This is a genomic window from Arthrobacter sp. 05T47 (assembly GCF_056395825.1).
Genome location: NZ_JBFTKG010000024.1, coordinates 1 through 56129, shown reverse-complemented (window position 1 = coordinate 56129; position 56129 = coordinate 1). Strand labels below are relative to the sequence as shown.

56 protein-coding genes, 1 tRNA gene and 1 rRNA gene (1 of these 58 running past the window's edge) are annotated in these 56129 nt (G+C 66.4%); 16 read left to right on the top strand and 42 right to left on the bottom strand.

Going from position 1 to position 56129, the window contains the following annotated elements; genetic code table 11:
- The 9 genes from AC1DEY_RS16090 to AC1DEY_RS16050 form a co-directional block, all read right to left on the bottom strand.
- Positions 1-234: the beginning of a flagellar biosynthetic protein FliR gene (locus AC1DEY_RS16090; RefSeq protein ID WP_441410863.1), read on the bottom strand. It extends 525 nt beyond the left edge of the window; 234 of the gene's 759 nt are visible here — the first part of the coding sequence; it begins with the start codon at positions 232-234; the stop codon falls past the left edge of the window.
- A gap of 1 nt (position 235) precedes the next feature.
- Positions 236-511 carry a flagellar biosynthesis protein FliQ gene (gene fliQ, locus AC1DEY_RS16085; RefSeq protein WP_476868835.1) on the bottom strand — a complete coding sequence of 92 codons (276 nt, stop codon included), beginning with the start codon at positions 509-511 and terminating at the stop codon, positions 236-238.
- A complete protein-coding gene (gene fliP, locus AC1DEY_RS16080) occupies positions 508-1374 on the bottom strand; it encodes a flagellar type III secretion system pore protein FliP (RefSeq protein WP_476868834.1) in 867 nt (288 codons plus the stop codon). Before fliP ends, fliQ begins: the two co-directional genes overlap by 4 nt.
- Positions 1371-1991, bottom strand: a complete 621-nt coding sequence (gene fliO, locus AC1DEY_RS16075) for a flagellar biosynthetic protein FliO (protein ID WP_476868833.1) — start codon at positions 1989-1991, stop codon at positions 1371-1373. The genes fliP and fliO overlap by 4 nt, the downstream gene beginning before the upstream one ends.
- Positions 1992-2714: a flagellar motor switch protein FliN gene (fliN, locus tag AC1DEY_RS16070; RefSeq protein WP_441410866.1), complete on the bottom strand. Its 723-nt coding sequence runs from the start codon at positions 2712-2714 to the stop codon at positions 1992-1994.
- The gene (locus AC1DEY_RS16065; protein WP_441410867.1) at positions 2711-3607 is read right to left on the bottom strand and encodes a flagellar motor switch protein FliM; all 897 of its coding nucleotides are present in this window, start codon (positions 3605-3607) and stop codon (positions 2711-2713) included. The genes fliN and AC1DEY_RS16065 overlap by 4 nt, the downstream gene beginning before the upstream one ends.
- A 75-nt stretch (positions 3608-3682) precedes the next feature.
- Positions 3683-4507: an OmpA/MotB family protein gene (locus tag AC1DEY_RS16060; protein WP_476868832.1), complete on the bottom strand. Its 825-nt coding sequence runs from the start codon at positions 4505-4507 to the stop codon at positions 3683-3685.
- Complete coding sequence (locus AC1DEY_RS16055) at positions 4504-5316, bottom strand: motility protein A (RefSeq protein ID WP_476868831.1); 813 nt, start codon at positions 5314-5316, stop codon at positions 4504-4506. Before AC1DEY_RS16055 ends, AC1DEY_RS16060 begins: the two co-directional genes overlap by 4 nt.
- 2 nt (positions 5317-5318) lie before the next feature.
- The gene (locus AC1DEY_RS16050; RefSeq protein WP_441410870.1) at positions 5319-5636 is read right to left on the bottom strand and encodes a flagellar FlbD family protein; all 318 of its coding nucleotides are present in this window, start codon (positions 5634-5636) and stop codon (positions 5319-5321) included.
- 210 nt (positions 5637-5846) lie between these two features.
- On the opposite strand from AC1DEY_RS16050, the gene AC1DEY_RS16045 reads away from it, so the two are divergent.
- Entirely contained in the window at positions 5847-7007 is a 1161-nt protein-coding gene (locus AC1DEY_RS16045; RefSeq protein WP_476868830.1) for a cytochrome P450, read from the top strand.
- Positions 7008-7130: 123 nt separating this feature from the next.
- Here AC1DEY_RS16045 and AC1DEY_RS16040 read toward each other — a convergent pair whose 3' ends face one another.
- From AC1DEY_RS16040 to AC1DEY_RS15965, 16 genes are all read right to left on the bottom strand, one after another.
- Complete coding sequence (locus AC1DEY_RS16040) at positions 7131-8297, bottom strand: flagellar hook protein FlgE (RefSeq protein WP_476868829.1); 1167 nt, start codon at positions 8295-8297, stop codon at positions 7131-7133.
- Positions 8298-8328: 31 nt separating this feature from the next.
- On the bottom strand, positions 8329-8763 hold the full coding sequence (locus AC1DEY_RS16035) for a flagellar hook assembly protein FlgD (RefSeq protein ID WP_476868828.1): 435 nt from the start codon (positions 8761-8763) through the stop codon (positions 8329-8331).
- A gap of 18 nt (positions 8764-8781) precedes the next feature.
- Entirely contained in the window at positions 8782-10920 is a 2139-nt protein-coding gene (locus AC1DEY_RS16030) for a flagellar hook-length control protein FliK (RefSeq protein ID WP_476868827.1), read from the bottom strand.
- Positions 10917-11612, bottom strand: coding sequence for a C40 family peptidase (locus AC1DEY_RS16025; protein WP_476868826.1), 696 nt, complete (start codon positions 11610-11612; stop codon positions 10917-10919). Before AC1DEY_RS16025 ends, AC1DEY_RS16030 begins: the two co-directional genes overlap by 4 nt.
- Positions 11609-12043, bottom strand: coding sequence for a flagellar FliJ family protein (locus AC1DEY_RS16020; RefSeq protein WP_476868825.1), 435 nt, complete (start codon positions 12041-12043; stop codon positions 11609-11611). Before AC1DEY_RS16020 ends, AC1DEY_RS16025 begins: the two co-directional genes overlap by 4 nt.
- Positions 12040-13365 (bottom strand): FliI/YscN family ATPase, encoded by a 1326-nt coding sequence (locus tag AC1DEY_RS16015; protein WP_476868824.1) that lies wholly within the window; start codon positions 13363-13365, stop codon positions 12040-12042. Before AC1DEY_RS16015 ends, AC1DEY_RS16020 begins: the two co-directional genes overlap by 4 nt.
- Positions 13362-14072, bottom strand: a complete 711-nt coding sequence (locus tag AC1DEY_RS16010; protein ID WP_476868823.1) for a FliH/SctL family protein — start codon at positions 14070-14072, stop codon at positions 13362-13364. Before AC1DEY_RS16010 ends, AC1DEY_RS16015 begins: the two co-directional genes overlap by 4 nt.
- Positions 14062-15078, bottom strand: a complete 1017-nt coding sequence (gene fliG / locus AC1DEY_RS16005) for a flagellar motor switch protein FliG (RefSeq protein ID WP_476868822.1) — start codon at positions 15076-15078, stop codon at positions 14062-14064. The genes AC1DEY_RS16010 and fliG overlap by 11 nt, the downstream gene beginning before the upstream one ends.
- On the bottom strand, positions 15075-16685 hold the full coding sequence (gene fliF / locus AC1DEY_RS16000) for a flagellar basal-body MS-ring/collar protein FliF (RefSeq protein ID WP_476868821.1): 1611 nt from the start codon (positions 16683-16685) through the stop codon (positions 15075-15077). The genes fliG and fliF overlap by 4 nt, the downstream gene beginning before the upstream one ends.
- The gene (fliE, locus tag AC1DEY_RS15995) at positions 16685-16990 is read right to left on the bottom strand and encodes a flagellar hook-basal body complex protein FliE (protein ID WP_476868820.1); all 306 of its coding nucleotides are present in this window, start codon (positions 16988-16990) and stop codon (positions 16685-16687) included. The genes fliF and fliE overlap by 1 nt, the downstream gene beginning before the upstream one ends.
- Positions 16990-17382: a flagellar basal body rod protein FlgC gene (locus AC1DEY_RS15990; protein ID WP_476868819.1), complete on the bottom strand. Its 393-nt coding sequence runs from the start codon at positions 17380-17382 to the stop codon at positions 16990-16992. Before AC1DEY_RS15990 ends, fliE begins: the two co-directional genes overlap by 1 nt.
- Positions 17382-17723, bottom strand: a complete 342-nt coding sequence (gene flgB, locus AC1DEY_RS15985) for a flagellar basal body rod protein FlgB (protein ID WP_476868818.1) — start codon at positions 17721-17723, stop codon at positions 17382-17384. Before flgB ends, AC1DEY_RS15990 begins: the two co-directional genes overlap by 1 nt.
- A gap of 146 nt (positions 17724-17869) precedes the next feature.
- On the bottom strand, positions 17870-18295 hold the full coding sequence (locus AC1DEY_RS15980; RefSeq protein ID WP_476868817.1) for a hypothetical protein: 426 nt from the start codon (positions 18293-18295) through the stop codon (positions 17870-17872).
- A complete protein-coding gene (fliS, locus tag AC1DEY_RS15975; protein WP_476868816.1) occupies positions 18288-18809 on the bottom strand; it encodes a flagellar export chaperone FliS in 522 nt (173 codons plus the stop codon). The genes AC1DEY_RS15980 and fliS overlap by 8 nt, the downstream gene beginning before the upstream one ends.
- A complete protein-coding gene (fliD, locus tag AC1DEY_RS15970) occupies positions 18809-20134 on the bottom strand; it encodes a flagellar filament capping protein FliD (RefSeq protein ID WP_476868815.1) in 1326 nt (441 codons plus the stop codon). The genes fliS and fliD overlap by 1 nt, the downstream gene beginning before the upstream one ends.
- Positions 20135-20291: 157 nt before the next feature.
- Positions 20292-21470, bottom strand: a complete 1179-nt coding sequence (locus AC1DEY_RS15965) for a flagellin N-terminal helical domain-containing protein (protein WP_476868814.1) — start codon at positions 21468-21470, stop codon at positions 20292-20294.
- A 292-nt stretch (positions 21471-21762) separates the two neighbouring features.
- On the opposite strand from AC1DEY_RS15965, the gene AC1DEY_RS15960 reads away from it, so the two are divergent.
- From AC1DEY_RS15960 to fliW, 4 genes are read left to right on the top strand one after another with little or no spacing between them, the layout of a single operon-like run.
- Positions 21763-22248, top strand: a complete 486-nt coding sequence (locus tag AC1DEY_RS15960) for a flagellar protein FlgN (RefSeq protein ID WP_476868813.1) — start codon at positions 21763-21765, stop codon at positions 22246-22248.
- A gap of 10 nt (positions 22249-22258) precedes the next feature.
- On the top strand, positions 22259-23677 hold the full coding sequence (flgK, locus tag AC1DEY_RS15955) for a flagellar hook-associated protein FlgK (protein WP_476868812.1): 1419 nt from the start codon (positions 22259-22261) through the stop codon (positions 23675-23677).
- A gap of 2 nt (positions 23678-23679) precedes the next feature.
- On the top strand, positions 23680-24585 hold the full coding sequence (flgL, locus tag AC1DEY_RS15950; protein WP_476868811.1) for a flagellar hook-associated protein FlgL: 906 nt from the start codon (positions 23680-23682) through the stop codon (positions 24583-24585).
- Positions 24586-24596: 11 nt separating this feature from the next.
- A complete protein-coding gene (gene fliW, locus AC1DEY_RS15945) occupies positions 24597-24986 on the top strand; it encodes a flagellar assembly protein FliW (protein ID WP_476868810.1) in 390 nt (129 codons plus the stop codon).
- A 27-nt stretch (positions 24987-25013) separates the two neighbouring features.
- Here the strand turns inward: fliW and AC1DEY_RS15940 are convergent, their stop codons facing one another.
- The 3 genes from AC1DEY_RS15940 to AC1DEY_RS15930 form a co-directional block, all read right to left on the bottom strand.
- Positions 25014-25559, bottom strand: coding sequence for an AMIN-like domain-containing (lipo)protein (locus tag AC1DEY_RS15940; RefSeq protein WP_476868848.1), 546 nt, complete (start codon positions 25557-25559; stop codon positions 25014-25016).
- Between the two features lie 371 nt (positions 25560-25930).
- Positions 25931-26233 (bottom strand): DUF4193 domain-containing protein, encoded by a 303-nt coding sequence (locus AC1DEY_RS15935; protein ID WP_476868809.1) that lies wholly within the window; start codon positions 26231-26233, stop codon positions 25931-25933.
- A 229-nt stretch (positions 26234-26462) separates the two neighbouring features.
- Positions 26463-26957: a GyrI-like domain-containing protein gene (locus tag AC1DEY_RS15930; RefSeq protein ID WP_476868808.1), complete on the bottom strand. Its 495-nt coding sequence runs from the start codon at positions 26955-26957 to the stop codon at positions 26463-26465.
- Positions 26958-27121: 164 nt separating this feature from the next.
- On the opposite strand from AC1DEY_RS15930, the gene AC1DEY_RS15925 reads away from it, so the two are divergent.
- The 3 genes from AC1DEY_RS15925 to AC1DEY_RS15915 are packed head-to-tail and all read left to right on the top strand — an operon-like array spanning position 27122 to position 30806.
- Positions 27122-28192: a nitrilase-related carbon-nitrogen hydrolase gene (locus AC1DEY_RS15925; protein WP_476868807.1), complete on the top strand. Its 1071-nt coding sequence runs from the start codon at positions 27122-27124 to the stop codon at positions 28190-28192.
- Positions 28189-29229 carry an agmatine deiminase family protein gene (locus tag AC1DEY_RS15920; protein ID WP_476868806.1) on the top strand — a complete coding sequence of 347 codons (1041 nt, stop codon included), beginning with the start codon at positions 28189-28191 and terminating at the stop codon, positions 29227-29229. Before AC1DEY_RS15925 ends, AC1DEY_RS15920 begins: the two co-directional genes overlap by 4 nt.
- An 8-nt stretch (positions 29230-29237) precedes the next feature.
- Positions 29238-30806: an APC family permease gene (locus AC1DEY_RS15915; protein WP_476868805.1), complete on the top strand. Its 1569-nt coding sequence runs from the start codon at positions 29238-29240 to the stop codon at positions 30804-30806.
- Positions 30807-30942: 136 nt separating this feature from the next.
- Here the strand turns inward: AC1DEY_RS15915 and AC1DEY_RS15910 are convergent, their stop codons facing one another.
- The 8 genes from AC1DEY_RS15910 to speB form a co-directional block, all read right to left on the bottom strand.
- Positions 30943-32376 (bottom strand): APC family permease, encoded by a 1434-nt coding sequence (locus tag AC1DEY_RS15910; protein ID WP_476868847.1) that lies wholly within the window; start codon positions 32374-32376, stop codon positions 30943-30945.
- A gap of 270 nt (positions 32377-32646) precedes the next feature.
- Positions 32647-33531 (bottom strand): polysaccharide deacetylase family protein, encoded by an 885-nt coding sequence (locus AC1DEY_RS15905; RefSeq protein WP_476868804.1) that lies wholly within the window; start codon positions 33529-33531, stop codon positions 32647-32649.
- Positions 33521-34444 carry an NAD-dependent epimerase/dehydratase family protein gene (locus tag AC1DEY_RS15900; RefSeq protein WP_476868803.1) on the bottom strand — a complete coding sequence of 308 codons (924 nt, stop codon included), beginning with the start codon at positions 34442-34444 and terminating at the stop codon, positions 33521-33523. Before AC1DEY_RS15900 ends, AC1DEY_RS15905 begins: the two co-directional genes overlap by 11 nt.
- A gap of 38 nt (positions 34445-34482) precedes the next feature.
- On the bottom strand, positions 34483-35241 hold the full coding sequence (locus tag AC1DEY_RS15895) for an SDR family NAD(P)-dependent oxidoreductase (protein ID WP_476868802.1): 759 nt from the start codon (positions 35239-35241) through the stop codon (positions 34483-34485).
- A 29-nt stretch (positions 35242-35270) separates the two neighbouring features.
- Positions 35271-36566, bottom strand: a complete 1296-nt coding sequence (locus AC1DEY_RS15890) for a D-arabinono-1,4-lactone oxidase (RefSeq protein ID WP_476868801.1) — start codon at positions 36564-36566, stop codon at positions 35271-35273.
- A gap of 28 nt (positions 36567-36594) precedes the next feature.
- On the bottom strand, positions 36595-38109 hold the full coding sequence (locus AC1DEY_RS15885) for an aminobutyraldehyde dehydrogenase (RefSeq protein WP_476868800.1): 1515 nt from the start codon (positions 38107-38109) through the stop codon (positions 36595-36597).
- 95 nt (positions 38110-38204) lie between these two features.
- Entirely contained in the window at positions 38205-39686 is a 1482-nt protein-coding gene (locus tag AC1DEY_RS15880) for a purine-cytosine permease family protein (protein ID WP_476868799.1), read from the bottom strand.
- 180 nt (positions 39687-39866) lie between these two features.
- Positions 39867-40871 (bottom strand): agmatinase, encoded by a 1005-nt coding sequence (gene speB / locus AC1DEY_RS15875; protein ID WP_476868798.1) that lies wholly within the window; start codon positions 40869-40871, stop codon positions 39867-39869.
- A 211-nt stretch (positions 40872-41082) separates the two neighbouring features.
- On the opposite strand from speB, the gene AC1DEY_RS15870 reads away from it, so the two are divergent.
- Complete coding sequence (locus AC1DEY_RS15870) at positions 41083-42627, top strand: PucR family transcriptional regulator (protein ID WP_476868797.1); 1545 nt, start codon at positions 41083-41085, stop codon at positions 42625-42627.
- Positions 42628-42850: 223 nt separating this feature from the next.
- Positions 42851-43639 (top strand): hypothetical protein, encoded by a 789-nt coding sequence (locus AC1DEY_RS15865; RefSeq protein ID WP_476868796.1) that lies wholly within the window; start codon positions 42851-42853, stop codon positions 43637-43639.
- An 82-nt stretch (positions 43640-43721) separates the two neighbouring features.
- Here the strand turns inward: AC1DEY_RS15865 and AC1DEY_RS15860 are convergent.
- Positions 43722-43798 (bottom strand) — tRNA-Thr (locus AC1DEY_RS15860).
- A 202-nt stretch (positions 43799-44000) separates the two neighbouring features.
- Entirely contained in the window at positions 44001-44891 is an 891-nt protein-coding gene (locus AC1DEY_RS15855; RefSeq protein WP_441410907.1) for a DsbA family protein, read from the bottom strand.
- Positions 44892-45074: 183 nt separating this feature from the next.
- Between AC1DEY_RS15855 and AC1DEY_RS15850 the strand changes: the two genes are divergently transcribed.
- From AC1DEY_RS15850 to AC1DEY_RS15835, 4 genes are all read left to right on the top strand, one after another.
- Positions 45075-46595: an alpha,alpha-trehalose-phosphate synthase (UDP-forming) gene (locus tag AC1DEY_RS15850; RefSeq protein WP_476868795.1), complete on the top strand. Its 1521-nt coding sequence runs from the start codon at positions 45075-45077 to the stop codon at positions 46593-46595.
- On the top strand, positions 46585-47439 hold the full coding sequence (otsB, locus tag AC1DEY_RS15845) for a trehalose-phosphatase (RefSeq protein ID WP_476868794.1): 855 nt from the start codon (positions 46585-46587) through the stop codon (positions 47437-47439). The genes AC1DEY_RS15850 and otsB overlap by 11 nt, the downstream gene beginning before the upstream one ends.
- Before the next feature lie 264 nt (positions 47440-47703).
- A complete protein-coding gene (locus AC1DEY_RS15840) occupies positions 47704-48786 on the top strand; it encodes an ABC transporter ATP-binding protein (RefSeq protein ID WP_476868793.1) in 1083 nt (360 codons plus the stop codon).
- Between the two features lie 135 nt (positions 48787-48921).
- Positions 48922-50340, top strand: a complete 1419-nt coding sequence (locus AC1DEY_RS15835; protein WP_476868792.1) for a DUF4032 domain-containing protein — start codon at positions 48922-48924, stop codon at positions 50338-50340.
- An 84-nt stretch (positions 50341-50424) separates the two neighbouring features.
- On the opposite strand, the gene AC1DEY_RS15830 is transcribed toward AC1DEY_RS15835, so the two are convergent.
- Positions 50425-51795, bottom strand: a complete 1371-nt coding sequence (locus tag AC1DEY_RS15830; RefSeq protein ID WP_476868791.1) for an FAD-binding oxidoreductase — start codon at positions 51793-51795, stop codon at positions 50425-50427.
- Between the two features lie 181 nt (positions 51796-51976).
- Between AC1DEY_RS15830 and AC1DEY_RS15825 the strand changes: the two genes are divergently transcribed.
- Both AC1DEY_RS15825 and AC1DEY_RS15820 read left to right on the top strand, forming a co-directional pair.
- Positions 51977-53755, top strand: a complete 1779-nt coding sequence (locus tag AC1DEY_RS15825) for a glycoside hydrolase family 13 protein (protein ID WP_476868790.1) — start codon at positions 51977-51979, stop codon at positions 53753-53755.
- Between the two features lie 2 nt (positions 53756-53757).
- A complete protein-coding gene (locus AC1DEY_RS15820) occupies positions 53758-54792 on the top strand; it encodes a LacI family DNA-binding transcriptional regulator (RefSeq protein WP_476868789.1) in 1035 nt (344 codons plus the stop codon).
- Here the strand turns inward: AC1DEY_RS15820 and AC1DEY_RS15815 are convergent.
- The 3 genes from AC1DEY_RS15815 to rrf all read right to left on the bottom strand — a co-directional run bounded on the left by AC1DEY_RS15815 (position 54789) and on the right by rrf (position 56058).
- The gene (locus tag AC1DEY_RS15815) at positions 54789-55334 is read right to left on the bottom strand and encodes an N-acetyltransferase family protein (protein ID WP_476868788.1); all 546 of its coding nucleotides are present in this window, start codon (positions 55332-55334) and stop codon (positions 54789-54791) included. The genes AC1DEY_RS15820 and AC1DEY_RS15815 overlap by 4 nt on opposite strands.
- Positions 55327-55827, bottom strand: coding sequence for an SRPBCC domain-containing protein (locus AC1DEY_RS15810; RefSeq protein WP_476868787.1), 501 nt, complete (start codon positions 55825-55827; stop codon positions 55327-55329). Before AC1DEY_RS15810 ends, AC1DEY_RS15815 begins: the two co-directional genes overlap by 8 nt.
- Positions 55828-55941: 114 nt before the next feature.
- Positions 55942-56058, bottom strand: a 5S ribosomal RNA gene (rrf, locus tag AC1DEY_RS15805).
- Between the last annotated feature and the right edge of the window lie 71 nt (positions 56059-56129).

The following is a 56129-nucleotide window of genomic DNA, read 5'->3' as shown; positions in this document are numbered from 1 at the left end:
CCCGGTCAGCAGCTCAAGGACCAGACCGGTGAGGAACCCGGCGGTGTTCCGGGGCGTGTAGCCGCCGACCATGCGCTGCGTCACCGCCAGGCCCAGTCCGAGTCCCAGCATTGCCTTCACTCGCCCCGGGAAGGCGTGGTGCGAGAAGGGCGGAGCCACGATCAGGAAAGCGGTCATCCGGACCGTGGCCAGGAGCAGGACTTCCAGCCAGGTCGGGTCGATGGGGATGCCCACCTCACAGGCCTCCGAGCAGGGACGGAATCTTTGCGAAGAGGTCGTTCGTGAACGTCACCATCTCCGAAATCATCCAGTGCCCGCAGACGATCAGGGCCACGGCCACAGCGGCCGCCTTCGGCACGAAGGACAGCGYGGCTTCCTGCAGCTGCGTGATGGACTGCAGCAAGGAGATGGCCAGGCCCACCACCAGCGCCGTGACCAGCACCGGAGCGGAGAGCTTCGCGGCCACGATCATGGCCTGGAGGCAGATATCCAGGACGGCGTTCGAGTTCATCCCGAACCCGCATAGCTCTGGACCAGCGCCGTGATGATCAGGCCCCAGCCGTCGACCAGGACGAAGAGCAGGATCTTGAAAGGCAGCGAGATCATGACCGGCGGCAGCATCATCATGCCCATGGACATCAGGGCCGCGGACACCACGAGGTCGATCACGAGGAACGGGATAAAGATGACGAAGCCGATGATGAACGCGGCGCGGAGTTCAGAGATCATGAACGCCGGGATGAGGGTCTGCAGCGGGACAGCCTCGGGAGTGGCCGGGTTCTCGGCCCCGGCTGCACGGGACATCAGGGCGATGTCCTCTTCCCTGGTGTGGGCGAGCATGAAGTGCTGCAGCGGACCCGACGCGGCGCTGACCGCACCGTTGAAGTCCAGCGTGCCGTTGAGGTACGGCTGGATTCCAGTGGTGTTGATCTCGTTGATGACGGGCCACATCACAAAGATGGACAGGAACAGGGCCAGCCCGGCCAGCACCTGGTTCGGCGGGATGGACGGCAGGGACAGTGCGTTGCGGGTCATCGCCAGGACCACAAAGATCTTGGTGAAGGACGTCATCATCAGCAGCAGCGAGGGTGCGACGGCCAGGAGCGTGATCCCGATCAGGGTCAAAACGGCGGTGGAGGGTTTACCGTCCGCGCCGTTGATCTGGATGTTGACGTTCCCGCCGCCGGGGTTGGCGGGATCGGTCGGCGCCACCGGCGCTATCGGGTCGATCGGCGCGGCGTGGCCGGCGGAGGCATTGAGCCAGAGCAGCAGGAAGGTGAACAGCACGACGGCGACCCCCGCGGCCAGGAGCCTAAGGGGTCGTGCGCCTGCTGAAAGCGAGCGGGTGGTACCGGTAGCAAGGGGGCGGATCAATTGCGGCGTCCGCTCCTGAGTGCGGCGGCGGCCTGCTTCCACGTGGAGCCGGCCAGGATGGAGCCGTGCAGCGGCGGGTGTCCCGACGCGCCGCTCGCGCCGCCACGGACGGCAGGGCCGCGGGCGTGGGAGCTCCGGTGAAGGGTGCTGCGGCGGGACGGCGGCAGGTCCCGGACGCCGTCCTGGCCTTCCGCGCCGTCGGCGTATCCGCCGTCGTCGTATCCGGCGTCGTCATATCCGCCGTCGTCATGCGTGCCGGCGTCCGTGCGGACGTGGCTGCCGGAGAGCGGGCTGGCCTCGGCGAGGATCCGGGCGAAATCCCCGAAGCCGCGGCCGGTGCCGGGGACAGGGATTTCTTCGGGTTCGGGCGGGATGTCCCCGGTGTGCAGGACGTTGACGGCGTGCTCGGTGACGCCCAGGAGGAAACGCTGCCCGGCGGCGTCGACTACCACCACGGAGGCTTTCTGTCCGAGGCTCTGCCGGCTGACGATGGTCAGGGCACGGTCAGCCCGGCGCCGCCCGGTGCCTTGGCCCAGCCGGCGCTGCAGCAGCCACATGAGGCCAAGCACCGCGCCCAGGGCCACGACTACCCGCAGCCCGAGGATCAGTGCATCCATTCAGCTGAGCCCCTCGGCAACGTCGAGGATCCGGGTGATCCGAACCGCGTAGTCCTGGTCCAGGACCACAACCTCGCCGTGGGCGATCAGGCGCCCATTGAGCAGGACGTCCGCCGGGGCGCCGGCGGAGCGGTCCAGTTCGATGATCTTGCCCGGTTCCAGGGACAGCACATCCCGGACAGACATCCGGGTGCGTCCGATCTCCACGGTGAGGGCCATTTCAATGTTGTTGATGCGGCCTAGCCGGCCGGCCACCGTGTCGCCGCCGGCGAAGACGTCCCCGGCGCGGTCCTGGCTGTTGCCGTGCTCGCGGAGCCGGACAGCAAACCAGGCCGCGGCGTTCGTGCCGTCGGAGAGTTCGAAGACCGCCGTGTCGGGGTCCGAGAGCAGCCCAGAGACGTCGGATTCGCGCAGGTCGGACAGGACGCCGGCGCCGAAGACCGAGCTGGCGCCTTCCATCGCGGGACGCAGCACGTCCGTCACGGAGACGTGCCCCAGCTGGGACCCTGCCCCAGCGGCCTCGTCAAGGAAGGTGCGGTCGCTGAGCATGAGCGCGAGATCGGCGGTCACCGCGCCGACGAAGGTCGCCGTGACGGCCTGGCGGGCGTAGGCGGCCGCGGCCCGGGCAGGAACCAGGGCAACAACCTTCAGGGCCACCGGGCTCGGCAGTTCCTCGACGAGCCGCTCCGCCGACAATTCGTGCTTGGTCAGGGTGATGCTCATCGTTGGTTCTCCTCGATTGTGACAATGACTGCGGCCGCGCGGGAGCCGTTGCGGGCCGGGGCCGCGGTGGCCAGCCGGGTTCCGTCCAGGGTGAGGTCAAAGGGCCGGTTTTCCAGGTGCGGCAGGGTCAGGACGTCGCCGACGGCGAGGCCCAGGACCTGGCTCGGGGTGACGAACGACGTCGAGAGCCGCACCGACAGTTCCACCGGCACCTGCTCCAGCTGGGCGCTGATGCGTGCCGGGGCGTCGTCGCGGGTGTCGGTCGGGTTGACCTTCTTCAGCCGCCCCAGCAGGATGCCGGCCGGAACAGCCAGGGTGGCGGGGGCGTTGACTTCGCCGACGCTCATGGTGAAGGAGGCCACGATCATCAGTTCGCTCGGCGCGGCGGCCTGGGCAAACTGGGAGTTGTACTGGATGGTGTCCACCCGGACGGCCTCGCTGAGCAGCGGGCCAAGGGAGTAGCCGAGGTCCTCAAGGGCCTCGTCCATGAGGCCCTTGATCAGCGCCTGCTCGATCTGGGTGAACTTGCGGTCCGGCATGGGCGAATCATTGGAGGCGCCGAGCATGCGGTTGACCCAGCCGAGGGCGGCCGGGCCGGGGAACTGCACCACGAGCTTGGAATCGTGGGCCTCCACGGTGCACAGGACCATGGCGGTGACGGCGGGCAGGGAGGCTGCGTACTCGTCGTAGCTGAGCATGCTGACGTCTTCAAGGCGCACCACGGACTTGACGCGCACCTTGGCGGTGAGCTGGGTGCCCCACTGGCGGGCGAAGGTTTCAAAGGCGAGTTCGAGCACCCGGCTGTGTTCGCGGGCGAGGGTCGCCGGACGGCGGAAGTCATAGACGCTGACGGTCCGCTCCCGTGCCACTTCCCGCTCATCCAAAACACTCACGGTTGCCACTATCGGCAAGGGAATGCGCGGCGTAAGCGATCCGCCGGTGGCAATCCGCTGGAAGCAACCAACGGCTTATTTCTTGCTCAGCTTCAGTGCCTCTGGAATCAGCGCCCGGACGACGTCGGGTTTATCGGAAAGGACCACGATGTCCACCCGGCGGTTCCGCTCCATGAGCGCGGGGGTGGAGTCGTCGTTGACCTGGCGGGCCGATCCGAAAGCGACGGCGCCAATGGTGCCGGGGCCAATGCCGCCGTTGTCCACCATGTACCGCAGGACGTTGACGGCGCGCGCGGAGGACAGTTCCCAGGTGGAGGGGTAGGCCGTGATGCCGTTCGCGGCGTGGCCCTCGACCATAATTTCCATGCCGGCCGGTTTCAGGACCGGGGAGATGACCTGCAGCACCCGGGCAGCCCGGGAGGTGAGTTCGGGCCGGTCAGGTTCGAAGAATGCCTGAGATCCGACGAGTTTGACAGTCAGGCCCCGCTGGTCGATCTGGAACTCGACGTTTTCGCTCAGCCCGGCCGCCGCCAGGCCGGCCTGCATTTTCTTCTGCAGCTCCTTGAGCCGGTCCACTTCCTTGATCGCCTCAGCCATGTTCTCGGGGGAGGCGGTGGCGGCGCCCTTGACGGCGGCGAACGCCTCAAGGTTCTGGTCCACGAGTTCGGGCGGCACCACCGTGCCCGACGCCGTGTCCACGGTCTCGGACGCGACCGCGCCGAATCCTGTGGCCAGGGAGTTGCGGAGCTTTTCAAACTTGTTGGCGTCCACCGTGGACATCGCGAAGAGGACGATGAACATGCACATCAGCACGGTGACCATGTCCATGTAGGACGCCATCCAGCGTTCGTCGACGTGGTGCTCCTCCGGCTTCTTCCGCCCGCGCCGTCGTGGGCTCACGCGGCCTCGTCCATCCTGTCGGCCTTGTCCGCGCCGGCCTTCTTGCCGCCGGAGCTCCTGAGCTGGTGCTCGGGGACCATGGCCCGGAGCCGTTCGGCGAGCAGCAGCGGCTGGGCGCCGGATTGGACGGACAGCATGCCTTCCATCAGCAGGGTCATCCGTTCGATGTCCAGTTCGGAGAGCCGGGCCATCCGGGCGCTGAAGGGGAGCCAGATGAAGTTGGCGGAGAGCAGGCCCCACAGGGTGGCGACGAAGGCCGCGGCGATCATGGGGCCAAGGTGGTCCGGCGTGGAGAGGTTTTCCAGGACGTGGGTCAGGGACACGACGGTGCCGATGATGCCCACGGTGGGTGCGTAGCCGCCCAGGCTTGCAAAGAATTTGGAGTTTGCGTGGTCGCTGCGGGACTTCGAGTCGATCTCGTCCTCCATCAGCATCCGGAGGTCCTCGGCGTCGGTGCCGTCGGCGATGTTCTGCAGGGCACGGGCCAGGAAGGGATCCTTGACGCTGGCCGCTTCCTCTTCCAGGGACAGCAGGCCCTCGCTGCGGGCCTTTTCGGCGAAGCGGACCATCTGGTCAATGCTTTCCTGCGGCTTGGCGGTCTTGCCGAGGAACATCTTGGGGAGGGCCKTGAAGGCCTGGAGGACGTCTTTGAGGGTGTTCCCGGCGATCCCGACGGCGAGCGTGGCACCGAAGACCAGGATCATGGGGGCGGGGAGGAGCAAGGCCGACAGGCTGGCGCCTTCAAGCGACACCATGGCGATAACGGAGCCAAAGGCGAGGAGCAGTCCAATGACTGTTGCGGGATCCATCGTTACTTTCTGGGTTGCAGGGGCACCGTGGGGCCGGCGCCGTCGGTGTCGTCTGTGTCGTCGTCGGGCGAGTCGTCCGACGAGTCGGTCCGGACCAGGCTGAGCGGATACCCGGTGATGGCCGGAAAGTCCCTTGCCTTGCTCAGGACGTAGGCCCGGTAGTCGGCAATGAGCTCGACAACTTCAGCGAGGCTTTCCAGCACCACGTACGCGGCGCCGTCCAGCGTCACCAAATGCGTATCCGGGCTCTCGTGGATGCGCTCAATGAGGTCCGGATTGACCGCGAAGCGCGTTCCGTTGAGGCGTGTAACGACGATCATGGGCCGATTCTGCTCTGTGAGGGGAAGGGTGTTCTCCTCCGTACTGTCGGCAGCCCCGGCCCCTTCGTTAGGCGCCGCGAACAGGCCCCTTGCACAGTCCGGATCCACGGGGTGGCGGCCGTGCCAAGATTTCCCGTGCCAAGGCCGCCTCACGGTATTAAGGTGGGAGCTGACGGGGCCACCCGGCCCGCCCCGGAAGGAAGGCCAGCCATGGTGCCATTTCCGGCTCTCGAGCAGCCGTTGAACCCGTTTCCCCGCTATGAAGCCATGCGTGAGAGTGAACCGGTTTTCCAGGACCAGGAAACCGGCGTCTGGCACGTGTTCCGCTACGACGACGTGCAGCGGGTCCTGTCCGAGCACGCCACGTTTTCCTCTCGGTTCGGCGGAGATGACCCCTCGGGCCAGATGTTTGCCGCCAGCCTGGTCAACACGGACCCTCCCCGGCACCGCCAATTGCGTTCCTTGGTGTCGCAGGCGTTCACGCCCCGGTCGGTGGAAGCGCTCGCACCGCGCATCTCCGAGCTCACCAGCGAATTGTTGGACCCGGTCATTGCCGCCGGCACCACGGACCTGATCGACCAGCTGGCCTACCCGCTGCCGGTCATCGTGATCGCGGAACTGATGGGCATCCCGGCCTCGGACCGGAACCGGTTCAAGCAGTGGTCTGACGTGATTGTCAGCCAGACCCGCGAGGGCGCCAACGGATCCAGCCACGCGGCCGCCAACCGGGAAATGGCGGAGTACTTCATGGACATGATCGAACAGCGGCGGCGCCAGCCGGGCAACGACCTCATCAGCGCGCTGCTCGGGGCCGAGATCGACGGGCAGAAACTCACCGTGATGGAGCTGCTCGGATTCTGCAGCCTCCTCCTCGTTGCCGGCAACGAGACCACCACCAACCTGATCGGCAACGCGGTGCTGTGTTTCACCGAGGCGCCGGGCACGGCAGAACGACTGCTCGCCGAGCCTGATCTGCTGCCGCATGCGATCGAAGAAGTGCTGCGCTACCGCTCCCCCGTCCAGTCCATGTACCGGATCTCGACGGTGGACACGACGCTGCACGGCCGGCCGGTCCCCGCAGGGTCGCCGATCGTGGCCTGGATCGGTTCTGCGAACCGGGACGCAGCGCAGTTCCCGCACCCTGACGTGTTCGACGTCGAACGCTTACCAAACCGTCACCTGGCCTTCGGTCAGGGCATCCACTTCTGCCTCGGCGCTCCCCTGGCCCGGCTCGAAGCCAAGATCGCGCTCCAGGCTGTGCTCTCGCGGTTGCCGGGGCTGGCCGTAGAACCCGGAGCGGCGCTGGAGCGGATGGAGAGCACGATCGTCTTCGGGGTGAAACAGCTCCCCGTGACCTGGCGGGCTGCCTGACCGCGAGCGCCGCTCCCGTTGCCCTCGCCGCTCCCGTTGCGCTCGCCGCTCCCGTTGCCCTATCAGTTGTGGCTGCCACAGCGTCCGAATGACAGCCGTAAGTGACAGGGCAACGCGGAGGATTTAGCGCTTGAGCTGGGTCAGTTCCTGCAGGACCTCGTCCGAGGTGGTGATGATGCGGGCGTTGGCCTGGAAGCCGCGCTGCGCAACGATCAGGTTGGTGAATTCCTGGGACAGGTCCACGTTGGACATTTCCAGGGTTCCGCCGGTCAGGGTGCCGATGCCGGGGTCGCCCGCAGCACCCAGCTGCACGCCGCCGGAGTTGCCGGTGGCCACGTAGGAGGAGCCGCCGGCCTTCTCCAGGCCGCCGGGGTTGGTGAACTTGGCGAGGGCGATCTTGGCCAGGACCTGCTTGATGCCGTTGCTGAAGGATCCGACCAGTGAACCGTCGTTTCCGAGCGTGTAGGATTCGAGCTTGCCGACGGGCGCGCCGTCCTGGCCGCTGACGGCCAGCGAGCTCATGGTGGCGTAGCCGGAGACCTTGGAGATGTCGATGGTGATGCCGTTGACGGTGAAGTTGCCGCCGGCGGTGGGCTTGCCGTTCGTGTAGGTCACGGACCCGGCGGCTGTGGTGCCGTTGTCGTCAGCGGCGATGTTCCAGGTGCTGCCGGCCTTGGTGAAGGTCATGGCCACACTGCGCTCGGCGCCGGCCGCGTCGTAGACCTTGACGAGGCGGTCCAGTTTGGTGCCGTCGGCGGCGTCGCTGGGCAGGTTGCCGTCCAGCGTCACCGTCTTGGTGGCGGCCGCCACCATGGTGTTCGGGTTCAGCGTGATGTCGCCGACCGGACCGCCGGCGTTGATGACGCCGTTGGTGGCGGTCCAGCCCTGGAGAACGCCGCCGTCGGGGCTGACCAGCTGGTTGGACGAATCGGGGCTGAACGAGCCGGCCCGGGTGAAGAGCTGCTGGCCGCCCTTGCTGGTCACGAAGAAACCGTCGCCGGAGATCATCATGTCCGTGGCGCGGCCGGTGCTCTGCGATGAGCCCTGGCTGAAGTTGGTGGTGACGCCGGCAACCCGGACGCCGAGGCCGACCTGGGCGGGGTTGGTGCCGCCCGACTGGGCCTGCGGGCCGGTGGCGCCCTGCTGCAGCTGGGACAGAGTGTCCTGGAACTGGGTGGAGGAGGCCTTGAAGCCGGCGGTGTTGACGTTGGCGATGTTGTTGCCGGTGACGTCGAGCATGGTCTGGTGGGCGCGAAGGCCGGAGATTCCGGAGTACAGCGAGCGGAGCATGGGAACTGCCTTTCTACGGGTGAAGAGCTGGTTAGGAAGCGGCCGGAGCAGTGAGCCCGGTGATGGAGTCGAGGGGAACGGAATGATCGCCGACCGTGACGGACGGGACCGAGCCCGCATATGTCACGGAGCTGGCGATGCCGGTTCCGGTGGTGCCGTCCGCGAGCGTGTAGCCGACCGAGTGGCCGATCAGCTGGGCCGCCGCCGTCCGCATCTGGAGGGAGAAGCCCTCCTTGCTGTTGGTGGTCAGTTCAGTCATTTTTTCCATCATGGAGAGCTGGAGTGTCTGGCTCATCATCTGGTTGGTGTCCATGGGCGCGCTCGGGTTCTGGTTCTTGAGCTGCGTCACGAGCAGGGACATGAACACGTTGGCATCCATGGTCTGCGCGGGAGTCCGGACGGCAGAAGCCTGGGAGGCCTCCCCCGCTGCCGTTACCGGCTGGGATGCGATCGGCTGAATCGTCATAAGTCGCGTTCCTTCGTGTCAGACAAGAATGTCGAGGGTGGTCTGGGGGCCGTTCAATGCCCGTGCGGTGCGCACGGCCTGGTCATCGGCCAGGGCGTCCCAGCGGTGTCCGGGTCGCGGCTCGGCCGGTCCGTTGCGGCCGCCCGGACCGGAGCCGCTTCCGCCGGGGTCCCGGCCGGCGGCGAACTGGCCTCCGGGGCCGGTCCGGTCCTGGCCGGCGCCGTTGTTCCCTCCGTTTGGGGAGGAGCCCCCGGGGCCGCCGCGATCGGACAGGTCAAGGCTGGCCCCGAAGCCGGCGTTGTGCAGTTCCTTGCGGAGTTCGGGCAGGATCCCTCGGACGGCTTCACGTCCTGCCTCGCCCGGGGCGAAGAGCTCAATCCGGACGCCCGCGCCGTCAATATGCGCCCGGACCGTCAGCGGGCCGAGATCTTCCGGGCTGACCTTCAGCGTCATGACGTGCTGTCCGTGGGCAGCTCCCACGAGGGTGAAGAGCGGTTTGGCCAACTGGGGCTGGAGGGCCTCGGCCTGCGAAGCCGGCTGTGCAGCCGGCGGGAACGCAGCCTGCGCGGTTGTTTGGGGCACGGTCGTTTGGAACACAGTTGTTTGGGGCACAGTTGTTTGGGGCACACTCATTTGGGGCACAGCCGGGGGTACCGTTTGGGGCCCGGACTGGGAAACGGTGGTGCCGGCCGACGGCGGCACGGCGGCCGTGCCTGCCGGGGCACCGTTGTCCGGGCCGGACGGTGCCTCCGCGGCGCTGGTTATCGCGGCGGGACCGGGTGCCGTGGGGGCATTGGGGCCCGCCGGGACGGCGGCGGCGGCGGTTGCGGTTGCGGTCGCGACGGCGGCGGATGCGGATGCGGTCGCGACGGCGGCGGTTGCGGTCGCGACGGCGGAATCCATGGTGCCGGCCTGGACGGCGGGTACGGGCATGAGCTGTGCGGCGGCAACTTGTCCGGGTACTGACGGAGCGCCGGCGGCAACGTCCGCCTGCGCGCCAACGGTCGCCGTCGTGGAAGCCGTGACCGTCAGGGGCACCCCTCCGAGCACAGAGGCACGTCCCGGGACGGACTGTGCGGGGAAGGACTGTGCGGGGACGGCGTCAGTGCCAAGCCCTGCCGGCGCGCCGAAGTCCGGTGCGGACCCGGACACGGAAGTCGTTGCCACCCCGCCGGCGGCAGGCCCGGCCGGCGACGAGGCCGCGGCAGTAACGAACTGGGTCACAGGCACCGGGACCGGCGCGCCGACAGGCGACGCGGCCGGGGCAGAAACCTGTGCAAAGGAGGGCCTGCCGTCGGCCGGCGTGGAGAGTGTCGCGGCCGTGGCAGGGACGGCAGCGGCGAACGGGYGTGGGCCTGCCGGCTGTGCGGCGGCAGCGGCAGCGGGCACGGCCGCGCGGGAACCGGCAGCGGCAGTGGGCACTACAGGGTTTGCCGGAGGGGTTGCCGCAAGGGTTCCCGCAGGGGTTGCCGCGGCCGCGGTGCCAGTTASCCCGTTGGTTGCTGCGGCCAATTGGGTGCCTGCAAGAGTCGGAGCCTGCCCGGCAGCCGTCGCAAGCGTTCCCACAACAGGCCCAGCGGTAGTGGACCCTGGTACCTGCTCCGGCCGGTCCGGGGCGGGTGCCACACCTGCGGACACAGCCGTGGGTGAAGCGGAGGCCGGTGCCGCGGCGCGGGATTCTTCGATGCGGCCCGACGTCGGAGCAGCGGCCTGCGCGGCTGCGAACTGCACGGCTGCGAACTGCACGGCTGGAATTTGCGCCGGGGCAAACTGCGTGAGCTGGGTGAGCTGGGTGGGGGCCGCACCGGCGGGCGAGCCGGCCTCGGCCTGCGGCGCGGGCCCGGCTCCGCCGTCGGCCGTCACGGCGCTATTGGCCGCGCCGCTATTGGCGGCGTCGCCGCCTGGCGCGCCACCGGAAAGGTCCCCGTCGGACACCGGCAGATCCGTTCCCCCGCCGTCAGTTGCCGAAGCGGCAACCTCGCGGATGGGGCCGGCAGCGGTGCCGTTGCCTGCCGCGCCCTGGACGTCGTTCAGGACCGAGTCGAAGGACGCGGTCCCCGGGTTTGCGTTGGCGGACCGGGGATCCGTGCCCAGGCGGCCGGTCCGGACCGGTGTGGCCAGTGCAGCCGCCAGATCCGGCGCCGCCGCGGCCTTCACGATGCGCTCCCGGCAGGAACGATGCGCCGGATGGAGGTCAGGTTGGACTGCTGCTCCCAGGCATCGCGGATCTGGATGGTCTTGCCTGGCACGGGTGCGTCGATCGCCTTGCCGTTGCCCAGGTAGATGGAAATGTGGTTGCCGCCGAAGCTCACCAGGAGATCGCCGGGCTTCGCCTCGGCGAGGGAAGCCACGGGTGTGCCTTGGCGCATCTGGTCACTTACCACGCGGGGAATCTCCACGCCGAGGTCCTTGAACACGCGCTGGGTGAAGCCGGAGCAGTCCATGCCCGTGGCCGGGTTGGTTCCGCCCCATACATAGGGAACTCCGATGTACTTCTTGGCCACAGCCACCACGTCGTTGCCGGTCGCTGCACTGCCGGTGTGCACGGATCCCGCCGGCTGGGCTCCCGTGAGCCCTGCTGTCCCGGCCGCGGTCGTGCTGCCCAGTCCCAGGGTGCTGCCGAGCCCCGGGCTGTCGGTGAGGGAGGAACCATCCGTTGCCCCGCTCCCGCCCAATGCCGCGGCCAGCGCCTGCGTGAATGTGCCGGAGTCGCCCGTGCCCGTAGCGGTGGCAAGCGAGGTGGCCGCCGCAGTCTTGGCGGCGGTTGTCTCCGTGGCCGCGGGCCGGCTCAGTTCCGCGATCATCGATTGGATGCCCTGCATGCGGCTGATCGCCTCGGTCATACTCATGGCTTCACCTGCTGCTCGTCGCGGTGCCAGAGCGTCGAGGCGATCTCGTCGAGGGCCGACTGTTCGGCGCGCAAGTCCGCGGAGTGGACCTCGGCGTCGTGACGGGCCTGCAGTTTTTCCAGGCCCACGGACCGCGTGCGGGCAGCGATGAACTCGGCACGGGCGTTGGCTTCTTCGGCCTCGACCAGGTGCGTGAGGTTTTGCAGGTCCGCGAGCATGCTGTGCGAGGACGACCGGGCGGCGGCCACGGCGCGCAAGGAGGCCGAGCTGGAGATGGGGTCATCCGTTGCGGCCAGTTCGCGGCGGGCGGCGGCCTCGCGGACCCGGACGGAGCTGGAGCGTGAACGGGCGCGTGCCAGGCCGGTGGCCGCCTGGTCCTGCTGGAGCTGGCGGAGGCGCAGGAGGCCGGCCAGAGAGAATTCGCGGTTCATGCTGCTCCCAGGATCGAGGTGAGGTGGCCGAGCCGCTGCCAGGACTCGGGGTGGGCCGTGGATTCGTCCATCGGCTGCTGGAGGAAACCGCTGACGTCGTGCTCGTGGTTCAGCGCTGCGTCCACAAGCGGGTTGGTCCCGGCCTGGTACGCGCCGACGTCGATCAGGTCCTGCGCCGCCTTGCGGGCCGCGAGGACCCGGCGGAGCGTGGCCGCAGACTCGAGATGGGGCCGGGAATTGACCTTGCTGGCCACCCGGGACACGGATCCGAGCACGTCCACGGAGGGGAAGTGCCCGGTGACGGCCAGCTTGCGGTCCAGGACCACGTGGCCGTCCAGGATGGAACGGGCAGCGTCGGCGATGGGTTCGTTGTGGTCGTCGCCGTCCACCAGCACCGTGTAGATGCCGGTAACGGAACCGGTTTCGGCCGTGCCGGCGCGCTCCAGCAGCCGCGCCAGGATCGAAAAGGTCGACGGCGGGTAGCCGCGGGTGGCAGGGGGCTCGCCGGCCGAGAGGCCAATTTCACGCTGGGCCATGGCCACACGGGTCAGGGAGTCCATCATCAATACGACGTCCTGGCCCTGGTCGCGGAAGGACTCGGCGATCCGGGTGGCAGTGAAGGCCGCACGCATGCGCATGAGGGCGGGTTCGTCGGAGGTCGCGACCACCACAACGGAACGTGCCAGGCCGGCGGCCCCGAGGTCGTCCTCAAGGAACTCGCGGACTTCGCGGCCGCGTTCGCCGACCAGCGCAATTACGGAGACCTCGGCGTCGGTGCCGCGGGCGATCATCGAGAGCAGGGAGGACTTGCCGACGCCGGAGCCGGCAAACAAGCCCATGCGCTGGCCCTTGCCGAAGGTCGTCATGGTGTCCAGGACGCGCACGCCGGTCTGCAGCGCGGTGTCGATGCGGGCGCGTTTCATGGCGTTGGGTGCCTCGTTGTCGATCGGCACGCGCGGTCCGCTGAGCAGCGGGCCCTTGCCGTCGATCGGGCGCCCAAGGCCGTCAAGGACCCGGCCGAACAGTCCCCGGCCGGTGGGAACCAGCACCGCGCCGCCCTTGGCGCGGACGGGGTCGCCGGCCGCCACGCCGGCAAGCCGGCCCAACGGCATGCAGCGCACGGAGCCTTCCAGGGCCGCGACGACTTCGGCGTCAAGGCCCGGGTTCTGCCCCACCGTGACGAGGTCGCCCAGCGCGCAGTCCAGTCCTGACACTTCCATGCCGAGACCAATGACGGACGTGACAACGCCGACCCTTTGGGGGGCAGCAGCGGCCAGCGCAGCGGCGTAGTCGGCACCCTTCGGGCGCCACTCGGCGATCATTCCTGCCCCCGGTAGGCGCCGGCAGGGTAGGCGACGCCAGGGTAGCCGCCGGCAGCGTCAACGCCGGCAGGGTCGGCGCCGGGCAGCTCCGCGTCGCCGAGCAGGGCCGTGCGGGCACGGCCCAGGGCCGTGCGCAGGCTGGCATCGAACCAGCCCTGCTGGTATTCGACCTTCGCGTCGCCGCGGCCAAGGGAAGGGTCCGCGATGAGCGGCAGTCCGGCGGGCAGGTCCTGGCCCTCCCGGCTCAGGACGTCGATGTCCGCCGGGTGCAGCCGGATCGCCAGCACGGTGGCGGCGTCATTCCCGGACAGGGCCCGGGCCAGGGCGGCGCGGGCGGTCCGGGTGCCTTCGGCCAGTTCGTAGCCGAGAATGGCCTCGGCGAGTTCCAGCGCCGTACGCGCCAGGATTTCCTCGGCGTCCTGCAAGGCCTGCACGTTGCGGTGCGCGAAGTCGGTCTTGGCGACGGCGAGGGCGCGCACGGCGCGGTCCAGGTCCTGCTGTCCGGCGGCCAGGGAGGCGGCCTGTTCGGCGGCCATCCGGTCCCGCCAGCGGCGCTGTTCCTTCGCGGCGGCGCGGACTCCGGCGGCGTAGCCTGCGGCGTGGCCCTCGGTGTAGCCGGCCTGCTCGGAGGCCGGGCCGTTGGCCCGCAGCGAGGGAAAGACGATGCGCGCCGGGGCGCTGGCGGCTGCCCCGTTCTCAGTAGACATAGTCTTCTTCGTCCCCGCGCTGGATGGTGATCTGGCCTTCGGCCTCGAGCTCGCGGATGGACCGCACGACGGCGGCCCGGGCTTCTTCGATCTGCGAGGCACGCAGCGGCCCCAGGCCGGCGATCTCGGATTCGAGGATTTCCAGGTTGCGCCCGGAAACGTTGGTGGTAATGGTTTCCAGGACCGGCTCGGAGGCACCCTTCATGGCGATCGCCAGGACGGCCGAGTCGAGTCCGCGGAGCACCAGCTGGACGTCGCGGCGTTCCAGCTTCACGATGTCGTCGAACGTGACCATCTGGGCCCGGATCTCCACCGCGAGGTCGGGATCGAGCAGGTCCAGGCCGTCCAGCACGGACCGTTCCGTACCGGCGTCGGTCCGGTTGATGATCTCCAGCAGCGGCTGAATGCCGCCCACCACCTTCGAGGCCTGCTGGGACACGGCGGCACCGCCGCGGAGCTTAAGGGTGTCGGCGACAATCCCGATCGCCTCGGGCGCGCCGGATCCCATGGTGGCGATGCTGAGGGCAACGTCGGCCCGCAGCGAGCCGGGCAGCCCTGACATCACGGCCGAGGCCTTGCGCGGACTGAGGTGGGCGAGAACCAGGGCGATGGTCTGCGGCAGTTCGCCGTCGATCAGGGCCAGGATCTGCACCGGTTCGATGTCTTCGAGGAACTCGAAGGACTTGCCCGCCATGTTGACCGTCAGGCGGTTCATGAGTCCGGCGGCCCTTTCCGAGCCGAAGGACGCCTCGAGCAGGCCCTCGGCGAGTTCCCGGCCGCCCCGGGCCTGGCGCGGGCTGGTCAGCGCAGTCTGGTGGAAGTCCTTCATGATCTGCTCGGCGACGTCCGGGTCCACCTTGCGGAGCTTGACGATCTCGCCGGCAATCTCCTCCGCCTCGGTGTCCGTGAGCTGGGCCATGACCTTGGCGGCGTTCTCTGGGCTCATCTGCATCAGGACGACGGCGGCGCGCTGGGTTCCGGTGAGGAGCGTATCGGCCGGTTTCATGCCGGCTGCCTGTCATCCATGAGGCTGCGCAGGTAATCGGCGGCCCGCTCCGGGTTGGCGGCCACCATGCTGTCGATCTCAAACCGGCGGCGCTCGGACTCCAGCTGTTCCATGCTGGGACCCGGAAGCGGAGGCAAGGCGGTGATCGGGATGGCCGACGTCGCCGGCGCGGGCTGAAGGGCGACAACGGGCGGGGCCACCGGCATGATCTCCAGGTCCAGGCGTTCGCCCAGGTCCACAGGCTCGCGCTTCTGGCGGCGCCGCAGGATGATCGTGAGGACCAGGGCCAGGATCAGCAGGCCAAGCAGGATGCTGCCGGCGGTGACGAGCGTTCCGAAGAACGCGGCCTGCTTTTCGGCTTCGGCATTGGCCTGCGCCTCGGCGAGCGCTTTGGCCGCGTTGTCGGCGGCGGTGGTGCTGAACGGCACCACCTCGACGGTGACGACGTCGCCGCGCGTAGCGTCGATCCCGGCCGCGGAGGTGACGAGGTTCTTCAGGGAGGCCAGGTTCAGGCCACCGGCGGCGGCCTGGCTGACGGCCACGGAGATGGTCTGCCGCTTGATGGCGCCGGCCGGGATGAGCCTGTCCTCGGTGACCTTGTTGACGGCGTTGTTCTTGGTCTCGGTGGAGGAGTCGAAGTTGCCGTTGCCGGCCGTGCCGCCGGGAACGGCGATGTTGTCCGGGCCCAGGACGCCCGCGGCGCCTCCCCCGGTTCCGGTGTATTTCTCGGTCTTGGACGATTCGCTGAGCGGCAGGGCGCCCGCGGTGTTGGAGAAGGTTTCGCTCTTCTGCTGCGCGGATTCACCGGTCACATCGGTGGCGACGGCGACCGTGGAGTTACCCGGGCCCACCACGCGGTCCAGGACGGCTTTGACGGCGTCGGAGGTGCGTTGCTGGTAATCGCTGGCCTGCTTGGACGAGGAACCGGCCGGCCCGCCGCCGACTGTGGAGAGCACATTGCCCTGGGAATCGACCACGGAGACGTTGGCGGGCTTGAGGTTTTCGATCGCGGCGGAGGTCAGGTGGACGATCGCCTGCACTTTGTCGCCGGAGAGGGTGGTGCCGGCGTCGGTCTCGACAAAGACCGAGGCGGTGGTGTCCGGGGCCGTGGACACAAAAACGGTCTTCTCGGGGATGGCGAGCCGGACGGCGGCGGTCTTCACGCCGTCCATGGCGGAGATCGTGCTGGCCAGTTCGCCTTCGAGGGCGCGCTTGTAGGTGACGGACTGCTGGAACTCCGAGGACGTCACGCCCATCTTGTCCAGCAGGGAATACCCGGTCGCGGCGGCGGTCGGCAGGCCGGCGGCGGCAGCCTTGAGGCGCTCGTCATAGACCTTGTCCTGGGGGACGAGGATGGTGGATCCGCCGTCGCTGAGCTCGTACGCAACGTTGTCCTTGCGGAGCTGTTCGACGATGCCGTTGGCGTCGGTGGTCTGGAGTCCGGAAAACAGGGGCGTCAGCACCGGACGGGTGAGCCAGGCGGACAGCGCCACAATGCCGACCACCAGAAGGGCAGCGCCGAGCACGGCCAGGGTGCGCTGGCCGGCGGTGAAGCTCTTCAGGCTGGCACCGAAGCGCTGGAAGAAGGCGTTTATCTGCGGAGGCATCAGGCCTGCATCCTCATGATCTCGTTGAATGCGTCAACACCCTTGTTGCGTACGGTGGCCATGAGCTCGAGGGTGACCTGGGCCCGGGTGGCGGCGAGGGTGGCGTTGTGGATGTCATCGAGGTTGCCGGTGACGGCGGAGACGGCCAGCTGGTTCGACGTCGACTGCAGCTGCTGGAGGTTGTCCACCGCCCCCGTGAGGGACGTGGCGAAGGCGGAACCGTCCGTGCCGGCCACGGGGGCCGTTCCTGCGACGTAATTCGTGGGCAGGACTCCCTGGACAGGAGCGATGGGGGCAACAGTCATCAGGAGCGTCCAATCTCAAGGGCAGCCATATAGGTTTCGCGGGCGCGGTCCACAACCTGGGCGTTGGCCTGATAGCCGCGCTGGGCGATGATCAGGGCGCCCATCTGTTCGGCCAGGTCAATGTCCGGGTATTTGACGTTGCCGTTCGCGTCCGCCAGCGGATGGTCCGGCTGGTAGACGATCCTGCCCTCGGCGCTGCCGCGCAGGGCGCCCTTGACGTACACGCCGGATCCCTCCGAGCCCTCCGCGGCCTCGACGTAGCGGGCCTGGAAAGCCGGGCCGGACGTGGCTGAGGCGTTGTTCATGTTCGCGAGGTTGTCCGAGACAGCATCGAGCCACTTGCGGTGGACGGTGAGGGCGGAGCCGGCGATGCCGATTGCGTCGAAGGTCATCAGCTGGTCCTCAGGGCGGCGCGCACGGCGGAGAATTCGGTATTGACTGCGCGGGCGGCGAACTGGAAGCGCAGCACGGTGTCGATGTTGGACAGGGTCTCGGTGTCCAGGTTGACGTTGTTTCCGTTCAGCTGGGTCGGCTCCAGGGATTCCGCCGTCGTTGCCTGGACGTGGCCGTCCCCGGACTTCACCGACGCAGCGAGGGCGTCCTCGAAGCTGACCCGCTTCGCGTGGTAATTCGGCGTGTTGACGTTCGCGATGTTGTTCGCGATGGTGCGCTGGCGCAAAGCCAGGCCGTCCATGGCGCTGGCCAGGGCGGCGGAAGTCACGGATTCGAGCACAGAGTCCTGCCTGGGAAAGGTGGGGGTGGCCAATCCGTGGCCGGTAATCGAGCGATCCGTGCTCTTACAGTGGTTATCGGCACTGCTCAGCGCCGCGTTAGGTGAAAACGGGAGAGTATTTCAGGATGTTTTGGAGCCCGCGATTCCTAGCCGTTGACGTCGAGGTACAGCGCCCCCGCGGACTCCCCGACGCCGGGCACCGAGGACACTGCCTGGAGCTGCCGGGCAACACCCAACCTGGCGTCTTCCAGCCGCAGGGCGACGCGTTCCTGGGCGGCCGCCAAGGCCGCAGCGCGCCGCCGGGCGGCCGCCGGCAAAGGCCCCGGCAGGGCGGGCGGGGACCAGCGTTTTTCCGGTCGCGGCTCCGCCGTGGAACCGGCGGGGACCGCGAGCGGGCCCAGTGGGTCCTTCAGGGTTCGTTCGGCTGCCTGGACAGCCATTTCGAGTACTTCCAGGACTGCCATCCAGGCTGCCAGGGACGTGTCGTCCGGGTTTTCCTCGGGAGCAGGTGATCCAGCGTTGTTGGATCCGGCTCCCCCAAAGCCCGACCCCACGTCTGCCTGGTTAGCCAAAACCTAGGCTCCCGCCGCCTGAGCCGGACTGCGCGTTCCAGGCGCCGGCGCCTGCGAAGGCGGGTGCGGCCGGAGTTGCGGGGGCCGCTGTGGGGAGCGCCCCGCCAGAGAAAGCTGCGGGCGCCGCGGCGGCCTCGTGCCAGGCTTGGCGCAGGGGCTCAAGGAGGTCGATCGCCTCCCGGGTGAGGGCGGGATCGCGTTGGATGTTGGCGTTGACCAGCGCGGTCGAAGCGTAGTTGTAGAGTCCCAGGAGCCCGTCGGCGCCTTCCCAGGTGTCCGTCTTCAGGGAAGACGACAGCTCGGTGATGATCGCCTGCGCGTGGATCAGGTTCTCAGAGGCGACGGACCAGTTCGCGGTTTCCTGGGCCGATTCCGCCCGGCCCAGGTCCAGCAGGAGCCGGTCGTAGAGCATGGTGAGCAGGCGCGCGGGCGGGGCCGAAAGAACCGAGTCCGCGAGGTACTGGTTGCGCTGCGAGGCGTGGCCGTAGCCGCCGGCAAAGGGCATCGAGGTCATTATTTTGACGTACTTCCTGAGAGGCCTGCGATCTGGGACGACAGCCACGCTGACTGCGCTTTCATGCCGCTGAGGGACACCTCGAGCGCCGTGTAGGTCTGCTGCAGGGTGGCGCGGCGGATGGTGAGACGATCATCCCAGCTGGCGATCTGGTCCGTGTAATCCTTGGCGGCAGACTGCTGGCCCTTGATTTTGGTGCTCAGCAGCCCCGTCGTGGGGTCCGAGGCCTGCTTGGCGGCGTCGGCCACGCGGCCGGCGATTGTGGCCACAGCGGCCATGGTTCCCACGGGGTCCTTCGCCATAGCGTCGCCGAACTTGGTGGAGTCGAAATCGATGGATCCGGTCTTGTTCAGGACCAGTCCGAGGTCCGACGGTGACTTGCCGTTGACGGGCTGGGAAGCCGCGGACAGGACGGCCGCGTTGACCGCGCGGATGGTGCTGTCACCGGTGAAGATTCCGCCGGAGGTGATCGCGGCGCCGGAGGCGTCGGTGCTGCTGACCACGTTGCTCTTGGTGGCGATCTGGGCCAGGACGCCGTTGACCGAGCTGACCAGGTCCGAGGCGGCCCTGCTGATCTGGGCGTTGTCGCGGGAGACGGTGATGCGGGCCGGCGTGGCCGAGACCTCGCTCACCGTGGCGGAGACGCCCGGGAGGAGATTGGAGAAAGTGTTGGTGGAGGAATTGAGCGAGACCTCGGCGGCGCTGCCTGCCCAGAGCTTGATCTGGGCGTCCTGCGGTGCCTGGACAGTGGTCAGCGCTGCGGTTCCGTCCGGATCCGCGATGCTGAATCCGCCGGCCACGCCCGACGTCGAGGACGCGAACTGGAGGCGGTACTCGCCGCCGCCCACGGACACTTTTGACGCCACAATGCCGGCGCCGGAGAGGTTCACGGCGGAAACGACGTCGTCGAGTGAACTGGTGAGCGGCGTGACGGTGATGGCCTGTCCGCCCTCGCCGGTAATAGTCATGGTGGTGTAAGGCCACGCGGCGATGTTCTTGGTGACCGAAACCTGGGTCTGYGCCAGCTTGGTTACCGTGAAATCAACGGCTCCGGGCTTCGCCCCGGCGCTGACGGAGGCCGTGACGTTCGAGGCGCTGCTGGTCGCCGAGTAGAGTTCCAGGTTCTTGGGGTCCGAGAGTTTCCCCGCCTTGGTGGCCAGATCTGCGACGGCCGAATTGAGGCCCTGAAGCGCTGAGATGCGGGTCTGGACAGCCGCAGCCTTGCTTTTGATGAGGTTCTGCGGTGCAGCCTCAATCGTCATCAGCGAATTGATCAGGGATGTGGTGTCCAGTCCACTGGACAGCCCATCAATGGAGAGTCCCACGCCTACAACTCCTTAGAACAATCGAAAAGATGAAATACGTAACAGCCGGTGGTACTGCAGAGCGCCCGGGGAGAGGTTTTCACCCTCCCCGGGCGCCAAGTCCTCGCCTAAAAACTAGCGGAGAGGGGCCGCTGAGCCGGCCCCTCTCACGTTAGGTCTAGCGGAGAAGCTGCAGAACACCCTGGCTGGTCTGGTTGGCCTGGGCCAGCATTGCGGTGCCGGCCTGGGACAGGATGTTGTTGCGGGTGAACTTGACCATTTCCTCAGCCATGTCCGTGTCGCGGATACGGGAGTTGGAAGCCGTCAGGTTTTCCTTGGCCACGTTGATGGTCTGCACAGCGGACTCAAGGCGGTTCTGGGTCGCACCGAGATCGGCGCGGGCCGTGGAAACGTACTTGATCTGGGTATCGATGGCGACCAGGGAAGCCTGAGCTGCACTGGTCGAGGAGAAGTCAAGACCCGTGCCGCTAACGACTGTGCTGCCGGCATTGAACACGCCCGAGCCCGACGGATCGGTCAGGTCGATCGTGCCGCCATCGTTAGACCGGATGATGATGCCATCGCCCGTGCCGTTCGTGCTCTTGGAGACTGAGGCCGTGAAGCTCGAGTTGAAGTTCTTGTCCGCGTTGAGCTTGGCAACGAAGTCCTCTGCGGTGGTGGCTGCAGCGGTGGTAGTGACAGCCACGGTGGTCGTGACGCCACCCTTGACCGACTCAAAGGTGTAAGCACCTGCGGCGAGACCCTGGGGGCTGCCGTCCGTGGCGCTGAACGCTGCAACCTTGAACGTGGTGGAACCGGACGCTGCCGACCCCAGTGCTGTCGCGACAGAACCGACGTTAGCAGAGGACAGGTTGACGTCGATGATGCTCTGCGCGTCAGCGTTGGCGCCGACCTGAAGCGACATCTTCGCCTTGGAGCCGTCCAGCAGCTGGGCACCGTTGAAGTTCGTGGAGCCGGCGATGCGGTCCAGTTCCTTCACGAGGCTGTCAGCTTCGGTCTTGATGGCGCCGCGGGATTCTGCGTTGTTGGTATCGTTCGCGGCCTGGACGCCCAGGTCACGCAGGCGCTGCAGGATGGAGTGAGCCTGGTTCAGGCCGCCTTCAGCGGTCTGGACTGCGCCGATGCCATCCTGGGCGTTGCGGGCGGCAACCGTCAGGCCACCGATCTGGGACTTCAGGCCTTCGGAGAGAGCCAGGCCGGCCGCGTCGTCACCGGCGCGGTTGATGCGCAGGCCGCTGGAAAGCTTCTCCAGCGACTTGGACAGGTCGTTCTGGGTGTTGCTGAGGCTGCGGTAAGCGTTGTTCGCAGCCAGGTTGGTGTTGATCTGCATTCCCATGATGTTTCCTCCATGATTGGGACTTGTGCGACGGCCCATCCGTGGGCCTTCAGGAGTAGTTATCGCCCGGCTGATAACTCTGGTAAGGGGAATCCGAAAAAATGTTTTCCGGCTTGATGCTGCCCTGCGGTGTCGTGAAGTCCAGCGTGATATCAGCTTTATTGCTGCTAACGCTTGCCGCAGCCCTGCCGATAGTTTCTACGAACCCAGCTGTTGGCTGAATCGTCCGCACGATTAATCAGCCGCCCCGGCACCACCGCACCTGTCACCGAAGAGGGAGTCCTCCGGACCTATGGCCATCCACGAACTGTCAGCCCTGCTGTGGCGGGAGCGTGAACTCCTGGACGTTCTCACTTTCAAGCTGGAGGAAGAGCAACTGCTGCTCACCTCAGGCAAATCGCGCTGGCTGGCCCACGGCACCAAGGAAGTCGAGCAGGTCCTCGAGCACCTCTCCAAGGCGAGCCTGGCGCGCACCATCGAGGCCGCCGTCGTCGCCGAAACCTGGGGTTTGCCCTCCGATGCTTCGCTCGGGGAGCTGGCCGCTGCCGCCCCGGAAGGCGCCTGGTCCGAGGTCCTGACCGCGCACCTGACCGCGCTGACCCGCCAGACGGCCCTCATCAAGGAGCTGCGCGACTCCAATGAGCAGTACCTGCGCACCGCGGTCCGTTCCACCCAGGAGTCCCTGGCCGACCTCCGGCCCGCCGCCGCCGGCACGTACGACGCCCACGGCAAGACCGGGGAAACCGCCGGCTCGCGCCTTTTCGACAAGCAATTCTAAGGAAGCGACCATGAGCACCTTTGGCGCCCTGAATACCGCCTACCGGGGGCTGACGGCTGCCCAGCAGGGCATGAACGTCGCCGGCCAGAACATCGCCAACGCCGCTACCGAGGGCTACACCCGGCAGCGCGTTCAGCAGTCCTCCATCGCCGCCCCGGCCCAGGGCCTCTTCGGCTCGGGCCGCCCGGAGTCCGGCAACGGTGTCTCGGTGGACGGCATCGCCCGTCTCGGCAGCAGCTTCCTGGACGCGGGTGTCCGCTCTGCCGGCGCCCGGGCCGGTTACGCCGGTGTCCGGTCCGCCGCGCTGCAGGGAATCGAGGGGATCCTGCAGGAACCGGGCGACAACGGGATTTCCTCCGCGCTGCACAACTTCTGGTCGGCCTGGCAGGGCGCGTCCAACCAGCCCGGGGAATCCGGTCCGGCGGGGCAGCTCCTGCAGGCCGGCAACGAGCTCACCGCGAAGATCTCCGCCGGCTATCAGTCGCTGACGGCGCAGTGGACCAGCGTTCGCGGCCAGGCCCAGGACAACGTCGACGCCGTCAACTCTGCGGCAGCGCAGGTGGCCGCGTTCAACGCGACCATTCGCTCGACGACCGCTGCGGGCGGTTCAGCCAACGAACTCATCGACGCTCGGGCCAAGCTCACGGAGACGATCTCCCGCCTGACCGGCGGAACTGTCCGCGAACAGGCTGACGGCACCGTGGACATCCACGTCGGCGGCAACGCCCTCGTCATGGGCACCTCGGTCCGGGCCCTGGCCCTCTCCGGCACGCAGTCCGGGGACTCGCTCGGGTCCCCGGTCCAGCTCGAATGGGCGGACCGGCCCGGCGCGGCCGTGCCGGTCACCGACGGCGAAATCGCCGGCGCCCTGTCCGTCCTGGCGCCTGCCAACAGCGCAGGCACCGGCGGCGCGATTGCCGAGGCAGCGGCGTCGTACAACACGTTTGCTTCAAACCTGAGGGACGCCGTCAACGCCCTCCACAACGGCGCCCGGACCTCCACCGGGGCGGTGGCCGGCAACTTCTTCAGTCCGGCCTCCGGGCTGCCGGCGGCGCTGGATATCGCTGTCCTGCCCAAAGACGCCAGCGGCATCGGCATCGGCGCCGGGGCTGGGAATCTGGACAACAGCGTGGCGGACAAGATTTCCCAGCTCGGCACGGGTCCCGGATCCCCGGACAGCCTCTGGGCCGGCGTCGTGACGGGGATCGGTGTCCTGTCCCGGGGCGCGCAGCAGCACGATGCCCTGGCCGCCGCGTCGCAGGCGTCCGCCCAGGCCAACCGCGCGTCCTCCGCCTCGGTCAGCCTGGACGAGGAAAACGTCAGCCTGCTCACTAACCAGCACGCCTACCAGGCCGCCGCCCGGGTCATGACGGCCGTGGACGAGGCCCTGGATGTTTTGATCAACCGCACCGGACTGGTAGGAAGGTAGACATGCTGAACCGGGTAACAAACCTGACCATGAGCACGTCGGCCCAGCGGACGCTGCAGGCCCAGCAGGCGAAACTCGCCGAACTGCAGGACAAGGCGAGCACCCTCGACAAGATCTCCCGGCCCTCGGACGACCCCGCGGCCACGGCGCAGGCCCTCCAGACCCGCTCCCGGATCGCCGCCGCCGCCCAGTACGGCCGGAACATCGACGACGGCGACCGCTGGCTCACCGCCGCGGATTCCGCCCTGGAGCAGGCCACCAACGTGGTCCACAAAATGCAGGACCTCACGGTCCAGGCCGGCAACGGCACGCTCAACCAGTCGGGCAGGGACGCGATCGCCCTCGAGCTCGAGGGCCTGAACAAGGACCTCCTGTCGATCGCCAACCGAAAGCACCTGGGCCGCAACATCTTCGCAGGCAGTTCGGACGCTGCCAACGCCTTCACCGCCGGGACATCTGGCCCGCCGGCCACGCCCGCGACGTTCAACGGGATTGCCAACAGCTCCGTGGAGCGCCGCATCAGTGAAAACCAGACCGTCCGGGTGGACGCCGACGGCGCCGCGATCTTCGGTGACGGCGCCACGTCGATCTTCGAAACCGTCAGCGGAATCGTCAACGGACTGCGCAGCAACTCGGACGTGACGGCACTGGCCGGCAAGCTCGAGTCCGGGGCCAAGGACGTCATCAACGGGCGTTCTGACATCGGAACACGCCAGGCCCAGCTGGAACGTGCCAGCAGCGTCAACACAGAATTGGAGGCCACCTTGGATGCACAGAAGACGGGCATCGAGAAGGCAGATCTTGGCAGCGTCATCATGGACCTGAAGCTTCAGGAGACCAACTACCAGGTGGCCCTGGCCGCGACGGCGCGCGTGCTTCAGCCGACGCTGATGGACTTCCTGCGGTGAGTGCCCCGGTCATGGACACTCCTGTCGCCAACCTGCCTGTCGTGTTCACCGCGCCCATGCCGGGCTTCGAGGATCTGCACGACTTCAGCCTGCGCAGCGTCGAGGGCGCGCCCGGGCTGTATGCCCTGGAAGCTGCTTCCTCTCCGGTGCGGCTGTTCCTGGCCGACGCCGCCGTGTTTGCTCCCAGCTACGCCCCGCCCATCCCTGCAGCAGCGCTGGAGGCACTGGACCTTCCGGAGTCGGAGGTACCCCAGGTACTGATCGTCCTCAACCACACCCCCGGTTCCACCACGGTCAACCTCATGGCCCCGATCGTCCTCAACCGCAGCACGGGACGCTGCACCCAGCTGGTGCTCGACGGCCGGGACTACCCGCTTCGGGCCGAACTCAACTCCCTCTAGCCACCGGGCCCGCCGGGTTCGGCCGGTTCACCAGAAGTGCGCCACATCCACCACGAACCGTGACCCGGTGCCCGGTCCGGCCAGGGCAAGGACCCGGAACGGCAGCCGGGCACGGACCCCCAGGCCCAGGCTGCTGTAACCCTCGAAGCTGCCCGCCCACGCCACCTGCCGAAACGTCTGGTACCCGCTCACGTTCACAAGTTCATTCTTGTCCGCAGGGGTGTACGTGGAGTTGCCGTTGCTGTCATAGGCCGGCGCGTTGACCGTGAGCTGGATGAAGGCCTGGCCGCGCAGCAGGACCGGCAGGCCCGACCCGTCCTGCAGTACTTGGGGAACATAGCGGACGGTGTAGCCGGCCACCGGGCCGTTCAGGTCGATGACGAGCCGATCGAAGCAGTAGTGCTGGCCGCTCCGGACGTTCACCGCCTGGGCCTGGCTCATGGCAGGATCCGTTTTCATCAGCGATCCCCAGACCAGTCCGCAGTATGGGTCCGCGGCTGCCGGCGCCGGTGCGAGCATCCCCAGGCCTATGGCCATCAGCACTGCCGCGAGCAATGCGTGGATCTTCTTCACCTGGATCTTCTTCAGCTGGGTCTTTTTCAAAGCGGCCACCCCCTGACACTGAACTGCTCCGATATTGAACGCACTGCCCTGTGTTGACGGGCGGTCTGGGCGGGGAGCCTGGACGGGCGGCACTGTCAGACGCTTTCAGCGTAAGCGGAGCCGAACCGGCGGGCGAGGCCGCCCACCATTTCGGCGCCCAACTGTTAGCGCGGCCCGCCGCCGGTCACGGACGGATGTCTCCGGAGGGTGCTTCGAGATTCGTTTACGAACAGATAACGCGCCCGCTCGCTGGGTCCAGGCGTGCCGGAGCGGGCAGGAACGCACGAAGCGCCGGCACCCTGGCGGGTCCGGCGCTTCGTGCGTTTAGTGCTGGAAGGCTCTTAGCCTTCGCAGTCGCGGCAGTACTTCATGCCGTTCTTTTCAAGGGCAACCTGGGACCGGTGGCGGACCAGGAAGCAGGAGGCACAGGTGAATTCATCGGACTGCTCGGGAACAACAACGACGGTCAGCTCTTCGCCGGACAGATCCGCACCCGGGAGATCAATGCCTTCGGCGGTGTCGTTCTCATCGACGTCGATCACAGCAGTCTGCGCGCCGCCACCGCGGGACGCCTGCAGGGCCTCCAGCGACTCGGCGGGAGATTCTTCTTCTGTCTTGCGTGGGGCGTCGTAATCGGTAGCCATTTTGGGGTTCACTTTCGTTGCTGCGCAGCGCCATTTCAGGCACCTCAGTGAAGCAGTTTAGGACATTATGCATGGAGTTGAGCAATAGTGTGGCCAATCCGACACAATGAGACTGCCGGGCCGCGGAAATCCGGGGCAGCGGCCCTGGCCGGAGCCCGGCCGTGGGCGTCGGCCGGGCGGTTCAGGTCGGGTCCAGACGGGCAGTCCAGGACGGGTTCAGACGGGCAGGTCACGCGACCGGCCAAACCACCAGAGTCTGCCATTTCGCCGGGTCGGGTTCGACGCCGGGATCGGTCAGGTAGTACTCCCACATTGCCTCCCCCGGGCTCGCGCCGTCGTGCCGCATCCGCGCCATGATGGCGCCGTAGGTCTGCGGCAGTGATTCGTAGGGACCGATGTGCATCGCCTCGTAGGCCCGGCCCGCGGGGAGGCTCCCGGCGATGACCGCGGTGTCCGCGCCGCCCGGGTTCGTGAAGGGCGCGGCGAGGGGGAACCCCGCTTCGACATCGACGACGTCGGTCGGCGTGCCGCGGTACAGCGCGAACGGCGGTCCGGCCAGCTGGACGTGCTGCTCCTGCACCGCGCCCATGACGGCACCGAAGGCACGGCCGAAAAAGTCCCGCAGGGCGTTCATCGGGACAGTCTCGTGCACCACCGCCGTCGGCTGTTCCTGGAGCTGGGCGGCCTTGATGTCCGGGGCGGGCCCCGGATTCGCTGGAGTCATACGCCCAGATTCTGCCGCGCCCATTCCGCGGTCTAGGGCCTTACGGCCCGCCGCCGAATAAATAAATGAACTTTATTCATTTTTGGTCTTGTCCCGAGCTGCGAGTGCCCCGATACTAAATGAACAACGTTCATTTCTGTGACGCCCGTCTCACTGGAGTAGCCATGATTGAAATCACTTCGCTCGATTGCCCGCCCTCCCTCGCCCGGACGGCGCCGTCCGGCCGGCCGGCGCTGCGCGTCGGCGTCGTGCAGCACCGCTGGCAGCCCGACGCCACGGCCCTGCGCGCCGAACTGGACGAAGGCATCGGGCGCGCCGCCCGACTGGGAGCCACCGTCGTCTTCCTGCCCGAACTCACCCTGTCCCGCTACCCGGCGGACACGCTTCCGGAGAACGACACGACCGGCGGCGGGGCCACGCGCCCGCGGCCCTCGGACATCGCCGAGGACCTGCTCACCGGCCCCACGTTCCACTTCGCGGCGGACGCGGCCCGCCGGCACGGAGTCTGTGTCCATGCCTCGCTGTACCAGAAGGCGGAGAACCCGGACGGCTCCGATGACGGACTCGGCCTGAACACCGCCATCCTGGTGTCCCCCGAAGGCGAACTGCTGGGCCGCACCCACAAGCTGCATATCCCCGTCACGGCCGGCTACTACGAGGACAAGTTCTTCCGCAAGGGCCCCGAGGGCGAGGACGCCTATGAGGTCCACTCCCCCGCCGAACTCGGCGGCGCACGGCTGGGCATGCCCACCTGCTGGGACGAGTGGTTCCCCGAGCTGGCGCGGATCTACTCCCTCGGCGGGGCAGAAATCCTGGTCTACCCCACGGCCATTGGCTCCGAGCCGGACCACCCGGACTTCGACACCCAGCCGTTGTGGCAGCAGGTCATTGTGGGCAACGGGATTGCCAACGGGCTGTTCATGGTGGCCCCCAACCGCTACGGCAGCGAAGGCACGCTGAACTTCTACGGCTCGTCCTTCATCTCCGATCCCTATGGCCGGATCCTCGCCCAAGCGCCGCGGGACGAATCCGCCGTGCTGGTCGCGGATCTGGACCTTGACCAGCGCAAGGACTGGCTCACGCTCTTCCCGTTCCTGGCCACGCGCCGCCCGGACACTTACGCGCGGCTGACCGAACCCGTGCGCCCCGAGGCCCCGCTCGGTCCTGACGCACATAGTGCCACTGCGCAGAAGACCACTGAGCAGACGGCAACCATGCAGAAGGCCACGGCGTGAGCGCCTGGCGGATGCCGTCCGAAACGGCACCCCAGGACCGCGTCTGGATGGCGTTTCCCACCGGCGGCTACACGCTGGGCGAGACAGCGGAAGAAGCCCACGCCGCCCGATCTGTCTGGGCCGCCGTCGCGAACGCCGTCGTGGATTTCGAACCCGTCACCATGGTGGTGGCCCCGGACGACGTCGAGACCGCCGCCGGCTACCTCCGCCCGGAGATCGAGGTGGTCACCGCCGCGCTGAACGATGCCTGGATGCGGGACATCGGCCCCACGTTCGTGCTGGACAACGCCGGCCGGCTCGGCGCCGTGGACTGGGTCTTCAACGGCTGGGGGGGCCAGGACTGGGCCGCCTGGGACAAGGACTCGCTCGTGGCAGCGGACGTCGCGGCACGCTCCGCGGCCCGCCACGTCGTCTCGCCGCTGGTGAACGAGGGCGGCGGCATCCACGTCGACGGCGAAGGCACGGTCCTCGTCACCGAGACGGTCCAGCTGGATCCGGGCCGCAACCCGGGGCTCAGCAAGGCCGACGTCGAGGCAGAACTGGCCAGGACGCTGGGCGCCACGCACGTCGTTTGGCTTCCGCGGGGGCTGACCCGGGATTCGGAACGGTTCGGCACCCGCGGGCATGTCGACATCGTCGCCGCCATCCCGTCCCCGGGCACGTTGCTGGTCCACTCCCAGCAGAACCCGGAGCACCCCGACTTCCAGGTCAGCCGGGACATCATCAACCACCTCGCCACCACCCGGGACGCGGCCGGCCGCGAATGGAACATCATCGAGGTCCCCGCCCCGGAAATCCTCACGGACGAGGAAGGCTTCGTCGACTACAGCTACATCAACCACCTGGTGGTCAACGGCGGCGTCATCGCCTGCACCTTCGGCGACCCGATGGACGACAAGGCCTTGCGAATCCTCGGCGATGCCTACCCCGGCCGCACAGTGGTGGGCATCGACGCCCGCGAGCTCTTCGCCCGCGGCGGCGGCATCCACTGCATCACCCAGCAGCAACCATCCGCCTCCCAGAATCTCCCAGAATAAGGTCAGCCATGAGTCAAACTATCGGCCGTGAAGACGGCACCATCACGCACGACGTCGTCGATCCGGCCGGTTCCAAGCACGGCATCTCGGGCAAGGGGCTCAAGGGCGGCCAGCTTGGCCTGCTCGCCGTCGTCGTCCTCGGCATTTCCTCCGTGGCGCCCGCCTACAGCCTTACCAGCTCGCTGGGACCCGCGGTCGGCGCCGTCGGCCTGCAGCTGCCGGCGATCTTCATCGTTGCGTTCATCCCCATGATCCTGGTGGCGTTCGCTTACCGGGAGCTCAACGCCGATTCCCCGGACAGCGGCACCACCTTCACGTGGGCCACCAAGGCGTTCGGCCCGTTCGTCGGCTGGATGGGCGGCTGGGGGCTGCTGGCGGCCAACATCATTGTTTTGTCCAACCTGGCCGGCGTCGCGGTGGACTTCTTCTACCTCTTCCTGGCCCAGGTCTTCAACAACCCCGAGCTCGCGGACCTGACCTCCAACACCGCCGTGAACATCCTGACCTGCCTCGTGTTTGTGGCACTGGCCGTCTGGGTCAGCTACCGCGGCCTGCACGCCACCAAGCTGGTGCAGTACACCATGGTCGGATTCCAGGTGCTCGTCCTGGGCATCTTCGTCGTCATGGCGCTCACCCACGCCGCCTCGGGCGACTCGGGCACCGCAATCGCCTTCAGCTGGGACTGGTTCAACCCGATGAAGATCGGCAGCTTCGAGCAGTTCGCCGCGGGCATGTCACTGGCCGTCTTCGTCTACTGGGGCTGGGACGTCTGCCTCACCGTGAACGAGGAAACCAAGGGCGGCAAGGGCACGGCAGGCCGGGCGGGAACAACGACGGCGGTCGCCGTCCTGGCCCTCTACCTCGTCGCGATCGTGGCCACCATGATGGTGGCCGGCACCGGAACCGACGGCATCGGCCTGAACAACCCGGACAACCAGTCGAACATCTTCGCGGCACTGGCCTCCCCCGTCATGGGCCCGCTGGCCATCCTGATGTCCCTGGCCGTGCTCTCCGGCACCGCGTCGTCCCTGCAGTCCACCATGGCCTCCCCCGCCCGCAGCCTGCTGGCGATGGGCCACTACGGCGCCCTGCCGTCGCGCTTCGCATCCGTCAGCAAGCGCTTCGGGTCCCCGGGCTACGCCACGGTGATCGCCGGCGTGATTTCCGGCGGCTTCTACGCCGTCATGAAGGTGGTCAGCGAAAACGTCCTCAACGACACCATCATGGCCCTGGGCCTGATGATCTGCTTCTACTACGCCCTTACTGCGTTCGCCTGCACGTGGTACTTCCGTCACAGCCTGTTCTCCAGTGTCCGCAACGTCTTCATGCGGCTGCTGTTCCCGGTCCTTGGCGGACTGGTCCTCACCGTGGTCTTCTTCCAGACCGCCGTGGACAGCTGGGCACCGGAATTCGGCAGCGGCTCCGAGGTCTTCGGCGTGGGCCTGGTGTTCATCCTGGGCATCGGCATTCTCGCCCTGGGCGTGGTGGTCATGCTCGTGACCGCGAAGCTGCATCCGGGATTCTTCCGGGGCGAGACCATCCGAAAGGACACCCCCGCCCTGGTGGTTCCGGAGTAGCCCCAGTTGCAAGACACGACGCACGGCTTTGCCCCCTGCTGCGGGGCAAAGCCGTGCGTTTTGCTGTCACGTTTACTGTCAGCGGACCCTGCGCGTGCTGATCGGCGCTACTGGGCAACTTCTTGCTGGGCGGCGCTCACGGACCGATCTGCAACAGTTCCGGCTCCGTCTCTGTCTCCGTCTCCGTCTCTGTCACTGTCTCGGCAGACGAGGGGCCGCTATTGCGCCGACGCAGGCGCCTTTCCACCGCGAAACCCGCCAGGCCAAGGAGCACGAACACCACAATCACTGCGTAGTTTTGGTACCACGGCGCCTCCGGCTGCCGGGGCCATGCGATATTGACGATCTCAAAACCCAACCACAACAGCGCAGCCACGTTCACCACCGGGCCGAAAACTCCCAGGCTGAAGGGTCCGGCCTTCCATGCTCCTTTCAGCCGCACTACTAGGGCGGCCAGCACTGGGAAGATGAAAGCCACGTAGAAGCCCGCCGTTGCGAACGCAATGAGGGCGCCGTACACCTGCGATGCCGACAGTGCAAGGACGATCATTGAAGCGACCGCAGAGACTAAGAGGGCGTTGATGGGCAGCCGGTCGGTCTTGCTGAGGCGCCTCAGAACCTTGGCCGCAGGCAGGGCATCCAGCCGGGCGAATGCGAAAATCGATCGCGATACGGCAGCCTGCAGCGCTACCGTCCCCGCGATGAATCCCAGGACGATGGTCACCAGGAGCGGCTTGGTGATTCCCTCGCCAAGATTGGCAGTCAGGGTTGTCGTAATCGGGTCCGGGTCTGCCCCGGACATGGCGGCACCAATATCCGGGATTGCCAGGAGCAGGGCAAGGCACGAAAACGTGATGACCGATGCCACCGTGACCAGGGACGTCAGCACAGCCCGAGGCACTCTGCGTTCGGGCGATCGAACTTCCTCGGCTATTGCGCCTGCACTTTCAAATCCAACAAACGACCATCCGATAATTGCCACTGCCGCCAGGAAAGGCCCAAAGACGTATGCGGTGGTGTCGGGTGCGGATCCGAAGGACTCCAGGATCGTGCTGAGGGAATTTCGGCGATGGAAGATGATGAGTACCAACCCGACTCCCAGGCTGGCGATGACCTCGCACACGATGCTCACGGTCACCAGCAGGCTCAGCCATTTCCTGCCGGCGGAGTTGGCAATCGTACTGACCAACAAGATGACGGCGCCCAGGATGATTTTCGTTGTCGTGTCAGGCTGTTCGATGCCGAGCAATGAGGCCAGGAATGTGCCTCCGCCGAAGGCTACAGCGGCGACTGTGATGATGAGGGTCCAGATGTAGGCCCATCCTGCGTACCAGCTGTAGGTGTGCCCCAGAAGGGACCTGGACCAAAGGCAGACCCCTCCGGCAACAGGCCAACGTGAAGCGAGCTCGGCAAGGACCGCCGCTACCAGGGCCTGGCCCAAGAGAACCGCCAGCAGGCCCCACCAGAAGGCCGGCCCTGCGGCCATCAGTGCCAAGCCAAATACGCCGTACAAGCCGATGATTGGCGACATGAACGCGAACGCCAAAGAGAACGAGGACCAGAACCCCATCTCCCGTTTGAGTTGGAGGGATTCAGGATTGGGCGTCTGTGGTGGACCAGGTGCCTCCGACAACAGCTGGGACGGGGAGTTCATTGCTATGGGCCTTCTTTCGCTGGGACGGTCATGGGGTTGAAGCTTCACAACGCGCGGCTGGCGTGGCTGAAGCGCAGGCCAGGGGCTTAGCCCCTGGCCTGTTGTGTTGTGGGATCAGCAGTGTTCGCCGTTGCGCCGTGTTAAGTAGTCCGAAGTTCAGTAGTCCGCAGTTCAGTAGTCCGCAGTTCAGTAGTCCGGATACAGCTCCGCGGACGCTGTGACTGGATTAAGGGGCCCGGCAATCAATTCCGGGTCACTGAGGGCCGCTTCCGCGAGGGCTTCGCAGGTCGAGAAGCGGACGTCGCCTCGTTGCAGCGCCGTTTCAATAACGGTCAGCAGTGCTTCCAGCCGTCCTGCCCGCCCAGTGAGAAAGGGGTGGCACGTGAGCATGAAAAGCGCCCCATGACGTCGCATTGCGTCGATCTCGTGAATCCACATATCAGCGACCACCAGTGGCGACTGGATGATTTCACCGATCTTGGGTTCCGGAAGGAACGCGTACTGCTCCCAGTCGTCCAGGCTCCAATGCGGGGGAAGCTCCGCAATCGTTCCTGCGGGGGTTTCAATCAGATACGGGACGTCCGCGTCCATCAGGCTGGAATCGTATTTCAGCCCGTACTCAGCTACCAACGACGGCGTCTGCCAAGAGGGCTCCCACAGTGCGGCCCTATGCCCCTTTGGCGCAATGCCGAAGCGCCCGAGTGCGACAAGCGCCAGGTCGAAATCGGCACGTTCCTCGTCGAAACTCATGTTCACTGCGGTGCGGTGAGTGTGTGAGTGGTGCGCGATCTCATGCCCCGCTTCCAGGACCTGTTCAACCATGTGGGGATAGCGCTCCGCGGTAACCCCTGGAATGAAGAATGTCGCCGGCTGTTGGACATCTTTCAGCATTTGGAGAATCCGAGGAACACCCACCTTGGGTCCGAACGCCTGGTGAGTCATCGCCATCGCATTCTCGGCGTAGCGGCGGCCGGCCGCCAGAACGGGTGACTCGGCGTCGACGTCGAACGTCAACGCGGCAACGCAGGCCGCCCCCTGCCTCCATCCGCCCTTAGCGGGCTCAGAAGTCATGGCTGGAAAGCCAGTCTGCGTAGTCGCCGATGGCCCGCTGCAGCGGCCAGGCCGGTTCGTAGCCCAGATCCGCGGCCGCGGAAGCGATGCTGAAGTGGCCCTGCAGGTCCAGGGTTGGATCCGCCCCGGGACCGATCTCCACAGTGGCGTCCGGGAATGCGATTCGTACTTCCTTGACGACGTCGCTGAGTGTCCAGTACTCGCTGCCGGAGATGTTGTAGGCCAGCGGCCTGGCCGAGGCTGTTTGTGGTGCCTGGACTGCCGCCAGGATGGCAAGAGCGACGTCGCGGACGTAGACCAGGTTGTAGCGGTGATCGGCCCCGCGGTCCTGTGAGAACGCACCGTCACGGACCACGCCGCGCATGATATCCCGCATGACTTCATCCATGCGGTTTCCGGGTCCGTAAACCTGCCCGATGCGCAGGGAGATAACGTCGATCCCGTACCTGTCGCCGTAGACCTGGCCGAGCCACTCCCCGGTAACCTTCGTCACGGCGTAGGGCGTCGTGGGATTTACGGGCTCCGATTCGAGAACCACAGGTGCCGAGGTCTTGCCGTACACGCACTCGGAAGAGAAGAAGATGATCCGTTTGACGCCGTGCAGTCGCGCCGCCTCGAAAACCGCCACCGTCCCTTCGACGTTGGCAGCAAAGGTTGCCAGGGGGAAGCTCAGGGAATAGGTCGGGTGGGATATTGCGGCGGTGTGGACGATGGTGTCGACGTCGTGCTCCTTGAATACTTCCAGGAGCCGAGGGACATCGAACAGCTCGCCCTGAACGGAAACGACGTCGGGGCGAGGAGCCTCGAGGAAATCCCGGTTGTAGCTGACGGTTTGGTGGCCGGCGTCGGCAAGTTCGTTGATGATGTGGCGTCCGGTGAATCCGGCACCGCCCGTGACCAGGACAGAGCTCATGTGATTTTGCCTTTCAGTACGTGCGTTGGATGTGGGATTCAATGTCCGAGTGGGAACGTCGTGGTTCGACCACCGTCGACAACAAGGTTTGTTCCCGTGACATATGAGGAATCAGGGCCCAGTAGCCACAGCGCCGCGGCTGCGATCTCCTCCGGCAGGGCGAACCGGCCAAGCGGCACGGACGCTTCGTCCCTGGCGCGTTCTGCTTCGTTCGCGAACTCGGCCGCGAGCATCGGAGTATCTGTCGTGCCCGGGGATAGTGCGTTGACCCGGACGCCGGCAGGGGCAAGTTCGGCGGCCAAAGACCGCATCATCGAAAGGACGCCGCCCTTGGTCGCGGTGTACGCGGAGTAGCCCGTCTGGCCGACCAGTGACAGCTCGCTGGCGGTGCAGACCAGCGATCCGCCGCCGTTGGATGTGAGCGTTCGCGCCGCTGCCCTGGCGAAGTGGAAGGTGCCGGTCAAGTTCACCTGGATCAGTCTTTGCCACAGCTCGTCGGACGTTTCTGCGATGGGCGCCACGCTGGAGATCCCTGCAGCGTTGAAGGCTCCGCTCAGTGGTCCGAGTTCGGCTTCCGCCTGGGCGAAGGCGCTATCGACCTGCAGGGACTCAGATACGTCGGCTTCGATGAAGATCACAGCGCCGGTCAGCTGGCGTTTTGCATCATCAAGCAGCCGGTCAGGCAGCCCTACTGCTGCGACCTTGGCCCCTTGCGCCAGGAGGGCTCGAGTGGTAGCGAGACCGATGCCGGAGCTGGCTCCCGTGACAAGGTAGGCGTTGTCCTGAAAATGGCTCATGTCTTCTCTTCCCGCATCGAATTGGTGGTTTAGCCCACGAGGGCACGGGTGTGGTCGTTAAGGAACATTCCGCGGGGGTCGAATTCCCGGCGAACCTGGATGAAGGTGTCAAGCTCCGGGTAGAGGCGCTCCAAGCGGCTCCTGGTCATGAAGTGGATCTTTCCCCAGTGGGCACGTGGCTCGAATTCCTGCAGCACCGCGTCTGCGTCCCGGAAGAAGGGCCAGTAGTCGGTTCCGGGTTCAGTGGTCAGGGTGATGACAGTGGTGTCGCGTCCTTGGAACTGGGACATGTAACCGTCGTCGGCCTTCACCCAGCGGACCTCGACGGGGTACTTCTGGTCGGAATGCTTGGTGCGGATCAGGTCCTGGACGGCCTCGACGGCCTCCAGTCCGTGCTCGCTGGGAACGAAGTACTCGAGTTCATGGAAGGGTGTGGTGAATCCGCCCGGGTAGATGCGGTAGGACCGGTCCAGCCGGGCACCCTCCGTCGTGGAAATTTCACGCTCGTCCTTGATCTGGGCAATGTTGTACCGCTTGGTGTAGCTGCGGTTTGCCATGCTCTGGCCCGGCGATCCGGGCAGGTCCAGGAGCTCGCAGGAGTCGTCGTCCGGGCACCAGAGGAACGAGTAGTGCCGGTTCGCGTCGATGTCAGCCTGCCAGGTTGCCGCGGTCTCCGCCCATGTGGGATAGGTAATCTCCTCCTGCAGGTAATAGCGGTCCTCGACCGCCAGTTCGACCTCAAGGAATATTCCGAGCGTCCCCAAGGCGACCTGCGCGGCCCTGAGTTCGCGGAGCTGTCCTTCACCGATTTCGACGATTTCGCCGTAGCCGTTGATCAGCCTGACCCAACGCAGTGCTGATGAGAAGCTGCCCAGGTTCTTTCCGGAGCCGTGCGTGCTGGTGGCGAGGGCCCCGGCGATCTGCTGCTTGTCGATGTCACCCTGGTTGCCCAATGCCAGCCCCTGCTCCCACAGCGGATCGCCAAAGGTGTTGATGGTGGTGCCGGCCAGGGCCCGGGCGCGACGCCGCATGAGGTCCGTTCCAGTGATGGCCGAGAGTGCGGACATGTCCATCAGGACGCCGCCCGTCTGGACCAGCGGAGAAGACGAATGCCCTGAACCGACGGCGCGTACGGGCAGGCCTTCGCGGATGGCGAACCGGACGGCGTCGAGCGCTTCCTGTTCATTCGTGGGCCGGACGGTGAAAGCGGGCGTGGCGCTCTGGTTGCCGCCCCAGTTGGTCCAGGTTACATCCGTCCCGAAGGGAGCGGACGGGGTTGCGGCGCGAGCCGACGACGCCGGGTGGGAATGATTCGTGGTGGTCATTACTGAGCTCCGATGCTGGTCTTAACGCTCATGCGCCGTGGTTGATCATGACGTGCTTGGTCCGGGAGTAGTCGTCCAGGGCATACAGCGAGAGGTCGCGGCCATAGCCGGATCCCTTGAATCCGCCCCACGGAACCTCGCAGGCCAGCACCAGGTGTGAATTGACCCAGACAGTGCCGAAATCGAGTCGCTTCGGAACGCTGAGCGAGAGGCTCGAATCCCGCGTCCATACCGAGGCAGAAAGGCCATAGGGGCTTTCGTTTGCCCGGGTAATGGCTTCTTCGGTGGTACTGAAGGACTCGACGGTGACGACCGGACCGAAGATTTCGTGGGTCGCAATAGGCGCCCCGGCCGGAACGTCGCTGATCACCGTGGGTTCAATGAAGTAGCCGGGGCCTGCCAACGCCGAGCCACCGACGGCCACCTGAAGGCCCGCAGCCTTTGCCTCGGCGAGCGCCTCCTTCACGCGTTCGAAGTGGGGGCGCGAAATCATGGGACCGATTTCCACGTCCTCTCCTGCGCCTGGAGCGCCGACGACCAGGGTGCCGACCTCACGTACCAGGTGCTCGGTGAACTCCTCGGCCACGGACTCGTGGACGAGCACGCGGCAGGCTGCGCCGCAGTCCTGGCCGGCATTCCAGAAGCCAGCGTTTCGCACGCCGGCGGCTGCCGCGCGGAGGTCGGCGTCCGGGAAGACAACAACCGGGGCCTTGCCGCCGAGTTCCAGATGGACGCGCTTGACGGATTTGGCCGCGGTCTCCGCCACCGCCTGTCCGCTGACGACGCTCCCCGTCAACGCAACGAGGGCGACATCAGGGTGTTCGGAGAGTCGCTGCCCCACGGTTCGGCCTTGTCCCGTCACGACGTTGAGAATCCCGTCGGGGATGCGTCCGGCGACAAGTTCTGCCAGCTTCAGCGTCGAGAGCGGGGTCTGTTCCGAGGGCTTGAGGACGATGCTGTTTCCGGCGGCCAGGATGGGCGCGATCTTCCAAGCAGCCATCAGCAGCGGGTAGTTCCAAGGGGTGATGACGCCGACGACGCCGACGGGTTCCCGGAGGATGACCGACGTGTGTCCGGTGGCGTAGTCGCCACCTGCCATGGACGTCAGTGTGCGGGAAGCCCCGGCCATGAAACGGAAGGTATCGATGGTGCTGGAGACATCGTCCTCCGCAACGGTCCGCGGTTTACCGGTGTTGGCGGACTCGATGATTTCGAAGGCTTCCCGGTTGGCTTCAATGATATTGGCGATCAGGGAGAGCACCTCGGACCGTTCCTTCGGTGTCGTGGCGCCCCAGGACTTCTGGGCCGCCACGGCCGCCTCAACCGCATCGTCCACATCCGAGGCTGTGCCTGCCTGAACGGACGTGATGACCTGCTCCGTGGTGGGGTCGACGACGTCGATGAGCCGGGTGGAGGAACCGGGAACAAATGCTCCACCGATGAAGTGCCCCGCGGGAGGCAAAACGGAGGGCAAGACGCTGGCGCTACTTTGCTCCGAGGTAGAGCGTCGGACCGTGAACTGCTCGGTGTCAGTGAGTGTCATAATGTTTGCCTTTGTTTTGTGCGCCGATCTCGGCGTCCGGAGTTTGTGTGGGGAGGGCGGTACGCCCAGGCTGGGCGTAGCGGCCGCGGTGGGCGTTAGGCCCGAGGGGCATCAATCAGTTCAGGTGCGAAGGCAGGCGACTGAAAGGGGGCAGCTTCCGACGTCTTCCGGAACATCCGCGCCGCAAAGTAGTACAGGGGTGCAACGACCACCAGGCCAACAATCCAGGAGACGTCCACGCCGTTCATCGCTGCGGCAAGAGGGCCAGTGAACATCGCTGTTGCCGAGAACGGAACCTGGATCAGTGCGCCGGCAACATAGGCTCCGATCGCAACCCAGTTGAACCTTCCGTACACCCCGCCGTCGCGCTTGAAGAAGTCTTCAACCCTGTAGTCGCCGTGACGCAGGAGGTAGTAGTCGACCAGGTTGATGGCTGTCCAGGGAACCAGGACGTACATCAGGAACGAGAGGAAGTTCGTGTAGAAGAAGATGAAATTGTCGCGGGCGAACAGCGCGATCATGAGGGCGAGGGTGAAAATGAGGATCGCCGCAATGGTTCGGGTCTTGGCGTGGGGCAACCAGGTCGGCCTGAACGTCTGCCCAATGGTGAGAGTGCACAGGACCCCGCAGTAGAGGTTCATGGCGTTCGACGCCGCCACGCCGAGGCAGAAGATTCCGATGATCACCATGGTCCACGGCCCGAGCATGGCTCCCAGGCTCCCCACTATTTCTACGGTGCTGCCATCGTTGACCAGCGCCAGTGCAAGCGTTCCCACCAAGGCACCCAGGACCATCGGGAAGAGTGTTCCCAAGACGCAGCCTGAGTAGGATGCCCAGAACGCCGGGGCCGAGCCGGTGCCCTGAGGCATGTAGCGGGAGTAGTCCGAGACGTAGGGAGCGTAGGCGAGCTGCCAGAGGGCCGAGACGGAGATGGTGGCCATGAAGCCCACCCAGTTGAAGTTTCCCTGGTCCAGGAAGCTGGCCGGCAATCCGTGGACGACCAGGATCCAGCCGAAGGCAAGCACCAGCGCCAGACCGGCCACGATGCTCAAGACGCGTGCATAGGCGTGGATGAGCCGGTATCCGAAGATGGTGGCAACGACGCTCAAGACGCCGATGACAATGATGCCTGCGTCAACACTGATGCCGGGGCTGACTGCGGCCAGTGCTTGACCGCCAAAGACGAGGTTCGCCGCAAAAAACCCGACGTACATGATCACCACGATCACAACGATCAGCAGCGCCCCGTACGAACCGAATTGGCCGCGGGTCTGAATCATCTGCGCCACACCCAGCTGCGGGCCTTGGGCCGAATGCAGTGCCATGAAGATGCCACCGACAAGGTTCCCAACGATGATTCCGACGATGGCGGGCACAAAGCCGAGCCCGAACACCGTGGTCGCAAGCCCCCCGGTCACGATGGTCATGATCATGATGTTGGAGCCGAACCAGATGGTGAAAAGGTCCCGTGCTTTGCCGTGGCGTTCGTCGGCCGGGATAGGTTGAATGGTCTTGTCTTCAAGCCGGGGCACCTCGGCCGCGACGGGCTGAGTGGGGTGAGTGGGGTGAGTGCTCATGATGCATTCCGGGAGTACATGGGAACCTCTTTGGTCTGTCCCGGCGCTTCGTCGAGCACGGGATCCGTTGTATTAATCATTCGTGACATTCGTCACGGTGAATATCCGGCGATTGAATAGTTGCCGAAAACACGTTCATACATACGTACAAATCGGGCGCGACTGCCCAGCCGTGATGGCTCAAACAGTGGCCGCTTGCAGATCCTGCGCGACGTTGGCGGAGGCCTTGCTACGGTTCACCATCAGGGCGAGAAGGTCGAAAACGAGGGTTGCCGCGGCGACCGTTGTGATGTCTGCGTGGTCATAGGCCGGAGCGACCTCGACGACGTCGGCGCCCACGATGTTGATGCCGTTCAGTCCGCGGAGCAGGGCCAGCAGTTCGCGGGAGTGGAGCCCGCCCATTTCCGGAGTACCTGTGCCGGGCGCGTAGGACGGGTCCAGGACATCGATGTCGATGGAGACGTAGACCGGGGTGTCGCCCAGCCGCTCCTTGACGCGCTGGATCGCGGCCGGAACACCGATGACGTCCAGGTCAGAGCAGCGGATGATCTGGAAGCCGAACTCGTGGTCGCGGAGGAAGTCGTTCCGGTCGTAGACCGGGCCGCGGATGCCCACGTGCATTGATTTGTCCTCGACGAGAAGGCCTTCTTCGAACGCCCGGCGGAAGATGGTTCCGTGCGTGACCGGCTGGTCGAAGTAGGTGTCCCACGTGTCCAGGTGCGCGTCAAAGTGGAGCAGGGCCACCGGGCCGTGCATCTTATTCAACGCCCGCAGCATCGGCAGGGCGATAGTGTGGTCGCCGCCGATGGAGATGAGCTTCTTGCCGGAGCCGGCGTCGCCGAGGAGCGGGAGTGCCTGCTCCTCGATCTCGCGGACTGCGCGGGCGATGTCGTAGGGGGTGCAGGCGATGTCGCCGGCGTCCACAACCTGGGCTTCGTACACGGGCTCGACGTCGAGCTCCGGGTGGTAGCCGGGGCGCAGGAGCCGCGACGCTTCACGGACAGCAGCCGGGCCGAAGCGGGCGCCCGGGCGGTAGGAGGTGCCGCCGTCGAACGGGACACCGACAATCGCAATGTCGTAGTCCGGAACACGGTCGATCTGAGGAAGCCGGGCGAAGGTGCCCAGGCCTGCGTAGCGGGGGACTTTTGTTGCGTCGACGGGTCCGATTGGCTTGTGCGTGGTCATGGCAGGGTTTCCTTCAGTTGCTTGGGTTTCAGCCGGTCCGGCAGGCTTCTTCTCCGTGCTGAGCTCCTGCGCCGGTTGAGGTCTATGACTCAACTATTAGTGATCGGCGTCACGCGGTACATGCGCCGATTGACTACAAATAACGGAGTGGCTTATACATGTGTATAAGCGGCTTGGGGGTGGCCTCCAGACCTATGAACAGGAACCCCTCATGGCGATCACCGTGGCCGAGCTGCTGGCCGAACCCCAGCTGGGCCTGACCCTTCTGGCGGGCTCCGCGGGACTGGGCAACCGCGTCACCTGGGCCCACACCTCCGACCTCCCGCGCTTGTGGGAGTGGATCACCGGCGGCGAGCTCATGATGACCAACGGACTATCCATTCCGGCCGATCCCGCAGGGCAGGTTGAGCTGGCCGAGGCACTGGTCAGCGCAGGTGCCAGCGCCCTTGCTATCGGCGAGCAGATGCATGCCCCCGAACTCCTTCCCGAGTTCTTCGAAGTCTGCGACCACCTGCCGTTGCCGGTCATCAGCATCCCGTACCCTCTTCCGTTCATCGCCATCGCACGCTCGGTCGCTGAGGCTTCGCTGCTTGAGGAGTCCCGCAGGCTGCGTCAGACGGCGCGCATCTACGACCTGTTGCGGCTGGCGGGGCCATCTGAGGACAACTGGCTAAGCCTGATCCTGGGCATCGAAGCTGAACTCGACGCGAGCCTCTTCGTGATTGATCGACGGTGCCTGCATGCCTGGCATCCCGGGGGCCAGTCATTGCCCCCGGATTTGAAGCGACACCTTGAACCGCTGACCAGCAAGTCACCGGTGGCCGGCAAGAAGTTTCAGTGGCACCGTTTCGGGGACAGCCATCTTCTGATGATGGACATCCCGACTCACGCCAATGCGCTTCTGGTGGTGCTGCCGAAATCCGAGCCGCTCCCTGATGCGGTGGTGCTGCTCCATGCGGCCACCGTCCTTGGACTGGAGCTGTCCCGGACGGYGCTGTCCCTCGAGAACCAGCGCCGGCTGGGCGCGGAGTTCCTCTTGCAGGCCTTCGACGGGCGTCTGGGGATCGCCGACATTGAAAGCCGGCTGCCTGAGTTCGGGATATCGTCACGGGAATTCCTCATCGTCTCCATGTCCAGCGAGGACAGCGAGCGTCTGGCGGGGATCCACGTTGATCTTTGGCGGCATGGCTATCCGACGGCGTGCCAGCGCAGGATCAATGCATTGCACCTGGCTGTCGCCTCGGACTGCACCGATGATCTGCTGCAGCACGCCGTCCCCTTGGACGTGAGAATCGGGATCAGCCGGCCGTCGGCGGCCGCTGGAGTGCAGAGGGCTCTTCAGGAATCGATGTGGGCGCTTGGGACCGCATCAAGCACCGGTGAGCGGTTGGTCCGCTATGCCGAGGGACCCTCGTGGCTGGGACTGACCAGCTTTGAGGAAGGCAACGCACTGGTCCAGCGGCTCCTCGGACCCATCTTCGAGTACGAACACGGAGAAAACGGGGACCTCATCGTCACGCTGAAGACGTTCCTGGATATGCAACGGTCCTGGCAGAAGACGGCGGCGGCCCTGTTCGCGCACCGGCAGACCATCATCTATCGCATCCGGAAGATCAGTGAGCTGACCGGCCTTGACATGACCGAAACCTCCACGCTGGCGCAGCTGTGGTTTGCCCTGCAAATCCATGAAGCCATGGATCTGCAGGGCAATCCGCGGCGTCTGCCGGCGGCTGAGGTCACTACTCCACGACGTTGACGGCGGGGCCGCCCATCGCGGTTCCCTTGCACCAGGCGGACTAAAATAAGGCATGGCCGTACGCCATACTTGTGGGATTCTGATGCTCACGGCACTCACTACTGTGGGCCTTTCGGCGCCCCCTCCCGCCGCCCACGCATCACCCCAGGAAACCGCGCCCTGCGCGAAGTTGAGTGCACACCAGACCCGGTACAGTGCCGGCACGGCCACAAGAGTGGTTTTCGTGACAGCCGCCGAAGCCGCACAGAATGCCGTGCTGATCACCGGCTGTGTCCGCAACCCCGAAGGGTATGTCCAGGAGTGGCAGCAGACCGGCTTCATCGGCAAGAACGGATTCGCCCCGGAGGGACAGCTGCGGGAGGGCCAGTACCGTTCACCCACCGGCTCGTTCTCCGCCACCGAGGCCCTGGGCAAGGCGGATCCCGGCACCAGGCTGCTGTACCACACGGTCAACCGGCGCTCCCGGTGGGGCGGGCCGGGCAGCCCCGCCTACAACAACTACGTGGAGGGCGGGTCGGCCGCCGACGAAAACCTCTGGTACTGGATGAACCAGGGCACCTACGAGCAGGCGGCCGTCATCAACTACAACCGACTGCCGGATGCCACCCCCGTCCCGGGCGCGGACTACGCAATCTTCTTCGGCGCCGGCAACCGGGTCTCGGCCGGGTGCGTCTCGACCACACTGGAGACCTCAACCCGGGTTGTGCAGACCCTCGTTCCCGGCGACCGCTTCATTATGGGAGCAGTGAGCGACGTCTTTGTGGCGGCCCCGCCGGCCACCTCGGCGCCTGCCACTGCCACACCGCCGGCCGCCCAGGCGCCGGCGGCGTCGTCACCCCCCGCGCCTCCAGCCGCCACGGCTGCGGCCTCGCCCTCGAGCCAGGGCGCGCCGGCTGCCGAAACGGGCGTCCCCGCGCCGGTCACCCTCGGGTTGCTGCTCGTTGTCGGCGGCGCCGCGGCGGTGGCTCTGTCCTTTGTACTGAGGATGCACCGCAAGCGCGGGAATGGCTGACGGTCCTGCCCCGGAACCGCGACCAGACAGGCATGAGAAAACCCCTCCGTTCCGGGCAATATCGCCGGAACAGAGGGGTTCGTGGGGCCCCCTGTCGGATTCGAACCGACGACCCCCGCTTTACAAGAGCGGTGCTCTGGCCAACTGAGCTAAGGAGGCATTCCTGGCGCATTCCGGCACCACGCCAAAAATGGCGCGGATGTCAGGACGCTAGATAAGGTTAGCCCACCGATGCCCGGTGAGAAAAACCGTGGGAAAAACGCGCACCCCACTGGAAGCGAAACGGAAGGCCCGGCCCCGAAAATATTGCGGGGCCGGGCCAACAGCTGCGGGCCTTCAACGGCGTGAGTGCCGTGGGCGGTTACTTCTTGGCGTCGACGGCGGCCTGCAGGAACTGGTCGAACGGAGTCTGGGCGCTGTCGCCGACGCCCCACTGCTTGCCTTCGACGAACACGGTGGGCGTCCCGGTCACACCGATCACCGCGGCCTCCTGGGTGGTGTGCTTGACCCACGGGCGGAACGTCTTGTCATCGACACACGACTCGATGCTCTTGGCGCCGACGTCGGTGGCCATCTTCTTCAACTCCGTGTCGGAGAGACCGGCACTGCCTTCGGCCGGCTGCTTCGCGAACAGCGCATCGACGAAGTCCGAGTACTTCTCCGGGGATTCGTTGACCACACAGGCAGCGGCGTTGGCCGCGCGCGAGGAGTAGTTGGTGGTGGACCGGCTGTCCAGGAAGCCGAGCGGGCGGTACTCCACCGTGATCTTGCCTTCATTGCGCAGCTTGGTGAGCGTCTCGTTGTACTGAGCCTCGAAGTTCTTGCAGACGGGGCAGATGAAGTCGATGTAGAGGACCACCTTGACCGGCTTGCCGGCCTCCGCTTCGGCGCCCGGGGCCGTGACCGTCGCCGGCGGCGTGGCCGGCGCGGCCGGGAGGTCGGACAGCTTCACGGTTGCGGGTTCGGTCTTCGCAACCTCCGTGTTCGCCAGCAGGGTGACGCCGCCGTGGATATTGCCGTTGGCCGGGGTGGGTCCCTCGTCGGCAACCGGGGCGTTGTTCTTGATGTTGGAGGTGACAACAAGCGCCACGATCACAATGATGACGACGACGGCGGCAACAATGCCCCAGCCGATCAGCAGCTTGTTGCGCTTCTCCTTTTTCAGCTGCGCCTCACGGATCTCACGGGCTTTCTCGCGCGCCGCGGCAGTGCGCTCTGCCTTAGACTGTCGGGGTTCGTTTGCGGGGCTCATTGGTTCCTCGGGTCGTTCGGCCAGGGACGGTCCACTCTGTGGCAACTTCATCATTTTAGGGGAGAAACCCGAGAACTTGCGCTTTCAACTTTCCCCTCCGCCCTGCCCAACGGACGAATAGCCCGGAAGATTCCGTGCCGCTAGGGTTGATGGAGAGCCACGAGCGGACCCCAGGGGGCACCAATGGAAGCAACGGACAGAGCTGGCGACGGCGGGACAAGCACCGCCGAAGCGGCGCGGACGGCCACCGACGGCGCGGCATCACGTGCCGGGGCCGGGGATCAGTTCGACTTCATGGTGGTGTCCAACCGGCTGCCCGTAGACCGCTGTTCGCCCGAGGAGGCCGGCTGCGAGGGCGGCTGGCGCCGCTCCCCCGGCGGACTCGTGACAGCGCTGGCCCCGATGATGACCAAGACCGACGGCGCCTGGGTGGGCTGGCACGGGGCCCCCGACGAGACGGTCAAGCCCTTCAGCCACGGCGGCATTGACCTGATCCCGGTCCAGCTGAGCACGGACGACATCGAGCTTTTCTACGAGGGCTTTTCCAACGCCACCCTGTGGCCGCTTTACCACGACGTCATCGCCCCGCCGGAGTTCCACCGCACCTGGTGGGACTCCTACCGGAAGGTCAACAGAAGGTTCGCCGACGCCGTCATCCGCCATGCTGCCGAGGGCGCCACCGTCTGGGTGCAGGACTACCAGCTCCAGCTGGTTCCGAAGCTGCTCCGGGAGGCCCGGCCGGACCTGAAGATCGGGTTCTTCAACCACATCCCCTTCCCGCCGCCGGAAATCTTCGCCCAGCTGCCGTGGCGCCATGCGATCATCGACGGCCTGCTCGGCGCGGACCTGGTGGGTTTCCAGCGCACCAGCGACGCCGGAAACTTCATGCGCTCGGCCCGGCGCTTCCTGGGCGCCAGCGTCAAGCAGCAACAGGTCCACGTACGGGGCTCCGACGGCGAAACCACCCACATCGCCCGGGCCCAGGCATTCCCTATCTCCATTGACGTCAAGCAGATCAGCGAGCTGGCGAAGAGTCCGGAAGTCATTGAGCGCGCCCACCAGATCCGCCGGGACCTCGGCAACCCGAAGACCATCCTGCTTGGCGTCGACCGCCTGGACTACACCAAGGGCATCCGGCACCGGCTCAAGGCCTACGAGGAACTGCTGCAGGACGGCAAGCTCACCGTGGAGGACGCGAGCCTGATCCAGGTGGCCAGCCCCAGCCGGGAACGCGTGGAACAGTACCGCCTGCTCCGCGAGGAGGTCGAGGGCACGGTGGGCCACATCAACGGCACTTTCGACACCATGCAGAACACGGCAGTCCGCTACCTGCACCACAGTTACCCCATCGAGGAGATGGTGTCGCTGTACCTGGCCGCCGACGTCATGCTGGTCACCGCCTTGCGTGACGGCATGAACCTCGTGGCCAAGGAATACGTCACGGCCCGGACGAATAACGACGGCGCGCTGGTGCTCAGCGAGTTTGCCGGCGCCGCCGACCAGCTCAAACAGGCCCTGCTGATGAACCCGCACGACATCGACGGGCTCAAGGACACCATCATGAGGGCCGTCCATATCCCGCCGGCCGAGGCATCCCGGCGCATGCGGGCCATGCGCAAGCAGATTCTGGACCACGACGTCGACCTCTGGTCCTCCGACTTCCTGACCGCCCTTGCCGAAAAGGTTATTCGCGATGACTCCTGACGCCACCGGTACCGAGGATTCAGGCACCAACGACTCGGGCACTAGAAAATCAGGCACGGCCCGGCTCTCGCTCTCCCCGGAACTGCTGGCTGCCGTGCGCCGCGTCGCCGGCACCGGGCACCTGCTCGTGGCTATGGACTTCGACGGCACCATGGCACCGCTGGTGGACCATGCGGGCGACTCCCGCTCGCTCCCGCGCTCCGCGGCCGCCTTCGCGGGACTGGCGGAACTTCCCGAAACGACGACGGCGCTCATCTCCGGCCGCGCGCTGGACAGCCTGCGGGCCGTCGCCTTCCCACCGGAGAACACACTGTTGATCGGCAGCCACGGCGCCGAGGTCTGGATGGGGCCCGGGTCCTCGCAGCTCATGCTCGACGACGACCAGCGGGAACTCCTGGCCGAGGTCCGCAAAGAGCTTGCCGAGATCGTGGAGCAGGCGCCCGGGACGCTACTGGAGGACAAGCCGGCCGGCGTCGTCCTGCACACCCGGCTCGCTGCGGATGACGTTGCCGAGGACGCCGTCGCCGCGGCCAAGGCAGTCCTGCAGGACCGCCGCGGAGTGTTCCTCAAGACCGGCAACCGCGTCCTGGAGACCTCGGTGGTGCACGCCTCCAAGGGAGAGGGCATCTCCTTCCTGCGGCAGGCCACCGGGGCCACGGCAGTGGTCTTCGCCGGAGACGACACCACCGACGAGGACGCCCTGGCCAGCCTGGTCCCGGGCGACCTGGGCGTAAAGGTGGGGCTCGATTTCACCCAGGCCGAGTTCCGGGTGGAGGCGCCAGTCCACATCTGCGAGCTGCTCGAGGCCCTCCTGAGGGAACGCAAACGGGCCCTGGACCACTGAAAGCCCTCCCGGGAAACGCAGCCGCAGACCGCCAAGTGGGCAGCATCACCTGTGACATCCGTAACATTTTGGCCCAAATGTCAAAAATCTGACATACTCTGTTTGTGATGTGGCGCACAACTACCGTGCGGCGTCACTGGATACTCCTCGGCTTCGGCCGAGGAGTATGCGCATGAAAACCCACAATTAAATTAACAACTGCATAAAAAGACCATTCACTACGGATCGTCCGGCACGTACCTGCCGGTGAAGGGATTGATAACTGTGGCTACAGTTACTTTTGACAACGCAACACGTCTGTACCCGGGCACCGAAAAGCCCGCTGTTGACAAGCTCAACATTGATATCGCCGATGGCGAATTCCTGGTCCTCGTTGGACCCTCCGGCTGCGGAAAGTCGACCTCCCTGCGCATGCTCGCAGGTCTTGAGGACGTCAACTCCGGCCGCATCCTCATTGGTGACCGTGACGTCACGGACGTCCCGCCGAAGGATCGCGACATCGCCATGGTGTTCCAGAACTACGCCCTGTACCCGCACATGACCGTGGCGGACAACATGGGCTTCGCACTGAAGATCGCCGGCGTCAGCAAGGAAGAGCGCGCCGAGCGCGTCCGCGAAGCTGCAAAGCTGCTCGACCTCGAACCGTACCTGGACCGCAAGCCGAAGGCCCTCTCCGGCGGCCAGCGCCAGCGCGTTGCCATGGGCCGGGCCATTGTCCGTAACCCGCAGGTCTTCCTCATGGATGAGCCGCTGTCCAACCTTGACGCCAAGCTGCGCGTCCAGACCCGCACCCAGATCGCGTCCCTGACCCGCCGCCTCGGCGTCACCACGGTCTACGTGACACACGACCAGGTCGAGGCCATGACCATGGGCGACCGCGTCGCCGTGCTSAAGGACGGCCTGCTGATGCAGGTYGACACCCCGCGCAACCTCTACGACAAGCCGAAGAACGTCTTCGTSGCCGGCTTCATCGGCTCCCCYGCCATGAACCTSCTSGAACTSCCCGTCGTCGACGGCGGTGTGCAGTTCGGCGGCACCGTYTACCCGGTMCCGCGCGACRTCCTCGAAGAAGCCCACGGCCAGACCGTGACCCTGGGCTCCCGCCCGGAGGACCTTGAGACCGTTGCCCAGGGCGAAGGCCTCCAGGTCGAGGTCGACGTCGTCGAAGAACTCGGCGCCGACGCCTACGTCTACGGCCACACCACGCTGGACGGCCAGAGCCACGACATCGTGGCCCGCGTCGACGGCCGCCGCCCCCCGATGAAGGGCGAGTCCATCTGGGTCCGTCCGCAGTCAGGCCACGTACACCTGTTCGACACCAAGACCGGCCTGCGCCTCGGCGACTAAGCCCACCGGTTCCCTAACCACGGCGTAACCGACGGCGGTCCTCCCCAGTGGAGGGCCGCCGTCGGGCGTTAACTGCACCGCTTTAGGCGGGCCCCGCAAAATACGGAAGAATTGATTCATGACCGAGGAAACCCCATGACCGAGGAATACAGCGCCCAGTGGCACGACGAGCCCACTGACTACGGTCAGATCGGCAAATTGCCCCGGCAAGAAGCCGCCAGCGCCAATGACGACAAGGCCTCGCTCGTGTCCAGTTCGCTGAGCATCACGGCCGCCGCCACAGAGCCCGAGCTCCTGGACCTGCCCTGGCACATTGCCCTCGAGGACTGGCCGGCCGAGTATCTGGCAGCCCTGCCGCGCGGCATATCGCGGCATATCGTGCGCTTCGCCCACCTCGGCGGCTCGGTCATCGCCATCAAGGAAACCTCGGAACACGTGGCCCGCCACGAATACCACATGCTCCGCAAGCTGGCCCGGCTGGACGTTCCCGGCGTAGAGCCGGTGGCCGTCATCACCGGACGCACCACGCCCGACGGCCGGCCGCTGAACCCTGTGCTGGTCACCCGGCACCTGAAATTCTCGATGCCCTACCGCGCGCTTTTCTCCCAGATGCTGCGCAAGGACACCCTGACCCGTCTCATAGACGCCCAGGCGCTGCTGCTGGTCCGGCTGCACCTGATCGGCTTCTACTGGGGCGACGTCTCGCTCTCCAATACCCTGTTCCGCCGCGACGCCGGCGCCTTCGCCGCCTACCTCGTGGACGCCGAGACCGGCGAGCTGTACCCGGATCTGTCCACCGGCCAGCGCGAATACGACCTCGAAATCGCCCGGGTCAACATCGCCGGGGAACTCATGGACCTGCTCGACGGCGGTCTGATCGAGGAGAAGGTGGACCCGGTGGCCACCAGCGAGCTGATCATGGACAGCTACCGCCGGTTGTGGACCGAGCTGACAGCGAAGGAGTCGTTCGAGATCGGCGAGCGCTGGCGCGTGGCCGCCCGCATCCGGCGGCTCAACGAGCTGGGGTTCGACGTCGAGGAATACGCGATCAAGACCACGCAGAACGGCTCCACCATCCAGCTCCAGCCGAAGGTGGTCGACGCCGGGCACCACCAGCGCCGGCTGCTGCGCCTGACCGGCCTGGACGCCCAGGAAAACCAGGCCCGCCGGCTCCTGAACGACATGGACTCGTTCCGGGCGGACAACAACCCGGGCATGGACGAGGAATACAGCGCGCACCTGTGGGTCAGCCAGATCTTCGAGCCGATCGTGCGCGCCATTCCCCGCGATCTCTCCGGCAAGCTCGAGCCGGCCGAGGCCGTGCATGAGGTCCTGGAGCACCGCTGGTACATCTCCGAAAAGGAGAACCGGCACATCCCCCTGGCCGAGGCCGTCCAGTCCTACATTGACAACGAGCTCCGCCACCGCCGGGACGAGGCCGCCATCATGCTCAACCCGGACACCGGGCTGCTCAAGATCCTTGAGGTGGAGACCGAGGAATCACGCTACGGTGCCGACGAATCGATCGGGGAATACCCCGACTCGGACGACTAACCTGCAGCCCGGGCCACGCCGACTGATGCGCCGGGCGCGTTGTGGCACGCCCGGGCTAAATAGTTTTCAGCTAAGTCGATTCAGCTAAATCGCTTTTCCGGGGTTCAGGATTCCGGCCGGGTCGAACAGCTCCTTGATCCGTCGCTGCAGTTCGCGCACCGGTTCCTTCTGCTCCAGGCCCAGCCAGCGCAGCTTGTACTGGCCGATCCCGTGTTCGCCGGTGATGGTGCCGCCCATGGCCAGCGCCACGGCAATGGACCTGTCCAGGGCGGCGCCGAGCCGCTCCATGGCATCGGGGTCCACTGCGTTATCCACCCGGTCGATCCAGAAGGTGGGGTGCAGGTTGCCGTCGCCGGCATGGGCCACGACCTTGAGCTGGACCCGGTGCTCGGCCGCCATAGCCTCCAGCTCGGCCACGTAGTCCACCAGCCGCGAGCGCGGTACCGCCACGTCTTCGCCCACCCGGTATTCGTCGTCCACCTCGGTCCCGCGGCTGTTGCGGCGCAGCTCGACAAGATGCTCCGCCTCGGCGTTGGCCTCCATGGTCACCACCGCTCCCCCGGCCGCCAGGACCGGGCGGATGGCCGCAGCCTCCGCCGCCGCACCGAAGCCGTCGGTCTGGATCAGCAGCAGGGACGCTCCGCGCGCGGCCAGGTCAGAGCCGTGGATGTCGTCGAGCTGGGCGAGTGAGCCGCCGTCGAGCAGTTCCATGATGGCCGGCTGCACGCGCGCCTGGCCGACGGCGAGGACGCCGGCCGCGGCGCTGCGGAAGTCCGGGTAGAAGGCTGCGATGGTGTGCACTTCGCGCGGCAGGTACTTCAGCCTCACGGTCACGCCGACAACGATCCCCAGAGTCCCCTCCGAGCCAACGAAGAGCCCAGTGAGGTCGTACCCGGCGACGCCCTTGAATGTCTGGTGGCCGGTGTGGATGAGGGAGCCGTCCGCGAGCACGACGTCGAGGGCCAGGACCGAGTCACGGGTGACGCCGTACTTCGCGCACCGCAGCCCGCCGGCATTGGTGGCCACGTTGCCGCCGATGGTGGACATCTTGAAGCTCGCGGGGTCCGGGGCGAACATCAGCCCGTGCGCGGCCGCGGCGGCGTTGAGGTCCGCATTGATGACGCCCGGCTCCACGACGGCGGTCTCGTCATCCGGGTTGAGGTCCAGGATCCGGTTCATCCCCTCGAGCGTGAGCACCACGCAGCCCTCACTCGCGTGCGCGCCGCCCGAGACTCCGGTGCCGGCCCCGCGCGCCACCAGGGCGACGCCGCGCGCGGCACAGGCACGCACCGTTGCCTGCACGTCGGCCACCGAATCGGCGCGAACCACGGCCAGCGGGAGCTGATAGTCCAGGACGGGAGCCTGGTCCACGGCGTACGCGGCCAGGGTGGTGGCGTCCACGGCAATTTTGGCCGGGCCCAGGGAAGAGGTCAGCTCATCGATGATGCTTCGCATGCGGTCTCCAGTTCGGTCGAATCCGAATCCCAGTCTAAGGCCGTGCATTGTCGGTGATCTGGCTCACAACCGCAAGCGCTTCCAAGCATCACTGTGTTATTCCAATCGTTGACCGAAACTACGCGTAAAAATGAATGTAAGCGTTTTCATTTTTCGGCTTTTCAGCCTTACGATTGCCGTCATGTCCGTAGATTCAGTTCTCTTCTCCCCCGCAGCGCTGGCCGGCCCCCTGACGGGTCCGCTGACTCCTGTTCACGCCGCAGACCACATTCCCGGGTGGTGGCGCTCTGCCGTGATCTACCAGGTCTACCCGCGCTCGTTCCGGGACCTGGACGGCGACGGCATCGGCGATCTCGGCGGAATTACCGCCGAACTGCCCCGCCTTGCCGAACTGGACATCGACGCCGTCTGGCTGTCCCCGTTCTACCGCTCACCGCAGCGCGACGCCGGCTACGACGTCAGCGACTACTGCGACGTCGATCCCCTGTTCGGCACGCTGGAGGATTTCGACGCCATGATGGCCGAGGCCACCCGGCTGGAGATGCGGATGATCGTGGACCTCGTGCCCAACCACTGCTCGGACCAGCACCCGGCCTTCCAGGCCGCCCTGGCCGCCCCCGCCGGCAGCCCGGAGCGGGACATGTTCATCTTCCGCGACGGCCGYGGARMATTCGGCGARSAMCCGCCRAACAACTGGCAGTCCCACTTCGGCGGTTCAGCCTGGACCCGGATCACCGAACCGGGCGGCGCCCCGGGCCAGTGGTACCTGCACCTCTTCGACTCCTCCCAGCCCGACTTCAACTGGGACAACCGCGCCGTCCACGACGAATTCGAGCGGGTCCTGCGTTTCTGGCTGGACCGCGGCGTCTCCGGTTTCCGGGTGGACGTGGCGCATGCCCTGGTGAAGGCCCCCGGCCTGCCCGAGTGGGGCGGACGCGCCGACGGCAGCAGCTCCGACGGCTTCCCCGGCCACGACGCTCCGATGTTCGGCCAACCTGCCCTCCACGACATCTACCGCCAGTGGCGGAAGATTCTCGCCGAGTACGGCCCCGACCGGATCCTCTGCGCCGAGGCAAACGTTGACCCGCTCCCCCGGCTCGCGGACTGGGTGCGCCCGGACGAAATGCACCAGGCCTTCAACTTCCCCTACCTCCACGCGGGCCTTGACGTGCACCGCATGCGCCACGTCATCACCGAGTCACTGACATCGCTGGACGCCGTCGCCGCCCCCAGCACCTGGGTGCTCTCCAACCACGACGTCGTCCGCCACGCCACCCGCTTCGGGTACAGCGGGCAGGCGCCGCGCGACGGTGACGGAATCGGCACCGGGGACCCGCAGCCGGACGAGGACCTCGGCCGGTCCCGTGCGGCAGCGGCATCCATGTTCATGCTGGGGCTGCCCGGCGGGGCCTACCTCTACCAGGGCGAAGAGCTCGGCCTCCCGGACGGGATCGACATCCCGGACACCCGCCGCCAGGACCCCACCTTCGCCCGTACCGGCGGCGCGCGACTGGGCCGCGACGGCTGCCGTGTCCCGCTGCCCTGGCGGGCCCGGGAACGCAACGCCGGGTTCGGCGACGGGCAAGACCCCTGGCTGCCCCAGCCGGAAAGTTTCGCGCGGCTGGCGCGCGATGTGCAGGCCGCTTCGCCGTCGTCACACCTGAGCCTCTACAAGCGCATGCTGGAGCTGCGACGCCGGCTGGACCTGGGCCSCGGCTCACTGGCCTGGTACGAGGACCTGTGCACGGACACGAGCCTTGCCTTCCTCAACGGCTCCACGCTGGTGCTGCTGAACGTGGGGTCCGAACCACTGGAACTGCCCGCAGGGCGGGTCCTGCTGCGCAGCTCATCGGCTCCGGACGCAGGTTACCCCGCCGAGGCCATTTCCAGCACCGGAGATCAGTTAAGCTCAGGTGAAACTGTTTGGTTGGAAATCTACATCGAGGACACGGAGGGGTAGGAATGCCCGGCATCAAGGACGTCGCGGAACGGGCCGGCCTCTCCAGCGCCACCGTTTCACGCGCCTTGAGCGGCAAAGGCAACGTCTCCCCGCGCAGCCGGGAACGTGCCAGGGCGGCCGCCGCCGAGCTCGGCTTCGTCCTGTCCTACCACGCCTCCAGCCTGGCCTCCGGCCGTAGCCACAATGTCGGCGTCGTGGTGCCTTCGGTCCACCGGTGGTTCTTTTCCTCGGTGGTCGAAGGCGTCTCGGCAACCCTGCTGGACGCCGGTTACGACCTCACGCTGTACAACGTCAGCGAAGGGCAGGAACGCCGGCACAGTGTGCTGAACGACTTCCTGCTGCGCAAGCGCGTGGATGCGGTGATCGCGGTCTCCTTGGAGCTCTCCGAATCCGAGATCGATCAGCTGCTGGCCATCCACCGTCCCATCGTCGGGATCGGCGGCCCGCTGCCCGGGGCCTCAACCATCCGCATCGACGACTCCGGAATCGCCGAGGCGGCTGCCCGGCACCTGATCCAGCTCGGCCACACCAGGATCGCCCATATGACCGGCGACGCCGCCTATGAGCAGGATTTCCGCCTGCCCGTAACCCGTCGGGCGGGGTTCAAGAAGGCCATGCGCGACGCGGGGTTGGCCGTCCGGCCCGAATGGCAGGTCTCCGCGGATTTCACCATCCAAGGCGCCTATGCCGCCGCACGGCACCTGCTCGGCAGCTCGCCGGAACGTCCCACGGCCGTCTTTGCCGCCTCCGACGAGATGGCGATCGGCGCTATCCTCGCAGCCCGGGACTTCGGCCTGAGGGTGCCCCAGGACCTCTCCGTCATCGGCATCGATGGCCACGAGCTGGGTGAGGTCTTTGGGCTGACCACATTCGACCAGGATGCGCGAGGCCAGGGCGCGCTGTCGGTGCGGCGTTTGCTGGCCAGGCTCGAGGGTACCTCCGACGCGGACGCCACGCACACCGAATATCCCACGCGCTTTGTCATACGGTCCAGCACTGCTGTTCCGCCGGTTGACCAAGGACTCCTGCGGGGCTAGCGTCCTGCCGGCAGCACCCGTTCCATGATGATTTCGGATTGTCCGGTATTGAGCGGGTAGGGCTCCCGCGTACCGGTGTCCTGGAAACCGTGGCGCAGGTAGAACCTCTGGGCCCGTCCGTTGTCCTGGTGCACGCCCAGCTGGAGCAGCCGGGCGCCAAGTTCCTCTCCTGCAGCCTCAACCGCCTGCCGGAGCATGGCATCGGCCAAGCCGGAACCACGGTGCTCCGGAGCAACATACACGCTGATCAGCATCGCCTGCCGAGGGCGGGCCAGGTCCGTCGGCAGCTTGGCTACTACCCGCATCAGCGCGTGCAACGGGCTGCCGTCCCGTCCGTCGTCTGCGACCAAGGACACGCTGCCTGGCCCCGCCATTGCTGCCGCTCGATCCTGCCACTGTTCCTCGGACTGGGCGCGGGCCGACTCCAGGCTTTCGACGTAGGCAGTGGGGGTATCTGCGAGCATCTCCAGGCGGATACTGCGCAGCTTCTGCCACTCGTCGGCCTGCAGCCGACGGATCCTGGCCTGCGGGCTGTCAGTCATCGGCACCGCCCATGAACCGAACGAAACGGTCCAGGACGCCGGGCCAGCCGGCTGCGTAGTCTGCCCGGGCCGCGGTGGGGTCCTCCGCGCCTTCCCAACCGCCGTGTACCAGGCGGAGCTCTGTTCCCCCATCTACTGCCCTGAATGCCACCCGCAGTTCGGTGGACCACATGGCAGTGGTGCCCGGGTGCCAGCTGGCATGGAAGGACAGCGGCGGCTGCCAGTCGTCAATCGACCCCCACACGGCCGTCCGGCCATCATCAGCGGTTTCCATGATCAGGTTTTCCTCGAACTCCACGTAGGAGCCGGCACCATAGACGCTGTGGTCCTCAAGCGGCCACCAGAGGTGCGTATGCTCGGTGAATCCGACAAAAGCCCGGGCGACGGCGCCCGGGACTACGACCGTGTAAACAACCGGCTCCAAGCCGTCTGCTGCCTCCGTCTCGGGGGCATCAGGCGGGTCAACGGGAGCGTGGCTGAAGAGGTTATCCATGGGCATTTACTCTACCCGTGCCGCTCAACCGGGCGGGCGCCGGATTTTTTGTTTTGTGGGTTAAATGCGGGAGGACCCCCAACATGTGTTGGGGGTCCTCGACCGTTAATGATGTTCCGGCGGTGACCTACTCTCCCACACCCTCCCGGGTGCAGTACCATCGGCGCTGTGGGTCTTAGCTTCCGGGTTCGGGATGGGACCGGGCGTTTCCCCCACGCTATGACCGCCGTAACCCTTGCTCCGCCACCGCCCGTTGCCGGGGGTGGGGAAATCTGGTGGTTACAACATGGTTACAACATGTG

Bases quoted from the DNA above. Each gene is read 5' to 3' on its own strand.
- AC1DEY_RS15830 (WP_476868791.1), bottom strand. From the start codon at position 51,795: ATGCGAAGCATCATCGATGAGCTGACCTCTTCCCTGGGCCCGGCCAAA.
- AC1DEY_RS15960 (WP_476868813.1), top strand. From the start codon at position 21,763: ATGGCCATCCACGAACTGTCAGCCCTGCTGTGGCGGGAGCGTGAACTC.
- AC1DEY_RS15885 (WP_476868800.1), bottom strand. From the start codon at position 38,109: ATGACACTCACTGACACCGAGCAGTTCACGGTCCGACGCTCTACCTCG.
- AC1DEY_RS16040 (WP_476868829.1), bottom strand. From the start codon at position 8,297: ATGCTCCGCTCGCTGTACTCCGGAATCTCCGGCCTTCGCGCCCACCAG.
- fliO (WP_476868833.1), bottom strand. From the start codon at position 1,991: ATGGATGCACTGATCCTCGGGCTGCGGGTAGTCGTGGCCCTGGGCGCG.
- fliS (WP_476868816.1), bottom strand. From the start codon at position 18,809: ATGACCTCGATGCCCTTTGCCGGCGGCTACGGCCACGCCTCGCAGCGC.
- AC1DEY_RS15965 (WP_476868814.1), bottom strand. From the start codon at position 21,470: ATGGGAATGCAGATCAACACCAACCTGGCTGCGAACAACGCTTACCGC.
- AC1DEY_RS15990 (WP_476868819.1), bottom strand. From the start codon at position 17,382: ATGACCTTCGACGCAATCGGCATCGCCGGCTCCGCCCTCACCGTCCAC.
- AC1DEY_RS15880 (WP_476868799.1), bottom strand. From the start codon at position 39,686: ATGAGCACTCACCCCACTCACCCCACTCAGCCCGTCGCGGCCGAGGTG.
- AC1DEY_RS15900 (WP_476868803.1), bottom strand. From the start codon at position 34,444: ATGAGCTCTGTCCTGGTCACGGGCGGTGCCGGATTCACCGGACGCCAC.
- AC1DEY_RS15895 (WP_476868802.1), bottom strand. From the start codon at position 35,241: ATGAGCCATTTTCAGGACAACGCCTACCTTGTCACGGGAGCCAGCTCC.
- AC1DEY_RS16035 (WP_476868828.1), bottom strand. From the start codon at position 8,763: ATGACGATTCAGCCGATCGCATCCCAGCCGGTAACGGCAGCGGGGGAG.
- AC1DEY_RS15855 (WP_441410907.1), bottom strand. From the start codon at position 44,891: ATGAGCCCCGCAAACGAACCCCGACAGTCTAAGGCAGAGCGCACTGCC.
- AC1DEY_RS16045 (WP_476868830.1), top strand. From the start codon at position 5,847: ATGGTGCCATTTCCGGCTCTCGAGCAGCCGTTGAACCCGTTTCCCCGC.
- AC1DEY_RS15925 (WP_476868807.1), top strand. From the start codon at position 27,122: ATGATTGAAATCACTTCGCTCGATTGCCCGCCCTCCCTCGCCCGGACG.
- AC1DEY_RS15915 (WP_476868805.1), top strand. From the start codon at position 29,238: ATGAGTCAAACTATCGGCCGTGAAGACGGCACCATCACGCACGACGTC.
- flgK (WP_476868812.1), top strand. From the start codon at position 22,259: ATGAGCACCTTTGGCGCCCTGAATACCGCCTACCGGGGGCTGACGGCT.
- AC1DEY_RS16025 (WP_476868826.1), bottom strand. From the start codon at position 11,612: ATGAGTATGACCGAGGCGATCAGCCGCATGCAGGGCATCCAATCGATG.
- flgL (WP_476868811.1), top strand. From the start codon at position 23,680: ATGCTGAACCGGGTAACAAACCTGACCATGAGCACGTCGGCCCAGCGG.
- fliG (WP_476868822.1), bottom strand. From the start codon at position 15,078: ATGAAACCGGCCGATACGCTCCTCACCGGAACCCAGCGCGCCGCCGTC.
- AC1DEY_RS15850 (WP_476868795.1), top strand. From the start codon at position 45,075: ATGGAAGCAACGGACAGAGCTGGCGACGGCGGGACAAGCACCGCCGAA.
- AC1DEY_RS15935 (WP_476868809.1), bottom strand. From the start codon at position 26,233: ATGGCTACCGATTACGACGCCCCACGCAAGACAGAAGAAGAATCTCCC.
- AC1DEY_RS15835 (WP_476868792.1), top strand. From the start codon at position 48,922: ATGACCGAGGAATACAGCGCCCAGTGGCACGACGAGCCCACTGACTAC.
- AC1DEY_RS16010 (WP_476868823.1), bottom strand. From the start codon at position 14,072: ATGTCTACTGAGAACGGGGCAGCCGCCAGCGCCCCGGCGCGCATCGTC.
- AC1DEY_RS15930 (WP_476868808.1), bottom strand. From the start codon at position 26,957: ATGACTCCAGCGAATCCGGGGCCCGCCCCGGACATCAAGGCCGCCCAG.
- AC1DEY_RS15815 (WP_476868788.1), bottom strand. From the start codon at position 55,334: ATGACTGACAGCCCGCAGGCCAGGATCCGTCGGCTGCAGGCCGACGAG.
- otsB (WP_476868794.1), top strand. From the start codon at position 46,585: ATGACTCCTGACGCCACCGGTACCGAGGATTCAGGCACCAACGACTCG.
- fliW (WP_476868810.1), top strand. From the start codon at position 24,597: ATGGACACTCCTGTCGCCAACCTGCCTGTCGTGTTCACCGCGCCCATG.
- fliN (WP_441410866.1), bottom strand. From the start codon at position 2,714: ATGAGCATCACCCTGACCAAGCACGAATTGTCGGCGGAGCGGCTCGTC.
- AC1DEY_RS16050 (WP_441410870.1), bottom strand. From the start codon at position 5,636: ATGATCGTCGTTACACGCCTCAACGGAACGCGCTTCGCGGTCAATCCG.
- AC1DEY_RS15910 (WP_476868847.1), bottom strand. From the start codon at position 32,376: ATGGGGTTCTGGTCCTCGTTCTCTTTGGCGTTCGCGTTCATGTCGCCA.
- AC1DEY_RS15905 (WP_476868804.1), bottom strand. From the start codon at position 33,531: ATGACTTCTGAGCCCGCTAAGGGCGGATGGAGGCAGGGGGCGGCCTGC.
- AC1DEY_RS15890 (WP_476868801.1), bottom strand. From the start codon at position 36,566: ATGACCACCACGAATCATTCCCACCCGGCGTCGTCGGCTCGCGCCGCA.
- AC1DEY_RS15820 (WP_476868789.1), top strand. From the start codon at position 53,758: ATGCCCGGCATCAAGGACGTCGCGGAACGGGCCGGCCTCTCCAGCGCC.
- speB (WP_476868798.1), bottom strand. From the start codon at position 40,871: ATGACCACGCACAAGCCAATCGGACCCGTCGACGCAACAAAAGTCCCC.
- AC1DEY_RS16015 (WP_476868824.1), bottom strand. From the start codon at position 13,365: ATGATCGCCGAGTGGCGCCCGAAGGGTGCCGACTACGCCGCTGCGCTG.
- fliE (WP_476868820.1), bottom strand. From the start codon at position 16,990: ATGACTGTTGCCCCCATCGCTCCTGTCCAGGGAGTCCTGCCCACGAAT.
- fliF (WP_476868821.1), bottom strand. From the start codon at position 16,685: ATGCCTCCGCAGATAAACGCCTTCTTCCAGCGCTTCGGTGCCAGCCTG.
- AC1DEY_RS15810 (WP_476868787.1), bottom strand. From the start codon at position 55,827: ATGGATAACCTCTTCAGCCACGCTCCCGTTGACCCGCCTGATGCCCCC.
- AC1DEY_RS16020 (WP_476868825.1), bottom strand. From the start codon at position 12,043: ATGAACCGCGAATTCTCTCTGGCCGGCCTCCTGCGCCTCCGCCAGCTC.